Consider the following 57,671-nt stretch of genomic DNA (forward strand, 5'->3'; position numbering starts at 1 on the left):
ATCTCGGCGTTCCGGACCGTTTACCCGGACCGCGCGCGTCGCACCGGATCGCCAACCAGATGAATCGGCGCTCTAGGCACCCCCATCCCAATGGCCACTTCCGGACAAACGGGGATCAGCTCAAAAAACCGGGCAAGACATCGGCCACGAAGCGGTCTCGCTTGTGGCCTGCGTCAAAACGCACCGCTTCGCCTAACAAACAGGAGCTTACGCCTAGCTTTATAACGGTCGACTCGCCGGCGGAAACCGACACGTCGCCTTCTTCAGCCATCGCGAAACGCCTCCGGAGACAGCAGCTCGCCCAATGCTTGCAATGAGGCGACCTCGATATGCGGCACGGTTTCCAATTCCCCGGGCCAAGCCCGGCCATCGCGGTTCAGCCATACCGCATGGACACCGAACTGCGCTGCCCCGAACACATCGGTTGCCGGCTCATCGCCAATATGCAACAGCTCGTCGGGAGCAACACCGGCTCGCCGGCACGCCGCCTCAAAGATAAGGTGATCCGGTTTTGCCGAGCCGATATCAACCGCCGATAAGGCAAAATCGAAATATCCGCCCAAACCCAGCCTGCCGACATCGGCATTACCATTGGTAATCACGCCAAGCCGATATCGGCCGTGCAATGCGCTCAATACAGGCTTTGTTTCCGGATACGGCGTCACCTCGTGGCGGGCGTCGATAAACACCTTAAAACCCTGCTCGACCAGGCTTTGCTCGTAGCCGCACTCCTCCGCCAGCTCGGCCAAGGCGGCTTTGCGCCAGGCGGTAACGTTATGCCGCAGTTGCGGCTGTCGAGCGGCAAGGTCCAAGCGTCGTCGATATAAGGTTTCCGGACTGTAGCGCTCGGTTATGCGTGGGTAGGACTCGCTGAGAAAGTCATACAGGCGTTGCTCGGCGCGCTCGATAACGCCCTCCAGATCCCATAAGGTGTAATCCAGATCGAAGCTGATCGCCCGTACTTGGGAAAGATCCGGCACCGTGTTACTCATCCTTGCTCGCCTCGCCGGCCTCCATTTGCCGCCATAGACAATCTCCCCCGGCCGCCTTATCCAGGCGCTCCAGCCAACGTTCGTGCTTCGCCCGCTCGCTATCGCTAGCGCGCACCACCGCAAGACGCGGCCGGTCGGCCGGTAAGCGGCGAATTCCACGCCGACCGCCGCTGTGCGCCGCACCCGATTCCGTATCGCCCTCCTCGGCATCCAACAGCAACGCGGTCTGCCCACCCGTCATCGCCAGATAAACATCGGCCAAAATCCGGGCGTCGAGCAAAGCGCCGTGAAGGTCGCGTTGCGAGTTATCGATGCCGTAACGCTTACATAAGGCGTCGAGGCTATTGCGCTGCCCGGGATGCATGCCGCGGGCGAGCAACAGCGTATCGAGCACCGAACAGATATCCTCCACCTTACCCAGAGAAGGGTCTAGCCATTTCAACTCGTGATTAATAAAACCGACGTCGAATGCCGCGTTATGAATAACCAGCTCGGCACCTCGGACGAAATCGAGAAACTCCTGCGCAACGTCGCCAAATCGCGGCTTATCCTGCAGAAATTCGTTGGTGATTCCGTGTACTTCGATAGCGCCTTCGTCGATCTCGCGGTCAGGTTGCAGGTAATGATGAAAGTAGTTGTTGGTCGGCCGCCGGTTTATCAGCTCAACACAACCGATTTCGATAATCCGGTGGCCTTGGCTCGGCTCCAGGCCGGTGGTTTCCGTATCGAGAACAATCTGTCGCATCGGGCTATTCCTTCCTATACTCAACGGCTAACGCCTGCACTACACAATCAACTGGTCAGCAACTCGTCAATGCCCCGGTTGGCCAGGGCATCGGCCCGTTCATTGTCGGGATGGCCACTATGGCCCTTCACCCAATGCCACTCTATATCGTGACGTGCAGCCGCAGCATCCAGGCGCTGCCAGAGATCGACATTTTTTACCGGTTGCCGGGAGGCCGTCCGCCATCCGCGTTTCTTCCAGTTCGCCATCCACTCGGTAATGCCTTTGCGCACGTATTGAGAGTCGGTGGTCAATACCACCTTGCATGACCGCTTCAAGCTCTCTAAGGCGACAATCGCTGCCATAAGCTCCATACGATTATTGGTGGTTTCCGCCTCTCCGCCGTGCAGCGTTTTTTCCTTGCCACGGTAGCGCAACACAGCACCCCAACCGCCAGGGCCAGGGTTGCCGCGGCAGGCACCATCGGTAAAAATCTCGACAATATCACCCATTAATAATTCCTTGAGGTCGGCTGAGCCAAGCCGCGGCCGACCAATCGTCGCTGCTTCTGCCAATGCGGGCGCAAGGGAGTCACGCCGGCAACCCGTTTACGGGCCGTCGTCAAGTAAACACCGCTAAACCAAGGTAGACACAAAGCGCCGAAACGCTCTAGCGGCTGCAACCTCTCCTGCGCCTTCCAGTTATTCCAAGGGGGACGGAAATACAGATAATCGACGGTTTCCACTTCTAAACCCAACAACCCCATCCAATCGCGCGCTCGTCCGGAGCTTAAATAGTGTCCGCGCCATGGACCGTCCGCATTCGGGTGCCCTCGCCAGGCTCGCGTCACGCCCCAGGAACTCCAGGGGTTAAACCCTAGCATTAATAACGTCCCGTCAGGAGCCAGCACACGCTCGGCTTCGCGTAGCACCGTCTGCGGCTCTTCGCTGTACTCCAAGGCGTGAACAAGCACGACAATATCGATGCTGTTGGACTGAAACGGCAACTGTTCGAATAGACTGCGGCAGTCCGCGCTGCCCTCCTCCAGCGGCTCGATCAGCCATTGCCGGGCGGTATTGGCCGGTAACCTCGGAACGCTGCCGAACCCGCCCAACTGCAATAACGCTGCACCGCTTAAAGCGTCCATCCGGCGCTCCAAAGCGTGCCGCTCGACACTCTCCAGTAGTCGGCCGACGGGGGTCAGATACCAGTTTCGCAGCGTTATCATCCCTTGCCCGCTGTAGCGTTGCCTGCCAAGCATCCAAGCATACCCTGCCGCCAAGACATGCTCCAGCAAGAAACCGGCGAATGAAGAGACCGTATTATTAAATGTTGTATCTGGCGCATTGGTTGACTAACCTCAAAGCACTTTGTCGGCGCAGGAAAACGGGTAGCATTCCCTCATGGACAGAACGATCCCTATCAAAGCGTTTAGCGATAACTATATCTGGCTTCTACATGATGCGGCCGAACGCTTGGCCGTAGTGGTCGACCCTGGGGCTGCGGAACCGGTACGAGAGGAACTCGAACGGCGCGGTATGACCCTGGCTGGAATTTTGGTCACTCATCATCACCCTGACCATGTCGGGGGCGTGCGGGAACTTCTAGAACATTTTCCAGTCCCCGTTTATGGCCCCGCGCAAGAAAGCATCCCCGGTCTTACCGACCCTTTAGGGGAAGGCGATACCGTTGCGCTAGAAGCTTTGGATCTCCATTTCACTGTATTAGACGTCCCCGGTCATACCGCCGGCCATATCGCATTTTACGGTGAAGGCATGCTGTTCTGCGGGGACACACTGTTTGCTGGCGGCTGCGGGCGGCTTTTTGAAGGCACCCCGGCACAAATGCACGCGTCGTTGAGTAAATTAAGCAGTTTACCGAAAACCACCCGTGTATACTGCGCACACGAATATACCGAGGCTAACCTACGCTTTGCATCGCAGGTGGAGTCCGACAATCGCGCACTGCAAAAGCGCTTGGACAAGGTCCGACGACAACGTCGAAACAACGAGATCACGGTACCCAGTACGATAGAGGAGGAGTTGGCCACCAATCCGTTTTTACGGGTAAACCAACAATCCGTGATAGAAGCCGCGGAACGTTATGGCAACAAAACGTTATCGTCGCCAACTGAAGTATTCGCAACCGTCAGAAGCTGGAAAGACGCTAGCTGAACGCAAAACGCTATGGCTAGCGAACTCGCTATAAAGGAAAAACTGCACGACGGCTCATAGCCCTTTGCTTACACACAGGGAGCTTCGTATAAGCAACGCTCAGTGATTCCGTAGCGGGCTTGCGCGTGGGCATTTGCGCTTTCGCCGAACGCCGGACTGCTTCTGCTCGGTGAGCCATGGAAGCCAATAGTGGCTTTACGTCTCGCAACAACAAAAGGGACATTGACAAGGTCCGGAGGATTACTTGTGCGTACACCCCCCTTCCTGCTCGTCCTCAGCTCGGCGCTGGTGCTCTCGGCCTGTGCCTCGCTGACTCCGAATCGGCAGGCATCAGATGCCGATCAAGCGGCGGTAGACGCGTCTACCGCCCCGAAAGTTTTGGATGTAACCCCCGTCCAGGCCATGCCGCAACCGGACGCAACGGTGGCAGAAGAAAAGCCAGACGATGCGCCCCCGGAAGATCTTTGGGCCCGGATACGAGGCGGTTTCGGCATGGATATGCCAGAGAATTCCCGTATCGATGCCGAACTCGCTTTCTTTTCCGCACGTCCAGGTTATATGGAGCGCGTGTCGGATCGGGCCGAGCCGTATCTGTACTATATCGTCGACGAAATCGAGCGTCGCGGCCTACCGATGGAGCTAGCGCTGCTACCCATTGTCGAAAGCGCTTACCAACCCTTTGCCTACTCCCCAGGACGCGCCGCCGGGATTTGGCAGTTCATCCCCAGCACCGGCCTCCATTTCGGCTTGAAGCAAACCTGGTGGTACGACGGCAGGCGGGATATCATCGCCTCCACGGATGCCGCACTCACGTATTTGGAAAGCCTTTATAACCAGTTTGGCGATTGGGAGCATGCGCTCGCCGCCTACAACGCCGGACAAGGTACCGTCCGCTCCGCGATCCGCCGCAATGGTAACGCCGGCCGGCCGACCGACTACTGGAATCTCCCGCTACCACGCGAAACGCAAGGCTACGTACCCCGCCTTCTGGCATTACGTGCGTTAATCGAAACACCGGAAGAATATGGCCTGACCCTGCGCCCGCTAGCTAACGAGCCGTATTTGGCCATCATCGATATCGACTCTCAGATCGACCTCGCGCTCGCCGCCGAATTGGCCGACTTAACGATCAAAGAAGTGTACCGTCTTAACCCAGGCTTCAACCGCTGGGCCACCGACCCCGACGGGCCGCATCGTTTGGTATTGCCGCTCGACCGGGCCGATGCGTTTACGGCCGGGCTCGAAGCGCTGCCAGCCTCGGAGCGGGTAACCTGGCGTCGTCATCAAGTCCGTTCCGGACAAACGCTCAGCCACATCGCGCGCGAGCACAACACCACGGTAACCGTCATCCAGGAAGCAAACGGCTTGCGCGACCATCGCATCCGCGCCGGGGCGCATCTCATTGTGCCGGTATCGCGGGGCAACGCCGAAGAATACACCTTAAGCGCGTCGCAACGGCTTAACCGCCTCCAGGCGACTAACCGCGAAGGGCAGCGACACACGCACACCGTGCGCAATGGCGATACGCTATGGGATATATCGCGTCGTTACGGGGTCTCAGTCGGGCAGGTGACCAATTGGAACGGGATGGCGCCCAACGATATTCTGCGCCCAGGGCAGGATTTGGTGATTTGGCTTCCGGAAGGCCAGGTCCGCACCGCGAGCCAAGCCAATTCCCGGGCCCCTATCCCAAGCCAACAGAACGTACAGTACACGGTACGTCGCGGCGACTCGCTATACCGTATCGCTAGGCAATTTAACGTTTCGGTGGCGGATTTACGGCGCTGGAACAACCTGCCGAGCCAAGGGTATTTGCAACCGGGTCAACGCCTGCGGGTGATGGTCGATGTAACCAGCCAGCAAAGCGACGCGATTTAGAAAACATCGAACGCATGCATGCCAACGCCTGCTTCAGTCGCGTTGGCGTGCATGGGGCGTCCTCGTTAACGGGCTCTCGCTTGGTGCCGCGCAGGCGACTCAGGGAGCATGATATTAAGCTCCAGCACTTCGTAGTCGCCCTCGCGCTCCAGCTCCATCCGAATCGCTTCCTGATCGACCTGAACGTACTTGCGGACAACCTCCAGCAGTTCCTCCCGCAACATGGGTAAGTACTCCGGACCGTCCCGCTGTGTGCGCTCGTGGGCGACGATGATTTGCAGTCGTTCCTTCGCGACCTTCGCACTGCCCTTCTTTTGTGATGTAAAGTAACGCATAAAATTCATTGCTTAACTCCCAAACAGGCGCCCGAGAAATCCCTTTTTCTCCACCAAGAAACGGTGAGGCCTCTCCTCACCGAGGAAGCGTGCCACGGCGTCCTGATAGGCTTGGCCGGCATCGGTGCTATCTTCCATAATAACCGGAACGCCGGCGTTTGAAGCCTGCAACACAGCCTTGGACTCTGGAATGACTCCTAACAACTCAACCGCCAGAATCTCCTGGACATCTTCGACGCTCAACATCTCGCCGCGCTCGACCCGCTGCGGCGAATAACGAGCCAGCAACAGACGCTCCCGAACCGGCTCATCGCCTCGCTCGGCACGCCGCGTTTTACTCGCCAGAATACCCAAGACGCGGTCCGAGTCGCGTACCGAAGACACCTCCGGATTCGCGACCACTATCGCTTCGTCCGCGAAATAGGCCGCTAACATAGCGCCCCGCTCGATCCCGGCCGGAGAGTCGCAAATGATGTACTCAAAGTCCTGGCTCAACTCTTCGAGCACCCGCTCGACACCTTCTTGAGTCAAGGCATCCTTATCGCGTGTCTGCGAGGCGGGCAAGATACACAGATTGTCGACCCGCTTATCTTTAATAAGCGCCTGATTCAGGTTCGCCTCGCCGCTAATGACATTAACGAAGTCGTATACGACGCGGCGCTCGCAACCCATGATCAGGTCGAGGTTGCGCAGGCCGACATCGAAATCGATCACTGCGGTTTTATGGCCAGCCATGGCCAAGCCGGTGGCAACAGCCGCACTGGTTGTGGTCTTGCCTACGCCCCCCTTACCTGAGGTGACCACGATGATTCTTGCCACGTTCGTTACCTCCCGAGAAAACTTTAAAGCGGCTCGATACGCAGGGTATCTTCGTCGAGAAACACCTGTACCGGCATACCGGCGCCTATGTTTTTAAACTGTTCGTTAATTTGATAATTACCGGCAACCGACAACAGCTCGGCTTGCAGATCGTGACAGAAGATCCGCGCCTGGCTATCCCCGCGTACGCCGGCTAATGCCCTACCACGTAAAGTTCCGTAGATGTGGACATGGCCATCGGCCAGCACTTCCGCTCCCGGACTCACCGACGAAAGTACAATTAGATCGCCGCCCCGAGCATAAACCTGCTGCCCGGACCGGACGGGTTGTTTAATCACCAAACTGCCGCCGACGGGCTTTTCTTCGCTCTTCTCCACTTGCCGCCTGACTGGCGTCGCGTTACCGACATTCAGCAGCGGCAAACCGGCTTCGGACGCCGCCTCTACCAGCGTCTCAAGGCCCTCGCGTACGCCGATAATCTGCATCCCGCGGGCTCGCAGGAAACCGGCCGCCTCGGCGATGACAGCCGGACCCTCTTCGCCCAATTCGCCAACGTCGATCACAACCGGAACGCCGCGAAAAAATCGGGCGCCTGCGCCAACTTCGTATCTAGTTGCTCTGCCAAACGATTCATATCTGCCGTCAGCACGCGCAGGACGGTCAGCGTCAACATCCGGCCTTTAAACTCGAAGGCCGGCGTTAGCTCGTTGGGAGCCGTAGAAGTATTCGACACCATTACGATTTTAGCTCGAATGCTGCGTTGGGAAAGTCAATGACATCGTGATGGATCGCATCCGAACCGCACTCCATGCCGTTAAGAAACGCCGAACTATTCGCTTACCTCTCCGGCAATCGCTCCATGGCAAAGGTTAGACCGTTGCCGATGGGCCGCTTTCAGCTACAGCAGCCCCGCCAGCCGGAAGGGTAAGGGGATGGTTCGGTTCTACCTTGATACCCGTAGCGTCAGCTACACAACTAATCGGTGAACTATACACCGTAAAACGCTCTGCTGCCCATGAATAGAGCAAAATTCCGCAATGCGAACGCCGGGTCAAGGTTAAACTGACACGTGAATGTCGGCAAACTGTTGCCGTTCGCCGACAAAGCCGGCGGCTCGATAAAATCGAAGCCTCATCGAGCCGCCGCCGCATACGCTCACCCGGTTTGCATCAACAGCGAATTAACGCGTTTGACAAAGCTTGCCGGGTCTTCCAGTTGCCCGCCCTCGGTCAGCAAGGCTTGCTCGAACAGAACCTCTGCCCAGTTCTTGAAACGCTCGTCGTCCTTCTCCTCGACGAGTTGCTTCACGAGCGGGTGCTGCGGATTAACCTCTAAGGTCGGCCGAGCCTGCGGCAGATCGTGACCGGCAGCTCTCAGTATCCGCTGCATCCCGATTCCGAACTCGTGATCGTCCACCACTAGGCAAGAGGGCGAATCGGTAAGCCGATGACTGACGCGAACGTCTCGCACCTGATCGGCCAGCGCTTTCTCGAAGCGCTCTAGCAAAGGCTTGTACTCATCCGCCGCTTTATCCAGCTCTTCCTTCGCTTCCTTATCTTCCAGCTCTCCCAGGTCCAACTCGCCCTTGGCGACCGACTGCAAAGGTTTGCCGTTGTAGTTCTCAAGGTGTGCAACCAACCACTCGTCGACCGGATCGGTCAGCAGCAGCACCTCTAGACCTTTCTTGCGGAAGACTTCGAGATGGGGGCTGTTTACAGCCGCTTTGAAAGAGTCGGCGGTCAGGTAGTAAATCTTATCCTGTCCCTCGCCCATACGCTCAAGATACTGATCGAAGCTTACGTCCGCTGCTTCTTTGGCCTCGTGCGTGGAGGAGAAACGCAACAACTTGGCAATCCGCTCGCGGTTACCGAAGTCTTCCGCCGGCCCTTCTTTTAATACCCGACCGAACGTCTGCCAAAAGCCGGCATACTGTTCCGGCTCGTTCTTCGCCATAGTCTCCAGCAAGTCGAGTACGCGCTTGACCGACGCGCTGCGGATACGATCGAGCATCCGGTTGTGCTGGAGGATTTCCCGCGACACGTTCAGCGGCAAGTCGTCGGAATCGATGACGCCACGAACGAAACGCAGATAACGCGGCATCAGATGCTCGGCATCGTCCATGATGAAGACGCGCTTTACATATAACTTGATGCCGTGCGCCTGGTCGCGATCCCACAGATCGAACGGCGCGCGCTGCGGGATATACAAAAGCGACGTATAGGAAAGATTGCCCTCGACCTTGTTGTGAATGTAAGCCAAGGGCGGCTCGAAATCGTGTGCAACGTGCTTATAGAATTCGTGGTACTCGTCTTCCGAGATATCCTGTTTCGGCCGCATCCATAAAGCCGACGCCCGATTGACCTTTTCCTCGCCGGCTTCCTCGCCCTCGCCATCCATCAGAATCGGGATAGAAATGTGGTCGGAGTAGGTTCGGATGATATGACGCAAACGGAACGCATCGAGGAATTCGTCCTCGCCCTCGCGCAGGTGCAAAATCACTTCCGTCCCGCGCTCCGGGCGCTCTTCGTTGGCAATCGTATAACCGCCCTGCCCGTCCGACTCCCAGCGAACGCCGTACTGAGGCTTATCGCCAGCCTTGCGCGTCAAGACGGTTACGCGGTCGGCAACCACGAAGGCAGAATAAAAGCCGACACCGAACTGGCCGATAAGCTGCGCGTCTTTCGCTTCGTCGCCCGTTAACGCTTCAAGAAATTGCCGTGTGCCGGAACGGGCAATAGTGCCGAGGTTTTCCACCACCTCATCGCGCGTCATTCCGATGCCGTTATCCTTGATCGTGATGGTTCTGGCATCTTTATCGAAAGCCACGCGAATGCTCAGCTCCGCGTCTCCTTCGTAGAGCGCTTCGTCTTTTAATGCCTGAAAGCGTAGCTTATCGGCCGCATCGGAAGCGTTCGACACCAGCTCTCTTAAGAAAATTTCTTTATTGCTGTAGAGAGAATGAATCATCAGGTTCAGCAACTGCTGAACCTCGGCTTGGAACGATAAGTTTTCCTTCTCAGCTTCCACGCTCATGCTGATTATACTCCTTACTCATCAAGGAAAAGAAAGCTATGCTGCCGCACGACACCTTCGTGCGTCAGCAACCACTGTTTGGTCGTTAACATTTTACCGCGGTCGGCACCGGAAAAACCGCCCAGGCCGACTTTTGCCACCACACGGTGACAGGGCACGATAATGGGTAACGGATTACTCCTACAGGCACGCCCCACTGCTCTTGCAGAAGAACCAAGCTCCTCGGCCAGCGACCCATATGTGCGGGCAAAACCCGGCGGGATCTCCAGCAAAGCACGCCAGACGCGTTCCTGAAAGGGCGTTGCATGCCGCTGCAATGGCAAATCGAACGGGTGCTGCGGATCGGCAAAATACGCATTCAACTCCGCCACGACTCGACGTGCAAACGGCTGTTGCGGCGCCCGTAACGGGTAATCGGCCGGAAGAAAATCTACGCTTTCTAGCGCGTCATTCGGGCAAATAATACCTAAGCGACCGAAAGGGGCTTCGATCACGGCATCGTAGGACTGTCCCTGCTCTTCCAAATTTGCCACCCTCTGCCGCAACGCTCCCCAGCCTCCTCGGTCAGGGAGCTAACAAAAACGGGCGAACCGGCTACGCACACGTCGCAACCCTGTCCGCCCGTCATCGTCGGGTCGGCATTCGATAATGCCCGCACCCGGTATTGGCTTAAAAAGCGTCGGTCGTCTCGATCGGGTTTGGACGCTTGTCGTCCTCAATGTGCTCGCGCGTCGGGATGTGATCGCCGGTAACCATCTGTCTATAGCCCATGCCCGGCCCGACCATTGGGTAAACCCCGGCGTCGGCGTCGATCATGACTTCAAGGAAAGCGGGTCCCTCGAACTCGACAAACTCCTTAAGCGCCTGGAGTAACTGAGACTTTTCAGTCACCCGGACCGCGTACCCGAAACCGTCCGACTCGGCTGCTTTAATGAAGTCTTTCCGATGGAGGGATTTATCGCTGCCGGAGAAACGATCCTCGTAGAACAGTCGCTGCCATTGGCGCACCATACCGTCGCCAAGGTTATTCAGCAGCAGCACCTTAACCGGCAAGTCATAGGTGGTAACCGTTTCCAGCTCGCCCAGATTCATCCGGATGCTGCCGTCGCCGTCGACGTCGATGACGATCTTGTCCGGGCACGCGAATTGCGCACCAATCGCCGCCGGCAAACCGAAACCCATCGTTCCCATACTGCCGGAGGTCAACCACAGCCGCGGCTCTTTAAAATCGAAGTATTGCGCCGCCCACATCTGATGTTGGCCGACGCCGGTGCTAATAATGGCCCGACCTTCGGTCAATTTATTGAGCTCTTCGATAACCGCGTAAGGCTGAATCAGTTCGCTCTCGCGGTCGTAATTCATCGCATACTTTTCTTTCAAGGCACGCAGATGTTTCCACCACGGGCCAAGGTCGTTGGCGAACTCGATAGATTTACCGTACTCGACCAACTGCCGCAGGCTGCGCCCAGCCTCGCCGACATGCGCCCAATCGACCCGTTTAACCTTCCCGATCTCGGCGGCATCGATATCGATATGGGCCACATGTTCAGCCAGCGGTGCAAACAAATCGGCCTTGGCGGCCACGCGGTCGTCGAAACGAGCGCCTACTGCAATGAGAAAATCACAGTCTTCTACCGCGTAGTTAGCATAAGCCGCGCCATGCATACCGAGCATATGGAAGGAGTGCTCGCTGGTCGTGTCGACCGCGCCGAGGCCCATCAAGGTATTCACGACAGGAATGTTGAACGTTTTGGCGAATTGGCGCAGATCCTCCGACGCCTCGCCGCTAATAATTCCGCCACCGGCGTAGATGAGCGGGCGACTGGACTGCTCCAGCATCTCGAAAAATTGCCGGCATTTACGCTCGGAGAGCTTGGCGGAACGGAGCGACTCCAAGCGCTGGCGGTAACCGCGAATCGGCAACAGGCCTTCGCCTTTGAAATCGCCGATCCAGTTCTGCATATCCTTCGGCACATCGACAACGACCGGCCCCGGTCGCCCCGAACGCGCAACCTCGAACGCAGTCCGCAGCGTATCTTCGAGCTGCTCGGGCTTGGTTACCAAAAAGACGTGCTTGGCACAAGGCCCCATGATGTTAACGATCGGCGCCTCCTGGAAGGCGTCGGTGCCCATAGCGCCCGTCGCTACCTGACCGGTAATCAGCACCACCGGTATCGAGTCGGCCATACAGTCCCGGATGGGCGTTACGCAATTGGTCGCCCCCGGGCCGGAGGTCACCATAAAGACCCCGACCTTGCCGCTGGCGCGCGCATAACCGGCCGCCATAAAGCCTGCGCCCTGCTCGTTGGCAGGAACGATCAGTTTGATCTGCTCCTCGTCCTTGTCGTCCTTCTGCTGGTTGTAGCTGAAGATCGCGTCGTACGTAGGCAGAATCGCACCACCGCTATAACCGAATACGGTGTCCACGCCCTCGTCAGCGAGAACCTGAACGATCATATCGGCGCCACGCATGGTCTTACCCGCTAGCGGGTGCTTGTTCGCTTTCTGCTTAGTCATCGTAATTCCGCGGTGTTTCGGCAGGGAGATAAAAAATAGTCAAGCGAGACATGATACTTGTCTTATCCACTCGCAGACAAGCGAGCGTTTACGACTCTTGCTCCGGATCGAAGCGCAACGAAGCCGAATTGATGCAATAGCGTAAGCCCGTAGGCGCCGGGCCGTCTTCGAAGACATGGCCCAAATGCGCGTCGCAGCGCCGACATAGAACTTCGATCCGCCGCATACCGTGACTGAGGTCGCTCTCTTCGCTGACCGCTTCGGGGCGCAACGGCGCATAAAAACTCGGCCATCCGCTACCGGAGTCGTATTTCGTTTTAGATTCGAATAGCGGTTCGTCGCAGCACGCACAATGGTACCGCCCCGACTCCTTATGCGCATAGTAAGGGCCGGCAAACGGAGGCTCGGTGCCTTTTTGCCGACAAATACGGTACTGCTCCGGGGATAACTGCTCACGCCACTCGGCGTCGGTTTTCTCAAGCTTACTCATACTCCGCCTCCACCATCGATAACGACCGTTAGAGCTTTCCTCCGCATCGCAAAACACCCGCCACGCGCCGCTTGTCATGCATCGGCGGCAGAGGGCCAAAATGCCCTCAAACCTCAGACAAACGTTAACTCTCCGCTGCTTTAGACAGCGGTAAATCGAGGTGTTCCCACCACGGGACAAGCCCCACTCCTCACAGGATGCCACCTCTGGCATCGCCATTGCGTAATTTTCGCTCGTAACGGGCGAAGTCTAACGGCTAATAACATACAATACCCGCTTTGCCCGCAAGAGAGCCTGGTTATCCAAATGAGCGAGATCATACTGGTAAACGTTTCCGGCCAAGACAAACCGGGGCTGACTTCCTCTTTGATGAGCATCCTCGCGGAGTACAACGTTGGCGTACTCGACATCGGGCAGGCAATGATCCACGAGACGCTGTCGCTCGGCATGCTGCTGGAAATCCCGGACCAGGAAAAACTCTCCCCGGTGCTGAAAGATCTGCTCTTTCACGTGCACCACATGGGAATGCAGGTCCGGTTTACCCCGATCAGTAACGAGCAGTACGAGAACTGGGCCATAGGCACTGGCAAGCCGCGTTATATCATTACGCTACTCGGCCGACGTATCACCGCGGAGCAGATTGCGAGAATCGCCCGCGTGATCAGCGAGAACGACCTTAACATCGAAGATATCCTGCGCTTATCGGGACGCAAGCCACTGCATAAGGGCGGCGAAACCTCGCGTGCCTGCATCGAGTTGTCCGTGCGTGGCCAACCCGTCGATCTCGACGCCATGAAGGACAGCTTCATGGAAATTTCGCAGCAACTCGGCGTGGATATTAGCTTCCAGGAAGATAACGTTTACCGCCGCAATCGCCGCTTAGTTGCCTTCGACATGGATTCCACCTTGATTCAGCAGGAAGTCATCGACGAAATGGCAGAAGTGGCCGGCGTCGGCGATCAAGTACGAAAAGTCACCGAAGCGGCAATGCGCGGCGAGATCGATTTCCGGGAAAGCTTAAGGCAGCGCGTCGCGCTGCTGGAAGGCCTGGATGCCAACCTTCTGGACACCGTTATAGAGCGTATTTCGCTGACCGAAGGCGCCGAGAGGCTGATTACTGCGCTGAAAGCCTTCGGTTATAAGACGGCGATAATTTCCGGCGGCTTCACCTACTTCGGCCGTCACCTGCAACAACGCCTCGGCATTGACTACATGTACGCCAACGAGCTAGAAGTCGAGGATGGCAGAGTAACCGGCAACGTAGTGGGCGAGATCGTCGACGGTCCACGAAAAGCGGAACTGCTGAAACAGATCGCCAACAAAGAGCGTCTCAACCTCGAACAGGTTATCGCCGTGGGCGATGGCGCTAACGACCTTCCCATGCTGCGAATTGCAGGTTTAGGCATCGCGTTTCACGCTAAGCCGTTAGTTAAACGCAGTGCTCGGCAATCTATTTCCACCTTGGGGCTCGACGGGATCTTGTACCTAATGGGGATTAAAGATACCGACACGCCGATGTAGTCGAGTATTCGGCGCCAATGGCGCCCACCTTCAGGAATAAGGCGTTTTACGCTTCCGTGGCGCCGTCGCTTCTAGCGAAACACAAAACGCCCAAATAAAAACGCCACTGCCGTCCGAGACACCTCGGACGGCAGTGGCCGTTTTAGGTAGAGCAAATCGAGTTTGCTTATACCTTTTCTTTAATACGCGCAGCCTTACCGCGACGATCGCGCAGGTAGTACAGCTTCGCACGGCGCACGTCGCCGCGACGCTTAACCTGAATGCTCTCGATCAACGGGCTGTAGGTCTGGAAGGTACGCTCCACGCCTTCGCCGTGGGAAACTTTCCGCACCGTGAAGGAGGAGTTAAGGCCCCGATTGCGCTTGGCAATCACCACACCTTCGAAAGCCTGTTGACGGCTACGGTTACCTTCCTTCACCCATACCTGGACGACGACCGTATCGCCGGCGCCGAACTCCGGCACTTCGCGATTGATCGATTCGATCTGTTCTTTTCAAGCTGTTCGATGATGTTACTCATGGCAATTGTCCCCTACCGCTACGGGTTTCCCGACCGGTATTCCGCGATAAACTCGTTCAATAACCGCCGGCTCTCGTCATCCAAATCCAGCCGTTCCAACAGTTCCGGCCGTCTTAACCAAGTTCTGCCCAACGCTTGCTTGCGCCGCCAGACTTCAACCGCCCGATGATTTCCACCAAGCAAAACCTCGGGCACGCGCCGGCCATCTATCTCTTCCGGCCGCGTATAATGCGGATAGTCCAGCAAGCCCTCCATAAAGGAGTCCTGCGCCGCCGACTCCGCATGTCCGAGCGCCCCCGGCAACAGACGGGTGACGGTATCGACCATCACCATCGCTGCCAGCTCGCCGCCGCTGAGGACGTAGTCCCCTATCGACCACTCTTCGTCGATATCGGACTCCAGCAGACGCTCGTCAATCCCCTCATACCGGCCGCACACTAAAATCAGCCGCCGACGGTCGGCCAACTCCCGCGCGCCGTCCTGATTCAGACGCCGACCTTGCGGGCTTAAATAAAGCACTGAGCCGCTTCCTTCTCCCGCCTCGCGCGCAGCGCGAATGGCAGATCGAAGCGGCTCAACCTTCATGACCATTCCCGGCCCACCGCCGTATGGGCGATCGTCAACCGTACGGTGACGATCATGGGCATAATCCCGCGGATTCCAGCAGACCACATCCACCAGCCCGCGTTCGCACGCTCTGCCCGTCACTCCTTGCTGCGTCACCGCCGCCACCAGTTCCGGGAACAGCGTGACGACATCAATCCGCAACATGAATGGGCCTCGTTCGCAGATTAAAACTCCGGATCCCAGTCAACCAGGATCAAGCCGCTCTCAAGGTCCACACGCTTGACAACCTGATCAAGCACGAACGGCAGCAATCGCTCCCTATCCTCGCCCTTGACCACCAGAACGTCGTTGGCTCCGGTTTCGAAGAGATAGTCGACCACCCCTAAGGCGTGCCCGCTCTCCGTCTCAACCTGTAGACCTTCAAGGTCAACCCAGTAGTATTCCCCGGGCTCAAGCGCCGGCAACTGCTCGCGAGACACGCCGATGTCGCTACCGATCAAGGCACGCGCCTGCTCTCGGTCGTCGACACCTTCGATTCGAGCCACAATCCCTTTTCCGTGGCGACGCCCTTCGGCAAGCTCAACTTCGCGCCAGCCGTCTTGGCTACGCAAATGCCAATCCACGTATTCGAGAATGCGCTCGCGCGGCTCGGTATAGGAGAAGATCCTCACCCAGCCGCGCACTCCGTACAAACCGGAGATGCGACCGACCGTTAGCAACTGCGACTGCTTCGCCGTCACGGCTGCCCTCCCGGTCGGCCCGACGTTACTTAGGCCGAAGCCTGGTCGGCGTCGGCAGCACCCTTGGCGGCTTGCTTGAGCAGCTGAGCCACACGGTCGGAGGGTTGCGCACCACGCTCAATCCAGTGATTGACCCGGTCCAGGTCAACCTGCAGCGGAATCTCTTTGCCGCTGGCGATCGGGTTAAAGTAGCCCAAGCGCTCGATGAAACGGCCATCGCGCGGGTTGCGGCTGTTCGTGACCACGATCTGATAGAACGGCCGTTTTTAGCGCCGCCTCGTGCAAGACGAATCGTAACCATTGCGTTCGCTTATCCTTTTGGAAATTCGCCAGTGGCCGCGCTCGTCTAAGACAGCACGGCCGCGTGAATCGCGCATTGTACTGGTTTTTCGGGGAAAGTGAAGGCTCTCCCGTACTTAATTCGTACGCATGGGAGCAGAAAACGCTGTCACCCACCACCGACATGGCGTCGAAAAACCGCAGACAAAGCCAATAAGTCGTTGATCCACGGTCAAGCTATCGGTACCGAGGAGGCCAGGAGTCCTCAGAACCCCATCCCCGGCGGCATGCCGCCGCCACCGCCGAATTGGCGCATCATTTTCTTCATCCCGCCTTTCTTGAACTGCTTCATCATCTTCTGCATTTGCTTGAACTGCTTCAGCAGGCGGTTTACATCCTGCACTTGGACGCCGGCGCCCTGAGCGATCCGCCGTTTGCGAGAACCATTGATAAGGTCCGGCTTACGACGCTCGATAGGCGTCATCGAGTTCACAATGGCAACTTGTCGCCGAACGTCCTTATCGTTGACCTGATTCTTTACCTGGTCGGGGATCTGCCCCATACCAGGCAACTTGTCCATCAAACCGCCCAGACCGCCCATCTTGGTGATCTGTTGCATTTGATCGCGAAAATCTTCCAGATCGAAGCCTTTACCTTTTTTAAGCTTATTAGCGAGCTTTTCCGCTTTTTCCTTGTCGACGCTACGCTCGACTTCTTCCACCAGGCTGAGCACGTCGCCCATCCCGAGGATGCGCGACGCCACCCGATCCGGGTGAAACGGCTCGAGCGCGGTAGTCTTCTCGCCAACGCCAAGGAATTTGATCGGCTTGCCGGTAATGTGCCGAATCGACAGCGCCGCGCCGCCGCGAGCGTCGCCGTCGGTCTTGGTGAGAATCACGCCGGTAAGCGGCAAAGCGTCGTTGAAGGCTTTCGCCGTATTGGCCGCGTCCTGACCGGTCATACTGTCGACGACGAACAGCGTCTCTACCGGCTCAATGCCGGCGTGCAGGCGCTTAACCTCGGCCATCATCTCTTCGTCGACGTGGAGACGACCGGCGGTATCGACCAGCACAACATCGTAGAAATGCTTACGGGCGTAATCGACCGCGCCTTCGGCAATGGCGACTGGATCTTGCTGCGTCGAGCTTGGATGGAAGTCGATGCCGATCTCGCCGGCCAGAGTCTGTAGCTGATCGATTGCCGCCGGCCGATAGACGTCGCAGCTGACAACAAGGACTTTCTTCTGCTGCCGCTCCTTCAACCAACGCCCGAGCTTGCCGACGCTAGTCGTTTTACCCGCGCCCTGCAGGCCGGCCACCATCACGACAACCGGCGGGCGGGCATTAAGATTCAAGCCATCGTTGGCCTCGCCCATCATACGCACGAGTTCGTCGTGCACGATTTTAACGAAGGCTTGCCCCGGCGTAAGACTTTTCGCGACCTCTTCCCCTAAAGCCCGCTCTTTAACGTCCTTGATAAACTCGCGAACGACCGGCAAGGCCACGTCCGCTTCAAGAAGCGCCATTCGGACTTCGCGCAAAGTGTCACTGATATTGTCTTCGGTTAGCCGACCCTGGCCGCGCAAGCGCTTGGCGATATTGTCGAACCGTTCGCTGAGATTATCGAACATATTCAAAATCCACTGATAACGTGGGTGAAATACTACAGGCGCGCATTATAACGTCAACCGTTGCAGAACACGGAGCCGGAGACATCGAGCAGATAAATAAGGTTTCCTTGAGAATGAATAGCGATCGCTATTGCGTTAACCCTTCAACCTGCTTCGGTTATATGCGATTATCCAAGCCTTAGGCATTTGCCGCTTCCGATGTTGCTGTGAACATACTCCTAGCCTTTATTACCTTCTGCCTTTATGGCGCGGCCGGCCTCGGCCTGCTGCGTCGGTTACTGAACGGTCCGGACGCGTTCCCGGGGCGGCGCCTGTGCCTGCTATTCGGCGCACTGGCATTAGCCTTGCACTTCGGGTTGCTCGCTTACAGCTTGATGCCGGGCCAAGCGTCGCGCTTGGGCTTTTTCGAAGCCTCCTCGCTAGTTGCCTGGCTAATCAGCGCGTTACTGCTCGCAACCGCCACTCGTCGGCCTGTGGAAAGCCTGGGCATCCTCATTCTACCCTTGAGCGGAGTGGCCGTTCTGCTCGACGCTATCTTCGGCCCCGTCGCCAGCACCGCGCCGCCCATGCCGCCCGGTTTGGCGGCGCACGTTATCAGCTCCATCGTCGCCTATAGCATCCTTGCGCTGGCCGCCTTTCAGGCCGTTCTGCTTGCGGTCCAGGAGCACCGCCTACACCACAAACATCCCGGCGGCTTCGTGCGCTTACTACCGCCGATGCAAACGATGGAGCACCTGCTATTCCAAATGCTCAGGCTTGGCTTTCTTGGCTTGACCCTAGCACTGATTACGGGTTTCCTCTTTCTTGAGGACATGTTTGCCCAGCATTTGGTTCACAAAACCGTGCTCTCCATCATTGCCTGGTGCGTATTTGCCACCCTTCTATACGGCCGCTGGCGCTTCGGCTGGCGCGGCAAAACGGCTATTCGCTGGACCTTGGCGGGCTTTATCGTCTTGATGCTGTCGTATTTCGGTAGCAAATTCGTGCTGGAAGTCGTGCTGCAACGCTTCTAACCATGCCCGACATACCACTTAATAGTCGCGGTTCGGCCCTCCGAGTGAGCGCAAGGAGAAGCTGCTCGTGAGCGACATCCCTACCGGCGTCTTATTCGGCATTCTAATCGGCCTGATTATTCTGTCGGCCTGCTTCTCCGGCTCGGAAACCGGAATGATGGCACTCAACCGCTACCGTCTACGGCATTTAGCGCGGTCCGGCCATCGCGGCGCTCGAATGGCCTCTTCCTTACTGAAGAAACCGGACCGACTGATCGGTATCATTCTGCTGGGCAACAACTTCGTCAACATTATTGCCTCGGCGCTGGCGACCGTGATCGCTCTGCGTTTAGGCGGGGAAGGCGCCATTGCGATTGCCACGGGCATTCTGACTTTGGTGGTACTGATCTTCGCCGAGGTCACGCCGAAAACCGTCGCCGCGCTCTACCCAGAGCGCGTAGCCTTCCCGGCCTCCTTCGTACTCTCGGTATTGCTCCGCATCTTCTATCCGCTGGTCTGGATCGTCAACGGCATCGCCAACAATCTACTGCGGCTACTCGGCGTACCCATCGGGCGCGGCACAAACGAGCATCTCAGCCAAGAGGAATTGCGCACCGTCGTTAACGAAGCCGGCGCCATGATTCCGCGCCGACACCAACGCATGTTGCTCAACATCCTCGACTTGGAAAAAGCGACCGTCGAGGACATCATGGTCCCCCGCAACGAAATCGTCGGGATCGACCTGGAGGATGACTGGGAGACCATCCTCGAAGAGCTAAAAACCAGCCAGTACACCCGTCTTCCGGTATATCGCGGCAGCATCGACGACGTTCAAGGCGTATTACATCTGCGCAAGGTCCTCAGCGACGCCCTCAACGGCAGCTTCACCCGCGACGATTTACTACAGCGCATGCGGGAGCCCTACTTCATTCCGGAAGGTACGCAACTTCACACCCAGCTGCTGAACTTTCAGCGTAATCGGCGCCGCAACGGTTTGGTCGTCGACGAATACGGGGAGATTCTAGGCTTAGCCACTCTGGAAGATATTCTTGAGGAGATCGTCGGCGAGTTCACCACCGACCCTTCGGCTAATATAAAAGACGTTCATCGGCAAAAAGACGGCAGTTATCTAGCCGAGGGAAGCGCTAGCGTGCGCGAGCTCAACCGCCTGCTCGACTGGGATCTACCGACGAACGGCCCCAAGACCTTGAACGGCGTTATTCTGGAGCATCTGGAGTACATCCCCGAGCCCGGAACCAGCCTGCTGGTCAACGGCTATCCGGTCACGATCGTGCAAACAAAAGACAACCGGGTCAAGATGGCGCAGATTCAACCGCATCGGCCGCGCCGCGCCCGTACTAAACATTAGCGCCCCCTCTTAGCCAAGAGGCAGAGGCCGTCACCGTTTTTCAGCGAAAGCTTAAGCCCCGGAACAGGCAGCAGCCCATCTCCGGGGCGGGCAAAGCAAGGGCTTACTCGCGTCGCCAGCTAGTTCCCTCGACCGTGTCTTCGATAATTACGCCATCGGCCTTCAACGCGTCGCGAATGCGATCGGCCTCGGCAAAATCGCGCGCTTTCCGAGCCGCCGCCCTGGCGGCAATCATCGCCTCGATGTGCTGCGCATCGAGACCTTCCCCCGACACCGCCTCAGCCCCTTTCAGATAGGCCTCGGGCTCTTCTTGCAACAAGCCGAGCACACCGCCCAACGACTTAAGCACAGCACCGAGTTCGGCAGCCTGCTGAGAATTCCCGGCCCGCTGGCGATTAATTTCGCGCGCCAACTCGAACAGTACGGCGAGCGCCGGCGGCGTATTGAAGTCATCCTCCATCGCCTCGTGGAAACGCTGTTTAAACGTCTCGCCCGCCGCCGCGGACGGCTGCACCGATGGCAAGCCGCGCAACGCCAAATACAAGCGCTCAACCGCCGAGCCAGCATTAGCCAACGCCTCGTCGGAAAAGTTCAGCGGACTGCGATAATGGCTGGACAACAAAAAGTACCGCACTTCCTCCGCCCGATACCGAGCGAGAATCTGACGCACCGTAAGAAAGTTGCCGAGCGATTTCGACATTTTTTCCTCGTCGATACGCACGTGCCCGTTGTGCATCCAGTAATTGACGTAGTTATGCCCGGTCGCCGCCTCGGACTGGGCAATCTCGTTCTCATGATGAGGAAACTTCAGATCCATACCGCCGCCATGGATATCGAACTGATGCCCAAGGCAGCACGTCGACATCGCAGAACATTCGATATGCCAACCCGGCCGCCCCTGCCCCCAAGGCGAGCCCCAACTCGGTTCGCCGGGTTTGGCCGCTTTCCAGAGCACAAAATCCACCGGATCGCGCTTATCTTCTCCCGGCTCGATCCGTGCTCCCGCTCTTAAATCCTCTAGCCGTTCGCCGGACAACTTGCCGTAACCGGCAAATTTAGCGACGGAGTAATACACATCGCCACTGGGAGCGACATAGGCATACCCCCGCTCGATCAAGGTTTCGATCATGTCAACGATCGCGTCCATCGCCTGAGTAGCACGAGGCTCATGATCCGGCGGCAACACGCCTAGGGCTTCGGCATCTTCGTGCATTGCCGCGGTAAACCGCTCCGTCAGGCTCGTAAAGTCTTCGCCGGCTTCGTGCGCCCGACGGATGATCTTGTCGTCGATATCGGTGATATTGCGAACATAAGTCACCTCGTAGCCCAAGGCCCTTAGGTAACGCACCACCATGTCGAACACGACCATCGCCCGAGCGTGGCCGAGATGACAATAGTCGTATACCGTCATACCGCAGACATACATCCGGACCTTGCCCGGCTCCAAGGTCTTGAAGGGTTCTTTCTGCTTACTCAGGCTATTGTAAATCTGCAACATACGGTGTTCCCTATCGTTATCCTGCGGCCTGCGCCTCTGCCGAAGCTAAACGACGCGCCACCTCTGGCGGGGGAATCAACGCCAACAAGGGGCCTAACTCGGGACCATGCCGGCGCCCGGTCAAGGCCAGGCGCAGGGGCAAGAACAAGCCCTTCCCTTTTGCTCCCGTTTGGGCCTTGAGCCCTTTGGTCAGTTCGCCGTAATTGGGCCCGAACTCGGCATAAAGACGCTGCGCAACGGCAAAAAACTCCCCGCCAGCCTGCTGCAATGGCTCAAGATCATCGGCCGCCACAGGCGGCAACTCGCCAAAGGCAACATCGGCCCAAACCGCCATATCTTCCGGGAAAGCGGCGTTTGCCCGCACCGTTTCGACAAAGGCTTGTCTTTTATCTGTAGGAATATCGACTCTGAGCGCGGGCTCGGCCCACTGCCAAAGCCGATCGCCGGACTCGGCCGCTACCGCTTCACGCTGCCAATGCAACAACTGGCTCTCGTCGAACCGAGCCGGCGCTTTCCCGAGATGCTCGAACTCGAATCCCGACGCCAAACCGTCGATATCGAAAAAATCGTTATCGGCGTAATAGTGGCCCAGCCGCGCCAAATAATTAATCAAGGCAAGCGGTAAGTAGCCCGCCTCGCGTAGCGCCTCGACGGAGCGGCTACCATGACGCTTCGACAGCGGACTACCGTCGGGGCCGACAATCATCGAGATATGCCCGTACGCCGGTGCCGACAAACCCAAGGCTTCCAACAACATCAGTTGCCGCGGCGTATTGGTAAGGTGGTCTTCGCCACGCAGCACGTGAGAAACGCCCATTAAAGAGTCGTCTACCGCATTACTGAAGAAAAACGCTGGCGTTCCATCGGCTCTTCGAATAATGAAATCGCCGATATCGTCGCTAACAAAACGCTGCCGCCCACGCACCAAATCCTCAAACACGATCTCGCGCCCTTTCGGCACCCGAAACCGCAAGGTGGGTTGTAACCCCTGCTCTCGCTTAGCCGCTATTTCCTCGGGTTTAAGCTGAGCGCAAGTCCCCGTATACCGGGGGGGCTGCCCTGCCGATAGCTGCGCCTTCCGAACCATTTTCAGTTCGCGCTCGCTGCAAAAGCAGGGATAAACCAGGCCGGCGTCCTCAAGCTTGCGGTAGTACTCGTCGTAAACCGACATACGATCGTGTTGGCAATACGGGCCATGGTCGCCGCCGAGATCGTAACCTTCCTGCCAATCCAAGCCGAGCCACCGCAAATCGCGCGCCAAAGCCTCAGTGTACTCAGGCAGGCTGCGGCTTTGATCGGTGTCTTCGATACGCAGCAGAAATACGCCCTGATGCTTACGCGCTAAGAGCGCGCAGAACAAAGCGGTCCGCAAGTTACCTAGATGCATCAGCCCCGTCGGGCTGGGCGCAAAACGTGTTTTGACGAGTGTATTATTCATAACCGAGCAATATTAACGGAAAGCCAATACAGGCACAAAAGCCTAAGCTCAATTAAATGCCCCTTACCCTCCTTTATCGGCCTGCCTCGGACTGCCCACCTCTAGTGAACACAGCACACAATCCTCATGTTCTGTGAGACGAGAGGTTTTCCAGGCCTTAAATTCGGGTTAACGTTATGCCATTTCTATGGACGAGAAGCACTGACCATGACCATTTCTCATCCCGCCAGCGACAAACCGGTTTTGTTTATCTCCGATTTGCACCTCGACCCGAGTCGGCCACAGCTTGGCGCTCTATTTCTTACCCTGCTGGAGCAGGCACGCAGCCAAGCGGCTGCACTCTACATCCTGGGCGACTTGTTCGAGGCGTGGATAGGTGACGATGCGGTTAGCGGCGACGAACCCCCACTACAAGGAATGCGCGCGCTATCGGCGAGCGGCGTACCGCTGTATATCATGCGCGGCAACCGCGACTTTCTGCTCGGCGAGCGTTTTGCCGAGCTAACCGGCGCCACCTTGCTAGAAGATCCGACGGTTATCGACCTGCATGGCGAGCCGACGCTGCTCATGCACGGCGACTCGCTGTGCATCGACGACACGGAATACCAACAATTCCGAGCCATGGTCCACAACCGGCAATGGCAACAAAACTTCCTCGCCAAGAGCATCCCTGAGCGGATAGCCATGGCGAAAGCAGCCCGCACCGAAAGCAGCGGCCGCAACGCGAGCATCGACGATTATCTCATGGATGTAAATCAAGGGGCTGTCGAGGCGGCAATGCGCGAACATGGCGTCCACCGTCTCATCCACGGCCACACACACCGGCCTGCCGTGCACGATTTCGAACTCGACGGCAAAGCAGCGCAACGCATCGTACTAGGCGACTGGTACGAACAAGGCAGTCAACTGGTTTGCCTAAACGGCAAACTGGCATTGCAGGACTTGCCCTTGCCGACATTCAGTTAAGCACCCGTTACCGCCGCCGGGCCTGCTCCGCTCAGGCCCGGCGGCTAGCATTCCTTCAATGCTTAGATGTGCTGCTTCAGCGGGCCGAACGCAGAGGTCGGCTTCGCGCTAACGACCGCCTGCGCGCCTTCGGCAGACTGCCACGCCGTCTCGAACGCCCGCCGCAGGCGTTGTTCTAAATCGCCGTCACTCTTGGCGGAACGGCTTAGGCCATACCAATCGAGCGCGATGTCTCGCGCCGCCTCGTGCACTCGTTCCTCGCCACCTGCCGACAAGCCTTGCGCCAAGCGCTCTACTTGCAAGTCCATGCGGAGGGCTTTGTCCTCGTCCGGCGACACCATGCCCGCTAGTATTTCCAGTCGAACACACAAGCGCCGTCTTAACTCGCGTGCCTCGTCGGAAGCACTCGCAGCAGCGCCTCCGTCTCCCGCACTCAGCGCCTCCCGCGCCCGCTGCCAGCGCGCTCGTAGCGGCACAGGCACCTCAGCCTCCGCGCTCCAGGCCTGCTCAAGTTCGGCTAACCGAGTTTCGTTACCGGCCTCTACAGCCTCCAACTCTGCACACAACTCGGCAAGCCTTGCCCAGCGATCCAAACACGCCAGCTCCTGGGTCAGTCGATAAGCGCGCAACTGCGACTCTCCCGTCGCTACTAAGCGCTCCATCGTCTTCTTTATCTCCGCCTGCGCATCGCGCGGCAATGGGCCAATCTTGCTCAAATGCGCGGCAAGCCCCCGCCATTTACCAACCTGTCGGGCGACCTCGGCCGGTTCCGCTGCCACTAAGGCCTGCACTTGCTCGCATAAGTCCTTAGCCTGCTCTAAGTTGCTTTGGCGACGTTGCTCGGATGCCTGACGCACCTCCTCTCGCCGCTGAAAAATAGCATCGCAAACGGCCCGCCACTCGCTCATCAAGCGCCGTTCCTGGGCGGTCGATATTCGACCTATTTGCCGCCACTCCTGCTGTAGCACCTTGATCTTATCGATCTTAGCCGATAATTCATTGTCGCCGTCGCGTACAGCGATCGCGCTGTCCAACACCCGTTGCCGTTGTTCGCAACGCTGGCGGCTCAGCAGCTCGATGCGTTCGGAAAGTTGCCGCATTAGGCCATCGAAACGACGCTGTGCCACACGGCCGGATTTGCGCTCGACCAGCCCCGTCGCCTGCCATTCGGTACGCGCTTGTTGGCGCACTTTCGCTAAGAAATCGCCATCTGCTTGGTCAAATTTCTCGCTTCCGATAAATCCTTCAAGCTGCACGCAAATACGCTCGCGTTCGGCAAGATTACGCTCTCGCAGCTGTTTCTGTTGCTCGAAAAAGGGCCGACAGCGCTCGTGAATTTGCTCGCTGGCCTGCCGAAACCGCTCCCAGAGCTCGCGCCCCTCCGCGGAATCGGACCCGCCCGTTGCCTGCCATTCCTGCTGTAAGCGTTTAGACTGCGCAGAAAGCTCTGCCGGCTCCAGTTCGGAATGCAACAACGCTTCCATCTGCTCGCACAACATTCTTTGCTTCGGCAAGGTCGCAAAGCGGCGCCAGTCGCGCAACTCGCTCAAACGCGCTTGATAAGGCCGCAAACGCTGATTCGCATCCGACTTTGCCTGATCGGGCAAGTGATCAATCAAGGATCGAGCCTGTTTAAAACATTCTCGCGCCTTTCTCAGAGTACCTTCCGTCAGCGCGTCATCTAGCGCCTGTAAGCAACTCTCCAGCTCTTTGGAATATTTAGCGTTTCGCTCACGACGCCGCTGTTGCTCGGCCAATCCTGCTACAAGCGTCGATTGTGCCGCCTCCAAGCCGACCGGCCCAGGCGCCACCGGCTCCCACGCAACACGTTCGATGAGGGACTCCAAGCGCCTTAGTTTTTTCTTCAGCTGTGCGTCGGAAAGCTGGGGCAAATCGGCTAAGACCTCGACGGTCTCGCGGATTCCCTTTCGCTCTGCGATATAACGCTGCGCTTGGCGCAGATAGGCGGCAAACAGCGGGTCATTGGCTGGCGCTATACGGCAAAGCTCGGCAATGTCCTGCTCGGTAGGTTCCGCCGGCAGCCGTTCCCAAACCGACAGCCCGGCCTCAGACAATTCGGCGGACTCCGCCGCGGCTTCGGCCTCGGGGACGACTTCCGTCTCGGCCCTTGCTTGGCAACGCTCCAGCGCCTCTTGCCACTGCTTTGCCAATACCTCGGGCGGCACGCCGTCAACGCCTTGCCAACGGTTCTGCAAACGCTGGGTTGCTGCCCGATAACCCTGGCTCATGGGCGCTTGCCGGTGTGCTTGGAGTTCGGTCAGTAGGACCTGATAGGCCTGCTCGTTGCGCCGCGCTCTTAGTTGCGCCTCTTCCACCGCCCGCAGCCGATCGCGAGCTGTTTTCGCTAAGCGCTTATCGCGCTCTTTTAAGGTGCTCGCCACCTGCTCCAACGATTCCGCCGCCGTCAGGCGCTCCAGGGCAACCTCCCGGACTTTTCGTGCGTTATCGTTACAAGCCGCTTCTAACAGCACAGCTTCGCTGTTGACCCGCGCTAACGCGGCAAGCCGCACTTCGGGCTCGCGCCCTGTACGCGCCACATGCGCTAGAACGCTTGAGTCTTCGCAGATTTGCAGTTCCTGCAAGCGTCCATCCAAGGACAACTCGTCGCCGCCGCCGGCAAGCAATTGCCGATAACGGTTAGTCGCCGTTTCTCTTACGCACGCGTTGTCGTCGCTTTCCGCACGCTCCCGCAGCGAGGCTAAATCTACCAAGCATTTCACTGCCGAGCGCCGAACCGCGGCGTCGTCGTCGGTCTGCGCCAACGCCGTGAGAATGTCGGCGTCCTCTGCAAGCATGGGCGATAACCGCGCTATTGCACGTTGCCTGACTTTCGGGTTGCGGTGCTGCCACTGAGGCTTACGAAAACGCTCGAACAACATCATGGTGTCTTAAGTTAAAAGTCGAGAAAAGTTGGCGCTACGAAACAATACTTCATTCTCGCCTCACCGGGTACATGGCGATAAAGGGAGAATAGCAGCACTCGGATTCGCCCGTTAAGGAAACACTAAACATATCTCTCGCCACCGGCTTATGCTACCGCCGACAGAAGAGCGAGGAACTGTTCAACCTGCTCTCAGGGTAACGTTGAACGATCCCCTTAGGTATACCCCATCGAAAAAGGAATAGATAGATAGCCGCACGTGAGAGTTTTGTAAGCACACGGGCGTTACGGTCTAGAACTTAGGCACAAGAGCACCGTACCAGCATTGTCGGCAGATCAGCGCCGTGCCGTAACCATGCGCAAGCTCGCTAAACCGGCGAATCTAAGTGCGCAGGCTCACTAGGTGAGAAAATTGTGAGCTTTACTCGCTATTATGCAAACGTAGTGTCAGAGAACCGTAAAAAACGATTCAAGTTTCCAGACGACAGGCCGTAAGAGGAACGCGGGAGGGGCGGTCCGACGTAAGGCACCTGCCGTGCATTAGCCTGCACTGACCGAGCCGAAACAGCGGCAGCGTCCCCGGGCAACAGCACGCAAAGCCATCGCCCCCTTAAGGTTAGAAGCTGCCGATGCAGCCGACCGTTCCGAAGAAAGAAGGCAATGCCCTAGACATGCGTGGGGCCGGCCCTAGCAAGTTGCTGTCTCGACACGAGACCGTGTAGAAAGCCTGACGTTTTTGGCAGTCCGCTAGCCGCGATCACGAGTGTGCATGCGATAGAACAAGCTAGGAAAAGCCAGCAGACGACCAGTACAGGCCGCTAACGACCTATAACACCTATAACGGAGCATGGCCGGTTTGTTTCCGAAGGACTCAATACGGACGGAACGACTGATAAGCGCGGGCGCCAAAACGCCAGGCGAGTACGGAATCCCGCGTACCGATAGCGCGTGCCACCTGCTCCGTCAGCGGCTTTTGGAAAAATTTCAACATTATCTCAGTAGCTGCAAGGTATTTATTTTCGAGGCCCAGCCCGGACAGGGCAAAACCGTCGCCGCCGCGCAGTGCCTAGAAAGCACCGACAGCACTTCGCTATGGCTACGCTTAAACGACCGCGACGCCACGCCGTCGCAACTCGCCGAACAGCTTACTGCGTTGCTAAAACAGCAGTTTCCGCAGCTTGAAACGCGACTTTCTGGGGAGCTTGCGACCTCTCCCCTCTCACCAAAAGCATTGCAAGACTGCACGCAACAACTCCTGAGAACGCTGGCTACCGAACTCGGCGAGCAAACGCTTTTTGTCGTGCTCGACGAAATCGAACGGGTTGCCGAGCACGTCGACACACTGGCATTTATTGCCGACTTGACGCGCCAGGCGCCGCCCTCGCTAAAAATCGTCCTGAGCGGGCGAACGATCCCGGCAGTGATAGGATCGCAACTACCAGTAGAATCTACGCTGTGGATTCGCAACGCGGAGTTAGCGTTCACCGCCGACGAAATACGGCAGCTTTATCAGGACACCTTGCAACTTGCCTATCCGCGCCGTTTAGCGCAAACGCTGTACCGCCTAACCCGCGGCTGGATCACCGGCATCGTACATCTGCTAGAAGGACTAAGATCGGCCTCGCCGCAACAACCGGACCCGAAGCACAACAGCTGGCCGCCGCTGCAGATCGCCCACGAAGGCATCTCCGCATTTTTCCAAAAGCACGTATTCGATCGTCTACCGCAAGAGGAGCAGCGCCTCCTCGCCGCGCTGGCATGGTTAGATCCTGTCTCGCCTTCGTTAACGAAAGCAGCGCTCGGTACTGCCGAACCCGACAAGCGGCTCAAGGAATTAGCAGGAAAGAATTTGTTCTTTCATTCGCTGCCCACTAGCGGCCAGCATTTCGAGTTTCACCCGCTGTTTCGAACGTTCTTGCTCGAACAAAGCCATCAGGTATTAGACTCGGCAACCCACTTGGCGACTCTGACCAAAGCCGCCGAAACCGCTCGCTTGCAGGGCAATAGCAGCCTTGCCGTGCGCTATGCCTTACGAGGCGGCGCTTTGGAATTAGCCGACCGGCTGATCGCCGCCGACAAGTCCTTGTTCATTAACCCGCTCGACCACTTTGAAGAAGACGTCTGCGCGGACGATTGGACACCGTCGTTGGCGCACCCCTGGCTGGCACTCTTACAAACCGCTGCGGTTCTCGAACATGACCCGCTCAAAGCGCGCCCATTGCTACTTCAACTCATCGACAAATTCGTTGCCCGCGGCGACGATATGGGAGAGCTGTGCGCCTCTTCGCTGCTCATCCTTGGCCACAGCATGACCGACGGCTGCCGCTCGACAATGAGGCCGTTGCGAGCGCGGATCAACGAGATTGTCGCCCGCCAAATCGAGCCGCTCGAAGCAACTGTTAACTTGATGGTCGGCCTCGCTATCGGCAGCGCCTTCCTCTACGACGACGCCTGCATGAGGGAATCGCATACGCATGCTTATCGGGCCTTGGAATACGCGCAACAAACGGGAGCCGTCAATCATGAGGCTAAACTACGTGTCATCCGCGGTTTTGCTTATTTGTTTCTAGGCGAATTATCCAATGCCGCGGTCGAAGTCGAACATCTGCAGCGGCATTTGCAAAACCCGGCACTTACGGACCTCAACCGACTCCTGATACGTGGCACCTCATGCTTTTTGATCAGCTGTTATGGCGATCATGAGGGTTTTTGCGTCATGCCGCCAAGCTTGAGCGACACAGCGATCACACGCAATTTAAACGCACGATTATCGGCCCCTTAGCGTATCGCTGGCGGGCAGAAGATGCACTCAACACCGGCAATGTCGACGACATGTTAAAGCATGTCGAGGCAGCCTTGGCGCTTGGTTTCTCCTCCTTCAGCTCCCCGTTACGCAGCCAGCTATTGCAGTATCGTGCTTACGCCCATGCCGCACGGGGCAATAAAACCGCCGCGCACTTGGACATTCGCGAAGCCATGAAACTGCGCACGGGCCCGGACGGCGAACATTATGTGCTCCACAGCCTGATTCTACTTGGCGCCACGCACGGTCTGCTCGGCGAAGACAAAGCAGCCGAAGCAGCCTTAACCGAAGCGGTCGAAACAAGCCTGGAAGTCGACGCGCCTTACCCGATTAGCGGCGCCTACGCGTACCGCGCATGGCTGTTTATTCGGCAACAGCGTACCGATGAAGCAATGGCGGATTGCCGGCAGTTTTTGGAATTGATGAGAAGCAACGACTACCGAAATTGCTTTGCGTGGTCGCCGCAGATCATCATCCCGGTATTACGTTTTGCCGTTAAACACGACATCGAAGCGGCCTTTGCCCGATCGCTGGCGGAGAAACGCCTGGGGCTCGACATCGACCACCAAGGTATGACTCGGCCCCTCATTCAATTAAGAACGCTCGGCCGCTTCGAAATCTGGCTAGAAGACACCTTGTTGATACGAGGGCGGGATTTAACGCCACGGCCTCAGCAATACGTGGCCACGTTAATCGCGGCTCCCGGTCACGAGCTACCCAGGGAGTCCTTGCAAGAGGCCATGTGGCCGGATGCGGGCCAAAGCTCAAGCAAGCTCTATGCGCTAAGAAACCGGATCAAGAATGTCATAGCGGCCCGGCACGCGAATATCGACGTTGAGGCCTATTTCGCGTTACGCGGCAGCCTGGCCCGCATCGAGCATGCCATAACGGATGCACAGTCCTTTAGCAGTTACGTCCGGCGCGGGCTACAGCATTGGCGCCACAACGAGCTATGGCATGCGGGCAATGCGTTTTACGCGGCCCATTTGCTCTGGCATGGCGGCTACTTTCCAACCGCTCCGGAAACCGACCTGGTACGCGACTACCGCGGCGAGCTGGAGCGCCTCAATCAAAAACGCGTGATCGTATGGTCGGAAATCCTGATCGCCGACGGCGATATCGACGAAGCGGTCGAGTTGCTGTCGAGCTACTTTGAATCCGACCCGACTCATAACGAAGTTGCCAGCCGGCTCCACCGACTCCACTTTCTCAACGGCGACCCGGTAGCGGCCGGCAAGATTCTGCAGCGCCATCAAGCCGCCCTGTACCGCGAAGGCTACCCGCCCGAGGAAGTAAACTGCATTCTCGAAGATATTTGCACCGATGCCGGCAGTTTCGGCAGCTTGCTCTCGCCGTAGCAGTTTATGGAGGGAGCATTAACGGTACTCGCCGCGCTCGCGTTTAATGAACAAGATAAACGCAGCCGGTACATGTGCCACGCCAAAGCCGACCAAGAAAGCCAGCCAGGGGACGATGCCGCCTACTCCCTGATACATCCAGGCTCCAATCAACCCCAAACCGACACCCGTTGCCGCCAACAGTAGCCGGGTGGCGGTCGCTTGCGCTCGTGTCGCTGCATGCACGGGCAACCGCACCTGCACATACACGAACGCAATCAATACACCTACTGCCATGAGGCCAAGCATCGCAGTCTCCATTGATGGCGCCTCGTCATGCCGTCATAGCATGAGAAAGTTGGGCCTGCTGGATAGACCAGCAAGACTGCCTCCGGCGGGGATTTTAACGTAACATAGTAGGATCACGTCGCTGTTAGCGAGAAACCGGCTGCCTCAAGGGGTAAGCTCTCTCCCTAGCACGGCATACCATTCACGGGGACCGCTGGACCGGCCCCACCCGTTCCGAGGACGTAGCGGATGAGCAACTCCTTACGCGATCAATTGCTCAAGCAAGGGCTTGTAAGCAAAGATCAGGTCCAGAAGGCCGAAGCCGATAAAAGAAAGCACCGCAAGCAGGCGAAGAAGAAACAGCCGCAAGCAGCGCAGCAAATGACGGAAGCCGAACGCACCCGTAAGCTTGCGGCGAAGCGGCAGGCAGAAAAGATAGCGCGCGATCGACAACTGAATCTTAAGCGCGAGCAGGAACGGCAGGCCCAGGCCCGCAAAGCTCAGCTCAAGGAGTTGATCGAGAGCAATCAAGTCGCTCGCGAACCGGGCGAAGTCAGCTATAACTTCACGCACGGCAAGCGAATCAAACGGCTTTATCTATCGGCGAACCAACATAAGCAATTGGTAGCCGGCAAGCTCGCTATCACCTGCTTTAAGGGCACCTACTATTTGGTGGCACCGGAGGTAGCGGAGCGTTTGCGGAAAGCCGATGAGAGCCTCTTCCTGCACCGCAATCCGCCACCGTCGGAAGCGGACGACGACCCATACGCGGATTACCCGGTACCGGACGACCTCATGTGGTAATACCGTCGATCGCGCCAAGATCGGCGACTCGCGATAAAGGAGCTGTCGATCTTGGTAACAGAGTGCAGGCCATGGCGCAGTTGCAACAAAACGGCGCCGCCAAACCACTATTCGTCCCCTCTCAGGACATACTGGGGTAAAAGGAGCAGGGCTTTAGTTGTTCCTTCCACCCTTGATCAGGATGCTCAATGACCGCCTCAATGCATTTCTTTGCTACCGCTGCGAAAGGCCTGGAGCCGCTTCTGGCCGACGAACTGGAAAAATCGGCGCGAAAGACGTTCGGCCGGGCCGGGGAGGTGCGAGTTTCCAAGGCCCGCTCGGCACTGCCTACCGGGCCTGCCTATGGTCGCGCCTCGCCAATCGCATCCTGCTCCCGCTTAGTCGCTTCCCCGCTGAAACGCCGGACGCCTTGTACCAGGGAATACGCGAGATCGACTGGAGCCTACATTTGGCCGCGGAAGGCAGTCTGGCTGTGGATTTCGTCGCTCAACGTTCGCAAATCACCCACAGCCACTTTGGTGCACTCAAGGTTAAGGACGCGATTGTCGATCAGTTTCGCGACTGTGGCGGCCAACGTCCTTCCGTCTCGCTGCAAGAACCGGATGTGCGCATTAACGTATATCTGTATCGGGACGAAGCCCAGGTAAGTCTCGATCTCTCGGGAGAGAGCCTGCACCGGCGCGGCTATCGGGAGCAAGGCGCCGCCGCCCCGCTTAAGGAAACGCTGGCTGCCGCGCTACTACTTCGGGCCGGGTGGCCGGCCATCGCCGCCAATGGCGGCGCCTTGATCGACCCACTCTGCGGCTCCGGCACTTTACCGATCGAGGCCGCCCTCATTGCCGGAGACATAGCGCCCGGCCTAAACCGTACCTACTATGGCTTTCTTCGCTGGCGAGGCCATGACGAGGCAGCGTGGAAAGCGCTGATCGACGAAGCCATTGAGCGGGAAGAACAAGGCTTGCAGCGCATCCCCCCGATCGCAGGCTTCGACAAAGATCTGCATGCGGTTCAAGCGGCCCTGGGAAACGTCGCACGCGCCGGCCTGCAGGGGAAAGTGCATATCGAAAGGCGCAGCTTGGATGAGCTGCGCCCCATCGGTAAACGTGCCGGCTTACTGGTCGCCAACCCTCCTTATGGCGAGCGGATCGGCGAAACCAGCCGTTTGATCCCGCTCTACAATCAACTCGGCGCGCTTGCCAAACGTTATCTTCCCGGCTGGCGGGCAGCCATTTTCACCGGTAACCGCGACCTCATTCATCAAATCGGCTTGCGGGCAGAGAAAACCTATACGCTCTACAACGGCCCCTTAGAGTGTCGCCTCAGCCTATATCCTATTGCCGAGCGGGAAGCGACACGCGAACAAGCCGGACCCGACGGCGCGACCGATTTTGCCAACCGGCTGCGCAAAACCGCAAACGCCTCGACCGTTGGCGACGCCAAAACGGGGTCGACTGCTATCGTCTTTACGATGCCGATCTGCCGGAATATGCGCTTGCCGTCGATGTTTATCGCGGCAAAGACACTTGGGTACATGTTCAGGAATACCAGGCACCGAAAAGTATTGCTCCGGAGCGCGCCGCCAAACGGTTGCGAGAAGCCCTGCGGGCCTTGCCGGAAGTTTTAGAGATTCCCTCCGACAATATCTTCTTTAAGGTGCGGCAGCGGCAACAGGGATCGGCGCAATATCAAAAAGTCAGCCGCGAAGGCCGCTATCACGAGGTCAAAGAAGGCCCATGCCGGTTTTTGGTAAATCTCAGCGATTACCTCGACACCGGTCTATTCCTCGACCACCGCCTGGTCCGCGAGCGCATTCGTCACGAGGCGAAAGGCAAACACTTTCTCAACCTATTCGCCTATACCGGTACGGCGACGGTTCACGCGGCGGTTGGCGGCGCCATTAGCACCACAACGGTCGACATGTCGAAGACCTATCTAGAGTGGGCTGGCCGGAATTTGGCGCTTAACGGCTTTAAAGACCGACGCCATGAGCTCGTGCAGGCGGATTGTCTGCGCTGGCTGGAAGAGATGAGCGAAGCCTGGCCGCGACGCCGTTTCGACCTGATTTTTTGGATCCGCCGACCTTCTCCAATTCCAAACGGATGCAGCATAGCTTCGACGTCCAGCGGGATCACCCCCGCCTGCTACACCAAGTCATGCGTTTACTGGCACCACAGGGATTGCTGATTTTTTCTAATAACTTCCGCAACTTCAAGCTTGCACCGGAAGTCGAACATGAATATGCGGTCAGCACGATCAGCCGGGCGACCATTCCACCGGATTTCGCACGCAACCCGAAGATTCATCACTGCTTCGAGTTACGCCATCGGTAAACGGCGACGTACGCTTTATGTATGCCGGTGGGTGGACTTCAAGGCAGAATGCCGCTCACCAGCATATGCCGGTCGCTAATACGCTGGACATCGAACCCTTCGATCCCCGCTTCGGCCAATTGATCCCGCACCTCTTCTAGCGTAAAAGCTGCCAGCAGGGAGTTAAAGAAGTCCCGTTTCAAGACAGCGGGCTCATCCCCGCTATACTGGTCGACGATACCGCGCGCCTGCTCTTGCGAGGCCGGCCGCAACAAATCCATGACCATAACCCGAGTGCCGGCCCGCCCATAGGCCTGCACGGCCTGCCACAATATCTGCGGCCGATGCAGATGGTGTAACAAGCTATTACTGACGATGGCCTGATAATTGCCTTGCGGCAACCGTGCCCCTGGCAACAAGCCTTGGAAAAACTCGACCCGGCCCTGCAACTCGGGTTCCCGGACTAACGCCTGCTCGGCAAAACGCAGCATGGCGGCCGCGCCATCGAGCCCATGCACCAGGCACTGCGGATAACGGCGCGCCAAGCGCAATGCGATATCGCCGGGGCCGCAACCTAGATCCAAGATGTAGCCGCTCGGCTCCGAAGCGCCAAAACGCGCGTCGAAATGTTCGACAAAGCTGCTATTGGCCGCCTCGAAATCGGCCTCCGCATAGGCGCGCGCCTGGGCGTCGTCATCCATCAACTCGGGTTCGAGGATACGTTCCACGGATTACTCCTCAGCCAATGCTTGCTCCACAATCGCTTGCTCGCCAGGCGACAGCGACAACTCGCCTGCCAACGCTTTGGCTTGGTCCGACATTTTATTCCAGGTTTTGCGGACGATACCAACGAGCTTCTCTTCCGAGTGGTCGGCAGCGAAATCGGCAAAGTAATGCTGTAGGAAGACGAGACAGGCGGCATCCTCCAGGGCTTGCGTTTCCGCATCGCGGCGCAAGTTTTCTTTCCGCACTAAACTCGCGACTCGCTCGCAGAGCTCGTCGTCGTAGCCCGCCTCGCGCAGGATAGCGGCGGCTTCATCGGCCTGCTGCCGCATCAGCTGGCGCCGCCAGGCATGGTAACCGGCTCGACCGAGCGGATAATCCGCACGCGGTATACGCCAACGCCGCAGATGCTGACTCCTGACCGCTAAACGAAGCGCCTCGGACGCATCCGGCAACAGGCGCTCAAGCCAGTCGCTCATACGTTGTGCGTAGAGCAACTCGGCCGGCACGGGTTCGCCATCTACGTTTTCGTGTCGAGGGTCTTGTGCATGAACTGCATCCAAGCGCGCAATTGCGTCCTCGAAGCGAGATGATGATTCGCTCACGTCTACTTCCCTAGCCCAGTGATATTTACTATTCACTATCGCACGCTTAGCTGACACCGCCAAGCGCGGCATAACGAGGATTAACGGGCAGAAGCAGACGCAAGCGGCGCTGAAGCGACGGCTAGTACCGGCGAATTCTGCGCTTGGCCGAGGAACACATCGCGGTAAGAAACGTACAGGACCGCACCGAAGAAGGGCGCTAACAGCAAAGACGCCAAACCGAAGCTCAACAGCACCGCAAATAGCACGGCTAGCAGTAAAAAGAAGCTGGTAAACCTCAAGCTCCGCGCGTTCAAACGACACGCCTGAAAGCTCAATAGACTCGCCGCAACCAGCGGCATTCCGCCAAGCGAGGCCAAGGGCAATGTGAACCAGGCCCCCAGGCCCAACAGGATTCCGGCAAACGCCACTAAGGAGGCGCCCAACAGCGCGCTATAAACGAGGAACGAAAGCGATACGCCCAAACTCGCCGCTGTCTGTCCGGCTGCCGCCTCCCACTGCATCTGACCCAATAGAGTACCGCCATCGTCGGCGTACTGTGCACTGGCAACCACTAACAGCAGGGGGCAAAACAATACTGTAACCGACCGCAGTCAACACCGCCGTCCGCGCCGCTTCCAGGTTGCGCGGCAGACAGTCGGTCAGAGAAAAAGCATTCGTTTGATCGGCCGCCCGCGCTAAACGGACAAAGCTACCGAGGAATAAGGGCGGTACGAACAAGACGGCAAGCAGGCGCACAAGCACCTGTTCGGTTTGAATCAGCGCCAGACAGACAACCGCCATGGCGGCGGTCGCTAAAGCGTAGGCAACAGGACGCCGCTGCATGAGTGCCACAGCTTCGCGCGCCCACCGCCACGGCGCATCCGATTCGACTTGACGGGGCTGAAACGTCTTCACAATCCGGCCTTTCCATGGACAAACCAAGGGCGAGTATAACGGCGCTATCGCCACTGGGCTGTGACTTAAGTACCCCTTCACGCTTAGGCTTGCGCTGGCGGGGCCCCTTGCTTTGGGCTCCCACCAGGGTAAGCCTAGCCGCATCCGGCCAGCGTTATCGCAATGACCGAAAGCTCAGTCGCGGAAGTTATCGAACTGTAGCGGCATGTCGAAATCGGCGTCGCGTAAGACGGCGATAGCCTTCTGCAGATCGTCCCGCTTCTTGCCGGTCACCCGCACTTTTTCGCCCTGAATAGCCGGTTGCACCTTCATCTTCTGGTCTTTGATAAACTTAACGATCTTGCGCGCCAGGTCGCTGTCGATCCCTTGCCGCAGCGTGACCGCTTGTCGCGCTTCTTTGCCGGCCTGCTCCACTTTGCCCAGTTCTACGCAGTTGATGTCGATGCCGCGCCGGGTCAGTTTTCCGTACAAAATATCGAGCATCTGCTGGAGCTGAAACTCCGACTCGCTGACCAAAGTCACCACGTTATCCTTGAGCTCGAAATCAGCCGTAACGCCTTTGAAATCAAAGCGATTAGCGACTTCCCGCTGCGCCTGATCCACCGCGTTGGTGACTTCATGCATATCAAGCTCGGAAACAACGTCGAACGACGGCATTTTTCTTCTCCCGCAAAATTTAAAGTAACGTGCAAAAGTCCGGTGCATTCTCGCCGCGTCGGCGAGCACATGAGAGACTTAAGTCAGGCACTAACCGAACTGCTCCAAAGCCTTTAGCTCTTCTTCGCTAAAGCCGGCCGCTTGACGCGCCGAGTAGTTGAACGGGCCTTTAAGTCGCCCCCGCATATAGCGATCGAGCAATTCGCGGAAGGTCGGCTCCGGCACCAGCCCTCGCTTTTCGCAGGCATACTTGAACCAGTACGAACCGATCGCCACGTGCGCAACTTCTTCTTCCAGAATAATTTCCAAGATGGCTACGGTCTTATCGTCCCCGACCCTTTGCAAGCGCTCCAGCATGCCGGGCGTCACATCCAGCCCCCGGGCCTCTAGCACCCTCGGCACAAGCGCCATTCGCACCATATGATCGTGCGCCGTTTCCTCGGCCATTTCCCATAAGCCATTGTGTGCCGGGAAGTCGCCGTAGGTGTACCCCAACTCGCCCAACCGACGGTTAAGCATTTCGAAGTGGCTCGCCTCCTCCACCGCCACACGCAACCAATCGGCGTAATAACTATCCGGTAGGTCACGAAACCGATAGGCAGCGTCCAGGGCCAGGTTAATCGCATTAAACTCGATATGGGCGATAGCATGAACCAGCGCCGCTCGCCCTTCTTCGGTGGTCAGCTTACGTTGCACCAACTCGCGCGGCGCCACCAACGTCGGCCGCAGCGGGCGTCCGGGAGTGCCGATGGGGGCAACCGGCGCGTCATCCCAGCGACTTAAATTGCCATCTCGCCAGGCTTTGACGAGATCGCGCGTTAATTGGATTTTCCGAGCAGTCTCATCGGCATCGATCGCCGCCCGTAAGAGGGTATAAAGCTCGCTCATGCGCAATAACCGATCATCAGGTCCATCACATTAGTTCCCGTCGGGCCGGTACGGATTAGGTCGCCGCTTGCCGCTAACGCGGTTCCGGCATCGGCCCGCCGCAAGGCCTCGGCAGGCATCATACCGGCTGTTGTCGCCCGCTCCCAGGTACCGTTATCGACCAGCGCCCCTGCCGCATCGCCCGGGCCGTCGGTACCGTCCGTGCCCGCAGCGAGCAAATAGGCTTGTGCGTGCCCATGCAGATACTGCGCCGCACTTAAGGCGAGGCTTTGCATGCGCCCTCCCCGCCCCGGTTCGGCCGGCAGCCGAACGACAGGCTCGCCGCCCCATAAATGAACGTAGCCGGGCTCGGCAAGCAGTTGGTTGGCTATTATACGCGCACCGGCTACCGCTTCATCCGCGACAAAGCGACGATGGCGACGCACCGGAAGCCCCAACCGTGCCGCGCGGGCCTCTATGGCATCTAATGCATAAGCGTTGGTCGCAACCAGCCGTAAATCCACCGCCGCAAGACGTTCCGGATCGGCCGGAGCGGCGGGATGCGCGCAAACGGCAGCCAGTTCGGGCGGTAACGACGGCATAGCGCCTTGAAGCGGCGCTGCCAACAGACCGGAACCGATGATAGCAGGATCGTCGCCCGGCACATCGGAAATCAACAAAGCCTGCGTACGCCCCGGCGGCAGGAAATGGGTTAGTCGGCCGCCCTTTATCTGCGACACTGCCTGGCGGACGCGATTGATCGACCGAATATCGAATCCGCTGCTTAATAGGTAGGTATTGAGCGCCCGCAATTGCGCTAACCCAACCCCGGACACGGGCACTTCCACTAGACTGGAAGCGCCACCGGAGAGGAGAAACAAAGGCGGCCGCGACAAGCCGCGCAGAAACGCCAACAAGCGCTGGCCGGCAACCAGGCTCGTTTGGTCCGGCCAGGGGTGGCCTGCCTCGATCACTGTTACCCGGGCGTCGCGCTGCGAGTGCTTATCGGCATGCTTGTGCTTTGTAATGAGCAAAGCCTGCCGCAAACGCGGGCCTAAAGCATCCTGCGCGCCCGCTAACATCGCGCTCGCGGCCTTACCGATAGCGATCACGCTGACCGGCTCGTTCGACTCGTCAGCGCGCAGTACGGCGCGAACGCTTTCGCGCCCACCCACAGCCGCCACAGCGGCTCGGTAGAGATCTAGCAGCACATCGGGGGAAACCGAGAGGCTCACCGCGTGCCGCTGATAGCCGCTAAGCCGGCGGCCAAATCCGCCTGCAAATCGGCAGCGTCTTCCAGGCCAATCGAAAGCCGAATCAAATTATCTTTGATACCGCCCGCGGCGCGCTGCTCGGCAGAGATCCGACCATGGGTTGTGGTAGCAGGATGCGTGATGGTGCTCTTGGCGTCGCCCAGGTTAGCGGTGATGGAGATCAAACGCAGGTTATCGATCACCTGCCAAGCCTGTTCGCGGCCGCCGACAACCTCGAACGAGACAATACCGCCATAGCCTGTCTGCTGGCGGCCGGCCAATTCATGCTGCGGATGCGACGCTAAGCCCGGATAGTAGACTTTGCCGACCTGAGGCTGTTCAACCAACCATTGCGCGATAGTTTGCGCCCCGGCGCAATGGGCTTTCATGCGCAATGACAAGGTCTCCAAGCCCTTGACGAATACCCACGCGTTAAAAGGGCTCATGCTGGGCCCGGCAGTCCGTAAGAAGCCGAAAATCTCCTTCCCGACCCGCTCCTTATCGCCAACGACCGCGCCGCCTATACAGCGCCCCTGACCGTCGAGGTATTTGGTGGCCGAATGCACCACCAAGTCGGCACCCAGCGCTAAGGGCCGTTGCAGCGCAGGACTACAGAAGCAGTTGTCGACCACGAGCAGGCAGCCGTGGGCATGCGCCAATTCCGCAATACGCGCTACATCGGCGATTTCCGTTAACGGATTGGACGGCGTTTCCAGATAGAGAATCCGCGTCTCTGGCCGGATGGCCGCTTCCCAGGCATCGTAATCGGTCAAGGGTACGAAGCTGGTTTGAATATTGTATCGGGGCAGGATATTGCTGCACAGCGAGACGGTTGCGCCGAACACTCCGCTAGAGGCCACGATATGCTCGCCGCTACGCAACAAGCCGAGAAAGGTCGACAAAATCGCCGCCATTCCCGAACTGGTCGCCACACAACTCTCGCCGCCTTCCAGCGCCGCCAAACGCTGTTCGAACACCCTAACGGTCGGGTTGGTAAAGCGTGAGTATATATTACCTTCTTCCTCGCCCGCGAAGCGGGCGGCTGCCTCGGCAGCGCTGTTGAAGGTAAAACTGGAGGTGGCGAAGATCGGCTCGGACTGTTCCTGCTCGTTAGTCCGTACCTGGCCGCCTCGTACCGCCACCGTTGCTAAGCCATAGTCTTCGAAATCGTAGTCGGACATTTACCAACCTCTCGCGCCGAGGTGCCGCTAGGCACACAAAAAACCCGCTACGACCAAAGCGGGTTTTCTTCGCTTTAGCCGCATTTCTTAGGCGCTCGCAAGCTGAAATCAAATCAGCGCCATAATGGAAACGCATCCCTCCTCATCTGTCTGAGGACGAGGCGCAACGTTCCCACAAGGTAAAGACACTATGCAATGCCCTGCGGCTTGTCAATTCGGAGCGATCAGGCCAACTCTTCTCGCCGGCAGCCAATGGGTGTCTTTACGTTTTAGGTATGATTATAGAGTTCCATGGTCGCTGCAAGGTTTGCCTCTTTCTTTTGCTTGGCGTCGTCGGAGCGTTTTTTCTCGATCTCCGCCAAATATTCGGGGCTCACGTCCCCGGTAATATACTCGCCGTTAAAACAAGAGCAGTCGAATTGCTGCAGGGACTTGTTGCCTTGCCGTACGGCCGCCACCAAGTCGTTGAGGTCTTGATAGATCAGGCGATCGGCGCCGATCGCCTGGCAAATTTCCTCATCGCTACGACCGTGTGCAATCAGCTCCTGCGGCGACGGCATATCGATTCCGTAGACGTTAGGGTAGCGCACCGGCGGTGCGGCGGAGGCAAAATAAACTTTGGCGGCTCCTTCGTCGCGCGCCATCTGGATGATTTGCTGCGACGTGGTACCGCGGACGATGGAATCGTCGACTAAGAGGACGTTCTTGCCTTTGAACTCCAACTCGATGGGGTTCAGTTTCTGGCGTACCGACTTCTTCCGCTGCGTCTGCCCCGGCATAATAAAGGTACGAGCGATATAGCGGTTTTTAATAAAACCTTCCCGGTAGGTAATGCCTAAACGAGAGGCAAGCTCCAGCGCTACGGTGCGACTGGTATCGGGGATGGGAATGACAACGTCGATATCATGATCCGCCCACTCGCGCTCGATTTTGGCCGCTAACCGCTGCCCCATACGCAAGCGCGATTTATAAACGGCGATATCGTCGATCATCGAGTCCGGCCGTGCCAGATAGACGTATTCGAAAATGCAAGGCGCATGGACCGGATTGTCGGCGCATTGGCGGCTGTGCAAGTTGCCGTCCATATCGATGTAGATGGCCTCGCCCGGGTCCAGCTCCCGCACCAGCCGGAAACCTAGTACGTCCAACGCCACGCTTTCCGAAGCGATGAGGTATTCCATACCCAGTTCGGTTTCCCGCTCGCCGAAACAAACCGGCCGAATACCGTGCGGGTCGCGGAAGCCGACCACACCGTAACCGTTAATCATGGCAACGGCGGCGTAAGCACCACGGCAGCGGCGATGCACGCCGGCAACGGCATCGAAGATATCGTTTTCGTCGATCCGCAGCTTGTTCTGCACGGCGAGTTCGTGGGCGAAGACGTTTAATAAAACTTCCGAGTCGGATTCGGTGTTGATGTGGCGCAGGTCTTCCAGAAACAGATCGCGCTTGAGCTTCTCGGCGTTTACCAGGTTGCCGTTATGAGCAAGGCTGATACCGAACGGCGAGTTAACGTAAAACGGCTGCGCCTCGGCGGAGCTGGCGCAGCCGGCCGTCGGGTAACGGACGTGACCGATGCCGATATTGCCTTTCAACTGCACCATGTGTCGGGTGCGAAACACATCCCGGACCAGACCATTATCCTTACGCAAGTGGAGGTGCCCGTTGTCGTAAGTCATAATGCCGGCGGCATCCTGACCCCGGTGCTGAAGTACCGTTAAACCGTCGTACAGGGCCTGATTCACCGGACCCTTCGCCACCATTCCGATAATGCCGCACATAGCGCCTTTATAACCTCCAAAGAGACTGGGCCACTGCCGAACAGAAACTTAGTTAGTCCGACATCGAACCGCAGAATTCCCCCCAGTATGCAGGCGCCGGTGTCCCATCGGCCGACACCGACTCCTGTACTAAGGGTGTATAAACCTTAAGATCCGCCAGCCATTCCTCAACGCCGATCCGGCACACCCAAGGCTGTATATGGCTTATCATCACCGACTCCTGCCACCACGACTCGCGGGGCACTTCCGTTAATGCGAGCAACATGACGACAAACGCAACGAGCAGCAAACCGCGGGCGGCTCCGAAGAATATACCCGCCACACGATCGGTACCGGTGAGGCCGGTTTTTCCAACCAACGCTACGGCGAGGTGATTCAATGCCGCGCCGATCAGCAAGGTAATAACGAAAATACCGACGAAGGCGGCGCCTATTCGGATACTGGGCGAGTCAATAAAACCGGAGAGGAATGGCGAGAGCACGTTCGCATAACGAACCGCCAGCCATACGGCACCGATCCAAACGATAATGGACAGCACCTCTCGGACAAATCCGCGCATCAAGCTAATGAGCACAGAGATTCCGATAACCGCAAGAATAGCGTAATCGATCCAATTCATCGGTGCGCGGTGGAAGCGAAACAGCGGATCGGCCGCCGGGGCGCAGATAGTATCAAAGCCGCCTCCGTAACAAAAGCGTTATCTTGGCTTTTTGCGAACCTTCCCAAGCCCGGCCGCTGCCGGGCTATGGCCGACGTATCTAAGGGCACGCCATCGTCGTTACGGATGGGATACCACCAGACCAGGCAGCCCCTCCTCCTCCTGCAAGCGGGTTTTCAGCGCGTCCGCCTCGTCGCGTTCGACCACGGGCCCGACACGCACTCGGTAAAATCGACTGCCCTGTGCCTCCGGCGCTTCCACATAAGCCGAAAAGCCGGCTTCGCGAAGACGGTCGCGAAGCCCAAAGGCATTCGACTCTCGACCGAAGCTACCGACCTGAATGGCCCAGGCGGCCATGTCCGAATCGACCGCTTGAGGGCTCGATTGGGTCTCCTCTGCCGCCGCAACGGCCGGAGGCTCGACCTCCACCACTTCGAGCTCCGCTGGTTCCTCGGACGCTTCCTCGCCCTGCCCCGCCGGCGCGGACGCAGTCTGAGAGGGCCTTTCAACCGGTGGTGCCGAAGGCTGCCGTTCGGCTAGCTGTTCGATGTCGGCCGGCTCGGGAATACCGGGAACTTCGGTCATCTGTGGCCGCTGCGGAATTTCGATCGGTACATCCATCGTATGCCGATCGGAAGGCCCGGTTAGCAGCATAGGCAGAAAAATCACCGCCAACGCTACCAACACGGCAGCGCCGATAAGACGTTGCTTCAACCGCTGCTGCATCTAATCGCTCCTAACTTGCAGTAGTTCTTCTACTGTCCGAAACGAACCGAAGACCACGACCCTGTCGCCCCGCTCGGCGACATTTTCTATCACGCTTAATAGCTCGCCGCTCTGGCGTGCTGCGGACACGCACGAGCTTCCGAAACGTTGCCGCAGATACGAGGCAACTTCATCGGCCGGCCTGGCATCGGGGTCCGCCAGACTGAGCGGCAGCCAGGTATCGACCAAGCCTTCCAGGGGCGCGATCACCGCTGGCAATTCTTTCCTCTGCATTTGCGCGAACACTGCCAACGTACGCCCTGCAACAGGGTGGCTACGCAGAAAGGCCGCCAACTCGGCCACACTCTCCCGATTATGGGCAACATCGTAGACCCACTCCACCTTTCCAGGCACGCGCTGGCACCTACCGAGCAAACTCGCCTGTCGAATCCCGCTTACGGCATCTTCTTGCCGTAACGGTAACAGCGATTGCAAACGCTCCAAAACGGCTAACACCGCAGCGGCGTTGCCGTATTGATGATTACCCGACAGCGCGGGCGGCGGCAAGGCATCCCAATGCCATAGGTGGCCCTGATAAGCCCAGTACCCAGCTTCTACTTGACGATACCGATAATCCTGCTCGACACGGTACAACGGGATACCGTTAGCCGCCGTGTAGGCGACGATGCTTTGGGGAATATCGGGCCTACCGAATACGACGGGGCGCCCCCGGCGAGCGACCCCGACTTTTTCCAAGCCGATGCTGTCGCGGTCCGGCCCTAGCCAGTCAGTATGGTCTAAACCAATTGAGCTTATGATGACGCCGTCGGCATCCACAATGTTGACCGCATCGAGCCGGCCGCCCAAACCAACTTCCAAAATCCAAACGTCGCAGGCGCATTGAGTAAACACGTCAAAGGCCGCCAACGTACCGAATTCGAAATAGCTTAAGGTGGTTTCGCCGCGAGCGCGGTCGATTCGGTCGAAAGCCTGCACGATGCATTCGTCCTCGACCGCTTGGCCGGCAACGCGAATGCGCTCGTTGTAGCGGAACAGATGGGGCGAGGTATAACAACCGACGCGATACCCCGCCGCCGTCAGGATCGCCTCCAGAAAGGCCACGCTGGAACCTTTACCGTTGGTACCAGCCACGGTAATAACCGGGCAAGAAGGCGCTAGCAGATCCAGCTCGGCAGCCACTGCACGCACGCGATCGAGTCCAAGATCGATGGCACGCGAATGCAGCGACTGCTGCCATTCCAGCCAGTCATTGAGCTGCGAGAAACGCATTCGAGCGCGACTCAGGCCGTCGGTTCCGGCTCCGCCTCCGTAGTCAAATGTCGCGTCTCCGGCGAAGGCCGGTGAGTAAGCATGGCTAACAACGCCGGCAGCCGATCGCGCATCTCGCGCCGATCCATAATGATATCGATAGCACCATGCTCTAGTAAGAACTCGCTGCGCTGAAAGCCTTCCGGCAACGTTTCCCGTACCGTCTGCTCGATAACACGCGGCCCGGCAAAACCGATCAAGGCGCCCGGCTCAGCAACATTAACATCGCCCAGCATAGCCAAGCTTGCCGACACCCCACCCATCGTCGGATCGGTCAATACGGAAATAAAGGGAATTCCCTCTTCCCGTAATCGCGCTAACGCGGCCGAGGTTTTCGCCATCTGCATCAGCGAAAACAACGCTTCTTGCATACGCGCGCCACCACTGGCCGAGAAGCAAATCAGGGGAATACGCTCCTGCAAGCTCACATCCGCCGCCCGTACGAAACGCTCGCCGACCACCGAGCCCATCGAGCCGCCCATAAAAGCGAATTCGAAAGCCGCAGCCACAACCGGCAAACCTTTGATCGAGCCGCTCATGGCGACTAAGGCATCGTGCTCGCCGGTACCCTTTTGCGCCTGGACCAAGCGGTCTTTATATTTCTTGCTGTCTTTGAATTTCAGCGCATCGACCGGTTGGATGTCGGCGCCGATTTCGTGCCGGGTGTTCTCGTCAAGCAGCAGCTCTAAACGCCGCCGAGCGCCGATCCGCAAGTGATGCCCGCACTTCGGACAGACTTCCATATTACGTTCGACTTCCGGCCGGTATAACACCGCGCTACAGGCATCGCACTTGGTCCACAAACCTTCCGGAACGCTCCGGCTGCGCTCGCTGCTACCGCCCTCGGTTCGAATACGGGAGGGCATTAATTTCTGAAACCAGCTCATTGTTTTGACGTCCTCTAAGCCGTCTCGGTTTGTTGCGCATCCAGTGCTTGCCGCATCTCGCTTAACAGACCGGCCACGGCCTCGCGCATGCGTTGCTCGTCGTCCCTGAGCTCCTCGATTCGTTTGATCAATGCGCTACCGACCACAACGGCATCGGCAACGGCGCCGATGGCTGCGGCACTTTGCGCATCGCGGATACCAAACCCGACCCCTACCGGTAAGTCGCTGGCCTGCCGGATTTCGGTCACTTTGTCCGCCACTGCCGACACATTCAGCGTTGCCGCGCCAGTCACGCCCTTAAGCGAAACATAATAAACAAAACCGCGCGCTGCCGCGCAGATACGCTGCAAGCGTTCGCCCGTGGTTGTCGGCGCGACGAGAAAGATCGGCGCTAACCCTTCGGCATCCATCGCCGCCATGGCCTCGCCGCCTTCCTCCGGCGGTAAATCCACCGTTAGTACGCCGTCGACCCCCGCATCGGCGGCTGCCTTTGCGAAGGTCGCGTATCCCATGACCTCGATCGGGTTGAGATAGCCCATCAGCACGACCGGCGTCTCGTTATTATCGGCCCGAAATTGCCGAACCATCTCGATCACGTCGCGTAGCGTAACATCGTGCACCAAGGCGCGCTCGCAAGCCGCTTGAATAACGGGCCCGTCCGCCATGGGGTCGGAAAAGGGCACGCCTAACTCGATAATATCCGCCCCGGCCTCGACCATCGCGTGCATCAAGCCTACCGTCACCGCAGGCTTTGGATCGCCAGCGGTGATATAAGGAACCAATACTTTACGCTTTTCTGCCGCGCGCGCCGCGAAGGTTTTCTCGATACGGTTCATACTTCGATCCCCTCCAAGCGCGCTACCGTGTTAATGTCCTTATCGCCCCGACCCGACAAGCTCACCACAATCGTTTGATCCGGCCGCATTTCCTGCGCCAACTTAGCGGCGTAAGCCAAGGCGTGGCTGGTTTCCAAGGCGGGCATAATGCCTTCGCAACGCGTTAGATCGTGAAACGCGGTCAGCGCTTCTTGGTCCGTCGCAGCGACATAGCTAGCGCGCTGACAATCCTTAAGCCACGCGTGCTCCGGGCCCACGCCGGGATAGTCGAGCCCGGCAGAAACCGAATGGGTACCGATGATCTGCCCGGATTCGGACTCCATCAGATAGGTACGGTTACCGTGCAGAACGCCCGGCTTACCGGCGCACAAGGGCGCGGCATGGCGACCGGTTGCAATCCCCTCGCCCGCGGCTTCGACGCCGTACATGGCAACGCCTTCGTCCTGCAAAAACGGGTGAAAGAGCCCGATAGCGTTAGAGCCGCCGCCGACGCAAGCCACCAGCGCATCCGGCAAGCGCCCCTCGATCTCCAGAATCTGACGCCGCGCCTCGCGACCGATAATGGTCTGAAAATCGCGAACCATGGCAGGGTAAGGATGCGGACCGGCAACGGTACCGATGATATAAAAGGTATCGTCGACATTGGTCACCCAATCGCGCATGGCTTCGTTCATCGCGTCCTTTAAGGTGCGGGTGCCAGAGCGGACAGGCACGACTTCGGCGCCCAGCAATTTCATCCGAAACACGTTCACCGACTGCCGCTGAACGTCTTCTTCGCCCATATAGACGACACACTTCATGCCGAACCTAGCCGCCACCGTGGCGGTCGCCACGCCATGCTGCCCGGCTCCTGTTTCGGCGATCACGCGCGACTTGCCCATCCGCGATGCAAGCAGAGCCTGTCCAACGGTATTGTTGATCTTATGAGCGCCGGTGTGGTTAAGGTCTTCCCGTTTTAGATAAATGCGGGCACCGCCTAAGCGCTTGCTCCAGCGCTCGGCGTAGTACAGCGGCGAGGGACGGCCGACGAACTCGGCAAGGTCACGGTCGAAAGCAGCCTGGAACTCGGAGTCGTTCCGGAATCGTTCGTAAGCTGCGGTCAGCTCTTCCAAAGCCGCCATCAGGGTTTCCGCAACAAAGCGCCCCCCGTATGGCCCGAAATGCCCTTGAGCATCGGGATAGCGTGTATAATCCACCGTTTCCTGCCTAGTCTCAGTCACGTCCGACACGATTTACCTCGTTAATGAATTCCGCCATCCTAGCCGGATCCTTAATACCTTTCGCTGCTTCGACGCCGCTACTGACGTCGACCGCATAGGGCTTGCATTGTTCAATAGCCTGTCTGACATTCCCGGCGTTTAAGCCGCCGGCGACAATCATCGGCCGGCCCAGCGCCTTCGGCGCCTGCCGCCAGTCGAACGCTTGCCCCGTACCGCCGCTGCCGCCCAGGGCATGGCTGTCCAATAAAAACGCCGTGGCATCCGCATACCGCCGAGCATAAGCTAGCGGGTCGACTCCGCCTCCCATCGGCAAAGCTTTGATGTACCGCCGCGCAAAGGCCGAGCACAATTCAGGGGGCTCGTCGCCGTGAAACTGAAGCAGATCCAAGGGTACCTGTTTTAACACTCGCTCGACGTCGGCGGCCGTCGCGTCAACGAACAAGCCCACGATCGAAGCCAAGGGCGGCAAAGCGGCCACGATCTCCACCGCCTGCGCCGGCTCGATCGAGCGCGAGCTAGGCTTCCAGAAGACGAAGCCCAATGCGTCAGCGCCGAATTCTATCGCGCTGAGCGCGTCCTCCGGCCGTGTAATGCCGCAAATCTTGATCCGGGTACGCACGTCGTGATTTCCTGTTATGTCGTCGGCCGCCGTTAGTCCGACGCCTCACCCACGCCTGGCGGTCCGTTGCCACAGTTTAGCGGTTATCCAAACGCTGAATCGTAACCTGAGCGCCGGCCTTACGCAAAACCGGCAGACTGCCGGACTCGGGCAAGCCGTATTCAGGCGGATAAACGACTTTCACCAAGTACAAACCGCCGGCCGGTGCTGTCACACCCGCCGCCGTGCGGTCTTTGGCCGCCAGGACTTCTCCGGCCCAGCTAACAGGCGCCTCTCCAGCGCCTATTTTCATCAAGGTACCGGCAATATTCCTTACCATATGATGGAGAAAGGCATTTGCCTCGATATCAAGGTAAACAAAGTCGCCGCGGCGCCATACGCTGAGTCGGTCGAGTCGGCGGAACGGGTGCTTCGCCTGGCAGGCAACCGCACGGTACGAGGTAAAATCCTGCTCGCCCAACAACACTTGCCCGGCCTCATGCATCCGTTCGGCATCGAGTTGCTTGTAGGTCCAAGCAACCCTGTCTCGATTCAGCCCAGGGCGTAGCCGGTGACACATAAGCACGTAGCGATAAGCGCGAGACAGGGCACTGAAACGCGCGTTAAACGTCTCCGGCACCGGCTCGGCCCAGCGAAACGATACACCCGGTGGCAGGTTGGAATTGCCGCCTAGCAGCCAAGCATGCATCGGCCGCTCGGCGTTGGTATCGAAATGAATGACCTGCTGCGTCGCATGGACGCCGGCATCCGTACGGCCGGCGCACGTCACCGCGATAGGCTCGGCGGCAATCTTGCTCAATGCTTTCTCAACCACCTCTTGCACGGTCACCCCGTGCCGTTGACGCTGCCAACCGATATAGGCGGCGCCGTCGTATTCCACCCCTAAGGCAATTCTCATGATTCGCTATGCTAAACCGCGTTAAACAAGAGAAGCGGAAGATACACGAAAAAACAGGATGTTGCCTAAAAAAACACCGGGCTAGAACGCCGGTGTTTTTTGGTTGTCGCAGCGTAACGACTAACTCGCTTTCTTCAGCAAGGTTTCGGCTTCAGCGCGCTGGCTGTCGCTACCCTCTTCCAAAACCTCGTCTAACAGACTCCGCGCCCCTTCCTCGTCGCCCATATCCAGATAAGCACGGGCCAAATCGAGCTTAGTGGCGACTTCATCGCCCAGATCGAACACATTATCGGAATCGGACAGCTGCGGCTGGTCCTCGATAGCCTCGTCCGGCGTAGCCTCGGCGCGAGTCGGTTCTAAATCTTCGGGCAAATCGAAATCGAGATGCAGCTCGTCGTCCGTCGTTGGCCCGGCTACCGCCTCTTCCTCTGAGGTCTCGGCAAGCTCTTCGTTCAAGAAGCTGCTCTCGAACTCCAAGGCGTCGTCAGACTCGTAAGCCTGCCGCTCTGACTCCGGTTCGGCTGCAACCGCATCGCGAGCGGCATCGATGTCGAAATCCAACGAGAGTTCGTCGTCCTCGTTTGCCTCGTCGCTTATGGCATCGGCCGCTACCGGTTCTTCCAGCTCACCGGCGTCGAGATCGAAATCGAGCGAGTCGGCGCCGGCCTTGGGTTTGCTTTCCGTCGCTGGCTCGACAAACGCTTCGGCCTCAAGCTCCGCATCGAACTCGTCATCCTCAACAGCCGGCAGATCGTCGCTCAGGGCGGACAGGTCGAACGTCTCTTCCTCAGCCGAGGCGAAGGCCTCGTCGCTCGCTTCATCGGCACTGAAGAAGGGATGCTCGGGAGCAATCTCCCGCCCCATTTCCACTACCTGTTGCCACTCCGGCCCCTGGCCGCGGAGCTGCCCATGCAGGGCTTCCGCATGCGTTTCAAAGCCGGCGCGATTATCCGACAGCGCCATGATCTCTAACATCTTCAAACGCAGGTCTGTACGAGCCGGCTCTCGCTCTAGGGCAAGGAATAAGACTTCTTCCGCCTGCTCGTAACGGCCATGCTCTAAGTAGGCATTCGCCTCGGCGATCGGGTCATGATCCGCTGCGACATCGGCCTCGTCAGAGTCCGGCTCTTGAGCTTCGGCGACCTCGTTCCGGTCGCGTCGTCATCGAATTGGATGCTGACCGGAGCGGCGGCAGCCAGACGCCGACGGCGCACAACTAACCAACCCAACAAGCCCAATAACAGTCCGGTGCCGACCGCCATGCCCATGGTTCGCATATCTTGCAGCAAACCCGGCTCTTCGGGCTCCTCCAAGGGCAGTGCCGGAGCAACAGCCGGACGACTCGACGCTTCGGCCACCTCGGCTACGGTCTGCGCATCGGCGGCCTCGGTAGCTTCGCTCGCCACCTCGGCGGCGACCTCCTCTCCCGCTACGGGGGCTTCTTCGTCGGCTATCGACAAGTCGGGGACAGGCACTTGTGCCGTCTGCTGCTGCTCCATCTGCAGGTTCAGCAAGCGCTCAAGATTCTCCAGTTCTTGCCGCAAGCCATCGACCTGCCGACGTAAATCCTCGTTCTCCGATTGCAGGCTAAGCTCGCTCTCCCGCATCATGCCTAACTCGCGCTGGAGACGCTCGACGCTCTCCTGCGTCGGATTAAGCTCGGCATCGACTAGCGACCCCCCATCCACGGCCAAATCGGCATCGGTGGCCGCAACCACCCGCAGATGGCCATCCGCCGCGGCCGATGCATCACGCGACTGGGCTGGTGTTTCCGGCGTTGGCTCCGACTCGGCCGCCGCGACCGACTCAGGCTCGGGCCGTCGGTGCTCGGCCAACATGCGCTGGATTTCTCGGAACGCGTTCTGCCGGCTGACTTCCGCCATCTCCGAGCCTTCCGGTACGCGCAAGATACTACCGCGACGTAAGCGGTTGATGTCGCCTTCGATAAACGCCTCAGGATTCGCTCTAGCGATGGCAAGCATTGCCTGATGAACGTCGATAGAACCGTCGGGGCGCGCGCGCTCGGCGATCCTCCACAGGCTATCGCCGTCGTTCACGCGATACTGACCGCTAACCACGGCCGCGGTCGGCGCGGCAGGCGCGGGCTCAGGCTCGGTTGTCCAGCGCGGCTCGGGACGGCTCGGCGAAGCGGTTGCACCACGCGTACCGCGCTCGACGCCGCTCCCGACACCTCTGCCTGAGGCGGCGGTCGCAGGCGCAGCGGAAGGCTCATCGGCGTAAACCGGCGGGTCGAGTAGCAGCGTGTATTCGCGCACCATACGACCGCTCGCCCAATTAACTTCGACGAGAAAATCCAGAAAGGGCTCTTTGATGGGCTCGGAGCTAGTCACCCTAATATACGGCCGATCGCCACCTACGACCTCGAATGCAAGATTCGAAAGGAAAAAGGGGCGATCCACGCCGGCCCGATCAAACGCCTCGCTCGGAGCCAGCTCGACGCTTACCGTACGTAGTTCGTCCGGTTGCACGGCATGCAACGGAATACGGGCCGACAAAGGCTGATTAAGTGCCGATCGTGATTCAATAGCTCCCAAGCCGAGAGCAAAAGCCGATGTACAGGCCGTAGCGGCCAATGCGGCGACAAGATGGGCAATTTTACGTGCCATGAGATTCCCTATGACCGGTGGAGTCAGCGTGCTTAGAATGCCGTCCACCTGGCTTTTCTTTGTTGTTGTCTCCCCCCGCGAGCAAACTTACAAGTAGTCGCGGATCAATAGCTCGGCGATCTGCACTGCAGTGAGCGCTGTTCCTCTACGAACATTATCTGCGACGACCCATAAATTCAAACCCTGCGGGTGCGAGATACTGTCCCGAATGCGCCCAACAAATACCTCATCATGTGAGACTCCTTCCGTGACTGCCGTCGGATATCCTCCATCTTCACGCTCGTCAAGGACGCGAATACCCGATGTTTTCGCCAAAATGCGACGCACTTCCTCCGCAACCAGCGGTTCCCGCGTCTCAAGCCTTAGTATATGAGAATCGCCGTAGAATACAGGAACACGCACTGCCGTGACGTCTATTTTTATATGCTCATCAACTAGTATCTTACGCGCCTCCTCCATGATGGTCACCTCTTGATCAGTATAACCATCGTCAAGAAAATCGCCGACCTGCGGTAGACAGTTAAAGGCGATTTGCTTCGGAAACGCTTTTGCCTTGGCCTCGCGCGCATTCAACAGCATCGCCGTCTGTCCGGCGAGCTCATCGATACCGGCCTTGCCGGCCCCGGAAACTGCGGCCAAAGCCGTCACGTTGACATTAAGCACGCCCGCTTTAGCGTGGATCGGCTGCAATACCGTTAATAGCTGTAAAGTCGCCGCGCTTGGGCAAGCCACGATACCCTTTGGGCGGCTTGCCAGCACCTGCGGATTCACGCTGGGAATCGACAGCGGGACGGCAGCATCCCGGCTGAACGCCGAACTGGTATCGATGACGGCGCAACCGGCTGTGGCAGCTTCAGGTGCGAACTCGCGCGCCACCCCGGCATCCGTGGCAAAAACGCAATATCTGCTTGGGCAAAGTCAAACTCGCGCTGGGAGCCTAGCCGAAGGTAACGGTCCTTATATTCGACGCGTTGTCCCACGGCGCTATCTGGGCCTAGGGCATGCACAGCCGCAATAGGCATCTCGCGCTCGGCGATGAGCGCCAAAATGGAACGACCAACTTCGCTCGTCGCGCCGACGAGCGCGACCTCATAGCCCGCGCTTTTCATTCGATTCGCCGCTTCCTTTTACGAAAAGCCCGCACCGAAAACATCGATGCGGGCAGCTCACGATTAGCTGTCGAGCAGAATGCGTAACATCCGCCGCAGCGGTTCGGCGGCACCCCACAGCAATTGGTCGCCCGAGGTGAATGCGGACAGGTACTCGGGCCCCATGTTCAGCTTACGCAGGCGACCGACCGGAACGGTCAAGGTACCGGTTACGGCGGTCGGGGTCAGATCCCGTACCGAGTCTTCTTTCTCGTTCGGAACGACTTTGACCCAATCGTTAGCCTCGGCCAACATGCCGTAGATTTCGTCCAGCGGCACATCGCGAGTGAGCTTGATTGTCATCGCTTGGCTATGGCAGCGCATCGAACCGACCCGCACGCAAAGCCCGTCGATCGGGATAGGGTTGTCGCGACGGCCAAGGATTTTGTTGGTCTCGACGCTCCCTTTCCACTCTTCTTTGCTTTGCCCGTTGTCGAGTTTCTTGTCGATCCAGGGAATCAAGCTGCCGGCCAAGGGCACACCGAAGTGGTCGACCGGAAAACTATCGGCGCGCATCGCCTCGGTCACAGCCCGATCGATGTCTAAGATGCTGCTTGCCGGATCTTCCAGGAGCGATTTCGTTGCGCCGTAAGTCGCCCCCATCTGATTCAGCAACTCGCGCATGTTTTGGGCACCGGCACCGCTCGCTGCCTGGTAGGTCATGGAGGTCATCCACTCGACCAGCCCCGCCTTGAACAAACCGCCCAAGGCCATGAGCGAAAGGCTAACAGTGCAGTTACCGCCGACGTAGGTTTTTACGCCGCGCGCCAAACCGTCTTTGATAACGTCCAGGTTAACCGGGTCGAGCACTAAGATGGCATCGTCTTCCATGCGCAAGGTAGAAGCGGCATCGATCCAATAGCCGTCCCAACCGCTGTTGCGCAAATCCTGATAAACGGCACTGGTGTAGTCGCCGCCCTGGCAGGAGATAATGACATCCATCGTCTTCAACTCATCGATGGACTTAGCATCCTTGAGCGGCGGCACCTCTTTGCCAATGTTCGGCCCAGCCTGCCCCACCTGAGAGGTGGTGAAGAAAATCGGTTCGATAGCGTCGAAGTCGGCTTCCGCCTGCATCCGTTCCATCAGCACGGAACCAACCATCCCGCGCCAACCGACAAATCCTACTCGCTTCATAATATGTCTAACCTCGAGGGTTACTGTGAATTACGATGGGGTGTGCCCGAACGATCGCTGCGCCAGTCAGAAGCAAAATCACGCCTGCTCCCGCAGCGCGGCGATAACGGCGTCGCCCATCTCATGGGTGCCGACCTTTTTCGAGCCTTCGGTATAAATATCCGCCGTACGGTAGCCCTGATCGAGCACTTTGCCTACGGCCTGTTGGATACGGTCGGCCAGCTTTGGTTCACCGAGGCTATATCGCAGCATCATCGCGACCGAAAGAATGGTCGCCAGTGGGTTCGCCACACCCTGCCCTGCGATGTCCGGGGCGGAGCCATGGATCGGCTCGTACATCCCCTTGGCGTTCTCATCGAGCGAAGCGGACGGCAACATACCGATCGAGCCCGTCAGCATTGCGGCGCAATCGGAGAGGATATCGCCGAACATATTCTCCGTAACCACCACGTCGAATTGTTTCGGCGCCCGCACCAACTGCATGGCGGCATTGTCGACGTACATGTGGCTGAGCTCGACGTTCGGGTAATCCTGGGCGACCCGCTCCATCACCTCGCGCCACAGCTCGGAGACTTCGAGTACATTCGCTTTATCGACCGAGCAAACGCGACCGGCACGTTTGCTCGCCACGTCAAAGGCGAGTCGACCGATGCGCTCGATCTCGTCTTCGGCGTAAATCATGGTGTTGTAGCCTTCGCGCTGACCGTCGGCCCGTTCGCGAATCTCTCGCGGCTGACCGAAGTACATACCGCCGGTCAGTTCGCGGACGATCATAATATCGAGGCCGGCAACAACTTCCGGCTTGAGTGCCGAAGCATCGGCCAGCTGCGGATAAAGAATGGCCGGACGCAGATTGCCGAACAGGTTCAGCTCGGAGCGAATCGCCAACAAGCCGCGCTCGGGGCGCAACGGGCGGTCCAGCTTGTCGTACTGCGGCCCACCGACCGCACCCAGCAGCACCGCATGGGCATCGCGCGCCAGTGCCAACGTGTTGTTCGGCAACGGCACGCCTTCGGCGTCGTAGGCGGCACCGCCGATTAGGGCGTGCTCAAGCTGACAGTCGAAATCGAAGGTGCTGCACAGGCACTCCAACACTTTTACGGCTTCGGCAACGATTTCCGGCCCGATGCCGTCCCCCGGCAATACAAGAATCTTCTTGGTCATGTTGTTTCCTTACCCGTTACCGAACAGCCACGGCGCCTGCTGATTACGGCGCTGCTCGTAGGCGCGAATTTCATCGGCATGCTGCAAGGTCAAACCGATTTCGTCTAAGCCGTTAATGAGGCAATGCTTGCGAAAATCGTCGATATCGAAACGCAGCACCTCGCCGCTAGGCGTAGTCACCGTCTGCTCCGGCAAATCGATCTGTAACCGGTACCCCGGGTTCGCCTCGACTTCCTCGAATAACTGCTGCACGGCCTCTTCGCTCAAGGCGATAGGCAATAAGCCATTCTTTAAGCAGTTGTTATAAAAAATATCGCCGAAACTGGGCGCGACGACGGCGCGAATTCCGTAATCGGCTAACGCCCAAGGCGCATGCTCGCGCGAGGAACCGCAACCGAAGTTACGCCGCGCCAACAAAACTTCCGCGCCTTGGTAACGGTCGTGGTTCAACACGAAATCCGGGTTCAGCGGCCGCTGGCTGCAATCCTGCCCAGGCTGCCCCTGATCCAGGTAGCGCCATTCGTCGAACAGATTCGGCCCAAAGCCGGTGCGCTTGATCGATTTCAAAAACTGTTTCGGAATAATGGCGTCGGTATCGACATTGGCACGATCCAGCGGCACCACCAAACCGTCGAGCGTGGTAAACGGCTGCATATCAGAAACTCCTCACATCGACGAAGTGACCGGCAATCGCCGCCGCTGCCGCCATGGCCGGACTCACCAGATGGGTACGCCCGCCGTGACCTTGGCGGCCTTCGAAATTCCGGTTAGAGGTCGACGCGCAGCGCTCGCCGGACTCTAAGCGATCCGCGTTCATCGCCAGACACATAGAGCACCCGGGTTCGCGCCATTCGAATCCGGCCTCCAAAAACACTTTATCCAGCCCCTCTTCCTCGGCCTGCCGTTTCACCAAACCGGAACCGGGCACAACCATCGCCTGCTTAACGCTCGCCGCTACTTTACGGCCCTTTATGACGCTGGCTGCGGCGCGCAAATCCTCGATGCGGGAATTGGTGCAGGAGCCAATGAACACACGGTCGATTTTAATCTCGGTGATCGGCGTCTCCGGCTCCAGCCCCATATACTCAAGCGCCCGCGCCATGCCGGATTTGCGCACCGGATCGGATTCTTTGAAAGGGTTCGGTACGGCGCCATCTACCGGCGCCACCATCTCGGGCGAGGTTCCCCAGCTGACCTGGGGCTTGATGTCCGCCGCATTAAGCCGCACCACCCGGTCGAACTCGGCATCGGCGTCGCTTTTCAGCTCCCGCCAGGCGGCAACGGCTTGCTCCCAAACGTCGGCCTTGGGCGCAAACGGCCGGCCTTTTACGTAGTCGATGGTCTTATCGTCCACGGCCACCATACCGCAGCGCGCGCCCGCTTCGATGGCCATGTTGCATACCGTCATTCGCCCTTCGACGCTAAGCGCGCGGATGGCGTCGCCGCCGAACTCGATGGCATAGCCGGTACCACCGGCAGTACCGATCTCGCCGATAATAGCCAGCACGATATCTTTGGCCGTCACGCCCGGGCCGATCTCGCCGTCGACGCTCAC

56 protein-coding genes and 3 pseudogenes (1 of these 59 running past the window's edge) are annotated in these 57,671 nt (G+C 58.4%); 12 read left to right on the forward strand and 47 right to left on the reverse strand.

Translation table 11 applies throughout. The features are described 5' to 3' along the window. Nucleotides 1–20: 20 nt before the first annotated feature. The 6 genes from CAI21_RS25790 to CAI21_RS02420 are packed head-to-tail and all read right to left on the reverse strand — an operon-like array spanning nucleotide 21 to nucleotide 2,998. Nucleotides 21–98, reverse strand: coding sequence for a hypothetical protein (locus CAI21_RS25790; protein WP_404840848.1), 78 nt, complete (start codon nucleotides 96–98; stop codon nucleotides 21–23). Nucleotides 99–115: 17 nt separating this feature from the next. Beyond that, nucleotides 116–271 carry a hypothetical protein gene (locus CAI21_RS24555; RefSeq protein ID WP_258867953.1) on the reverse strand — a complete coding sequence of 52 codons (156 nt, stop codon included), beginning with the start codon at nucleotides 269–271 and terminating at the stop codon, nucleotides 116–118. Beyond that, nucleotides 264–992, reverse strand: coding sequence for an HAD family hydrolase (locus CAI21_RS02405; RefSeq protein WP_181919228.1), 729 nt, complete (start codon nucleotides 990–992; stop codon nucleotides 264–266). Before CAI21_RS02405 ends, CAI21_RS24555 begins: the two co-directional genes overlap by 8 nt. Further along, nucleotides 985–1,737, reverse strand: a complete 753-nt coding sequence (dnaQ, locus tag CAI21_RS02410; RefSeq protein ID WP_116300827.1) for a DNA polymerase III subunit epsilon — start codon at nucleotides 1,735–1,737, stop codon at nucleotides 985–987. The genes CAI21_RS02405 and dnaQ overlap by 8 nt, the downstream gene beginning before the upstream one ends. A gap of 47 nt (nucleotides 1,738–1,784) precedes the next feature. Continuing rightward, nucleotides 1,785–2,228 carry a ribonuclease HI gene (gene rnhA / locus CAI21_RS02415; protein ID WP_116300828.1) on the reverse strand — a complete coding sequence of 148 codons (444 nt, stop codon included), beginning with the start codon at nucleotides 2,226–2,228 and terminating at the stop codon, nucleotides 1,785–1,787. Then, complete coding sequence (locus CAI21_RS02420) at nucleotides 2,228–2,998, reverse strand: class I SAM-dependent methyltransferase (RefSeq protein WP_147305020.1); 771 nt, start codon at nucleotides 2,996–2,998, stop codon at nucleotides 2,228–2,230. Before CAI21_RS02420 ends, rnhA begins: the two co-directional genes overlap by 1 nt. Before the next feature lie 121 nt (nucleotides 2,999–3,119). On the opposite strand from CAI21_RS02420, the gene gloB reads away from it, so the two are divergent. Continuing rightward, the gene (gloB, locus tag CAI21_RS02425) at nucleotides 3,120–3,890 is read left to right on the forward strand and encodes a hydroxyacylglutathione hydrolase (protein ID WP_116300830.1); all 771 of its coding nucleotides are present in this window, start codon (nucleotides 3,120–3,122) and stop codon (nucleotides 3,888–3,890) included. 246 nt (nucleotides 3,891–4,136) lie between these two features. Next, entirely contained in the window at nucleotides 4,137–5,768 is a 1,632-nt protein-coding gene (locus CAI21_RS02430) for a lytic transglycosylase (RefSeq protein ID WP_116300831.1), read from the forward strand. 65 nt (nucleotides 5,769–5,833) lie between these two features. Here CAI21_RS02430 and minE read toward each other — a convergent pair whose 3' ends face one another. The 8 genes from minE to msrB all read right to left on the reverse strand — a co-directional run bounded on the left by minE (nucleotide 5,834) and on the right by msrB (nucleotide 12,962). Continuing rightward, a complete protein-coding gene (gene minE / locus CAI21_RS02435; protein ID WP_116300832.1) occupies nucleotides 5,834–6,112 on the reverse strand; it encodes a cell division topological specificity factor MinE in 279 nt (92 codons plus the stop codon). Nucleotides 6,113–6,115: 3 nt separating this feature from the next. Continuing rightward, nucleotides 6,116–6,922, reverse strand: coding sequence for a septum site-determining protein MinD (gene minD / locus CAI21_RS02440; RefSeq protein ID WP_116300833.1), 807 nt, complete (start codon nucleotides 6,920–6,922; stop codon nucleotides 6,116–6,118). Between the two features lie 23 nt (nucleotides 6,923–6,945). Then, entirely contained in the window at nucleotides 6,946–7,485 is a 540-nt protein-coding gene (minC, locus tag CAI21_RS02445) for a septum site-determining protein MinC (RefSeq protein ID WP_258867954.1), read from the reverse strand. Beyond that, complete coding sequence (locus tag CAI21_RS24560; protein WP_258867955.1) at nucleotides 7,482–7,658, reverse strand: hypothetical protein; 177 nt, start codon at nucleotides 7,656–7,658, stop codon at nucleotides 7,482–7,484. Before CAI21_RS24560 ends, minC begins: the two co-directional genes overlap by 4 nt. 419 nt (nucleotides 7,659–8,077) lie before the next feature. Continuing rightward, nucleotides 8,078–9,955 (reverse strand): molecular chaperone HtpG, encoded by a 1,878-nt coding sequence (htpG, locus tag CAI21_RS02450; RefSeq protein ID WP_116300834.1) that lies wholly within the window; start codon nucleotides 9,953–9,955, stop codon nucleotides 8,078–8,080. Between the two features lie 14 nt (nucleotides 9,956–9,969). Beyond that, on the reverse strand, nucleotides 9,970–10,479 hold the full coding sequence (locus tag CAI21_RS02455) for a methylated-DNA--[protein]-cysteine S-methyltransferase (protein ID WP_116301032.1): 510 nt from the start codon (nucleotides 10,477–10,479) through the stop codon (nucleotides 9,970–9,972). Nucleotides 10,480–10,624: 145 nt separating this feature from the next. After that, nucleotides 10,625–12,472, reverse strand: coding sequence for a biosynthetic-type acetolactate synthase large subunit (ilvB, locus tag CAI21_RS02460; protein WP_116300835.1), 1,848 nt, complete (start codon nucleotides 12,470–12,472; stop codon nucleotides 10,625–10,627). Nucleotides 12,473–12,560: 88 nt separating this feature from the next. Then, entirely contained in the window at nucleotides 12,561–12,962 is a 402-nt protein-coding gene (msrB, locus tag CAI21_RS02465; RefSeq protein WP_116300836.1) for a peptide-methionine (R)-S-oxide reductase MsrB, read from the reverse strand. 306 nt (nucleotides 12,963–13,268) lie between these two features. On the opposite strand from msrB, the gene serB reads away from it, so the two are divergent. Beyond that, on the forward strand, nucleotides 13,269–14,483 hold the full coding sequence (gene serB / locus CAI21_RS02470; protein ID WP_116300837.1) for a phosphoserine phosphatase SerB: 1,215 nt from the start codon (nucleotides 13,269–13,271) through the stop codon (nucleotides 14,481–14,483). A gap of 166 nt (nucleotides 14,484–14,649) precedes the next feature. On the opposite strand, the pseudogene rplS reads toward serB, so the two are convergent. The 5 genes and pseudogenes from rplS to ffh form a co-directional block, all read right to left on the reverse strand. Beyond that, nucleotides 14,650–15,002: pseudogene (gene rplS / locus CAI21_RS02475) on the reverse strand (50S ribosomal protein L19). Between the two features lie 18 nt (nucleotides 15,003–15,020). Further along, the gene (gene trmD / locus CAI21_RS02480; RefSeq protein WP_116301033.1) at nucleotides 15,021–15,770 is read right to left on the reverse strand and encodes a tRNA (guanosine(37)-N1)-methyltransferase TrmD; all 750 of its coding nucleotides are present in this window, start codon (nucleotides 15,768–15,770) and stop codon (nucleotides 15,021–15,023) included. A gap of 23 nt (nucleotides 15,771–15,793) precedes the next feature. Continuing rightward, a complete protein-coding gene (rimM, locus tag CAI21_RS02485; protein ID WP_116300839.1) occupies nucleotides 15,794–16,309 on the reverse strand; it encodes a ribosome maturation factor RimM in 516 nt (171 codons plus the stop codon). A 29-nt stretch (nucleotides 16,310–16,338) separates the two neighbouring features. Then, nucleotides 16,339–16,610 (reverse strand): annotated as a pseudogene (gene rpsP, locus CAI21_RS02490) (30S ribosomal protein S16). A gap of 243 nt (nucleotides 16,611–16,853) precedes the next feature. Continuing rightward, nucleotides 16,854–18,218 carry a signal recognition particle protein gene (gene ffh, locus CAI21_RS02495; protein WP_116300840.1) on the reverse strand — a complete coding sequence of 455 codons (1,365 nt, stop codon included), beginning with the start codon at nucleotides 18,216–18,218 and terminating at the stop codon, nucleotides 16,854–16,856. Between the two features lie 206 nt (nucleotides 18,219–18,424). Here ffh and CAI21_RS02500 point away from each other — a divergent pair, with 206 nt between their 5' ends. Both CAI21_RS02500 and CAI21_RS02505 read left to right on the forward strand, forming a co-directional pair. Beyond that, entirely contained in the window at nucleotides 18,425–19,231 is an 807-nt protein-coding gene (locus CAI21_RS02500; RefSeq protein WP_116300841.1) for a cytochrome C assembly family protein, read from the forward strand. A 67-nt stretch (nucleotides 19,232–19,298) separates the two neighbouring features. Next, nucleotides 19,299–20,579: an HlyC/CorC family transporter gene (locus tag CAI21_RS02505; RefSeq protein WP_116300842.1), complete on the forward strand. Its 1,281-nt coding sequence runs from the start codon at nucleotides 19,299–19,301 to the stop codon at nucleotides 20,577–20,579. A 103-nt stretch (nucleotides 20,580–20,682) separates the two neighbouring features. On the opposite strand, the gene cysS is transcribed toward CAI21_RS02505, so the two are convergent. Both cysS and gltX read right to left on the reverse strand, forming a co-directional pair. Further along, on the reverse strand, nucleotides 20,683–22,077 hold the full coding sequence (gene cysS / locus CAI21_RS02510; RefSeq protein WP_116300843.1) for a cysteine--tRNA ligase: 1,395 nt from the start codon (nucleotides 22,075–22,077) through the stop codon (nucleotides 20,683–20,685). Between the two features lie 16 nt (nucleotides 22,078–22,093). After that, nucleotides 22,094–23,515 carry a glutamate--tRNA ligase gene (gltX, locus tag CAI21_RS02515; RefSeq protein ID WP_116300844.1) on the reverse strand — a complete coding sequence of 474 codons (1,422 nt, stop codon included), beginning with the start codon at nucleotides 23,513–23,515 and terminating at the stop codon, nucleotides 22,094–22,096. A gap of 207 nt (nucleotides 23,516–23,722) precedes the next feature. Here gltX and CAI21_RS02520 point away from each other — a divergent pair, with 207 nt between their 5' ends. Next, nucleotides 23,723–24,481 carry a UDP-2,3-diacylglucosamine diphosphatase gene (locus tag CAI21_RS02520; RefSeq protein WP_116300845.1) on the forward strand — a complete coding sequence of 253 codons (759 nt, stop codon included), beginning with the start codon at nucleotides 23,723–23,725 and terminating at the stop codon, nucleotides 24,479–24,481. A gap of 62 nt (nucleotides 24,482–24,543) precedes the next feature. Here the strand turns inward: CAI21_RS02520 and CAI21_RS02525 are convergent, their stop codons facing one another. Then, on the reverse strand, nucleotides 24,544–27,297 hold the full coding sequence (locus tag CAI21_RS02525; RefSeq protein ID WP_181919229.1) for a DUF349 domain-containing protein: 2,754 nt from the start codon (nucleotides 27,295–27,297) through the stop codon (nucleotides 24,544–24,546). A gap of 942 nt (nucleotides 27,298–28,239) precedes the next feature. On the opposite strand from CAI21_RS02525, the gene CAI21_RS02530 reads away from it, so the two are divergent. Beyond that, nucleotides 28,240–30,165, forward strand: a complete 1,926-nt coding sequence (locus CAI21_RS02530) for a winged helix-turn-helix domain-containing protein (protein WP_147305483.1) — start codon at nucleotides 28,240–28,242, stop codon at nucleotides 30,163–30,165. Next, nucleotides 30,093–31,544, forward strand: coding sequence for a BTAD domain-containing putative transcriptional regulator (locus CAI21_RS02535; RefSeq protein ID WP_116300848.1), 1,452 nt, complete (start codon nucleotides 30,093–30,095; stop codon nucleotides 31,542–31,544). Before CAI21_RS02530 ends, CAI21_RS02535 begins: the two co-directional genes overlap by 73 nt. Before the next feature lie 18 nt (nucleotides 31,545–31,562). Here CAI21_RS02535 and CAI21_RS02540 read toward each other — a convergent pair whose 3' ends face one another. Then, entirely contained in the window at nucleotides 31,563–31,844 is a 282-nt protein-coding gene (locus CAI21_RS02540; protein WP_116300849.1) for a hypothetical protein, read from the reverse strand. 216 nt (nucleotides 31,845–32,060) lie between these two features. Here CAI21_RS02540 and CAI21_RS02545 point away from each other — a divergent pair, with 216 nt between their 5' ends. From CAI21_RS02545 to CAI21_RS25475, 4 genes are all read left to right on the forward strand, one after another. Next, a complete protein-coding gene (locus CAI21_RS02545) occupies nucleotides 32,061–32,615 on the forward strand; it encodes a DUF2058 domain-containing protein (RefSeq protein WP_116300850.1) in 555 nt (184 codons plus the stop codon). A 157-nt stretch (nucleotides 32,616–32,772) separates the two neighbouring features. Further along, nucleotides 32,773–34,239, forward strand: a complete 1,467-nt coding sequence (locus CAI21_RS02550; RefSeq protein ID WP_309544631.1) for a THUMP domain-containing protein — start codon at nucleotides 32,773–32,775, stop codon at nucleotides 34,237–34,239. Continuing rightward, nucleotides 34,224–34,799: a class I SAM-dependent methyltransferase gene (locus CAI21_RS25470; RefSeq protein WP_309544632.1), complete on the forward strand. Its 576-nt coding sequence runs from the start codon at nucleotides 34,224–34,226 to the stop codon at nucleotides 34,797–34,799. The genes CAI21_RS02550 and CAI21_RS25470 overlap by 16 nt, the downstream gene beginning before the upstream one ends. Then, a complete protein-coding gene (locus CAI21_RS25475; protein WP_309544633.1) occupies nucleotides 34,793–34,945 on the forward strand; it encodes a hypothetical protein in 153 nt (50 codons plus the stop codon). The genes CAI21_RS25470 and CAI21_RS25475 overlap by 7 nt, the downstream gene beginning before the upstream one ends. A 38-nt stretch (nucleotides 34,946–34,983) precedes the next feature. On the opposite strand, the gene CAI21_RS02555 is transcribed toward CAI21_RS25475, so the two are convergent. From CAI21_RS02555 to leuC, 24 genes and pseudogenes are all read right to left on the reverse strand, one after another. Further along, nucleotides 34,984–35,625: a class I SAM-dependent methyltransferase gene (locus CAI21_RS02555; protein ID WP_116301034.1), complete on the reverse strand. Its 642-nt coding sequence runs from the start codon at nucleotides 35,623–35,625 to the stop codon at nucleotides 34,984–34,986. Between the two features lie 30 nt (nucleotides 35,626–35,655). Then, nucleotides 35,656–36,252, reverse strand: a complete 597-nt coding sequence (locus CAI21_RS02560; RefSeq protein ID WP_220347733.1) for a DUF4202 domain-containing protein — start codon at nucleotides 36,250–36,252, stop codon at nucleotides 35,656–35,658. A gap of 80 nt (nucleotides 36,253–36,332) precedes the next feature. After that, entirely contained in the window at nucleotides 36,333–36,764 is a 432-nt protein-coding gene (locus tag CAI21_RS02565) for a hypothetical protein (RefSeq protein WP_147305021.1), read from the reverse strand. Next, the gene (locus tag CAI21_RS02570) at nucleotides 36,685–37,149 is read right to left on the reverse strand and encodes a hypothetical protein (RefSeq protein ID WP_116300853.1); all 465 of its coding nucleotides are present in this window, start codon (nucleotides 37,147–37,149) and stop codon (nucleotides 36,685–36,687) included. Before CAI21_RS02570 ends, CAI21_RS02565 begins: the two co-directional genes overlap by 80 nt. 174 nt (nucleotides 37,150–37,323) lie before the next feature. Then, the gene (locus CAI21_RS02575) at nucleotides 37,324–37,806 is read right to left on the reverse strand and encodes a YajQ family cyclic di-GMP-binding protein (protein WP_116300854.1); all 483 of its coding nucleotides are present in this window, start codon (nucleotides 37,804–37,806) and stop codon (nucleotides 37,324–37,326) included. 90 nt (nucleotides 37,807–37,896) lie between these two features. Next, the gene (locus CAI21_RS02580; protein WP_116300855.1) at nucleotides 37,897–38,694 is read right to left on the reverse strand and encodes a ferritin-like domain-containing protein; all 798 of its coding nucleotides are present in this window, start codon (nucleotides 38,692–38,694) and stop codon (nucleotides 37,897–37,899) included. Beyond that, nucleotides 38,691–39,908: a glycerate kinase type-2 family protein gene (locus CAI21_RS02585; RefSeq protein ID WP_116300856.1), complete on the reverse strand. Its 1,218-nt coding sequence runs from the start codon at nucleotides 39,906–39,908 to the stop codon at nucleotides 38,691–38,693. Before CAI21_RS02585 ends, CAI21_RS02580 begins: the two co-directional genes overlap by 4 nt. Next, nucleotides 39,905–41,107, reverse strand: coding sequence for an O-succinylhomoserine sulfhydrylase (locus CAI21_RS02590; RefSeq protein ID WP_116300857.1), 1,203 nt, complete (start codon nucleotides 41,105–41,107; stop codon nucleotides 39,905–39,907). The genes CAI21_RS02585 and CAI21_RS02590 overlap by 4 nt, the downstream gene beginning before the upstream one ends. 269 nt (nucleotides 41,108–41,376) lie before the next feature. Beyond that, entirely contained in the window at nucleotides 41,377–42,888 is a 1,512-nt protein-coding gene (gene purF / locus CAI21_RS02595; RefSeq protein ID WP_116300858.1) for an amidophosphoribosyltransferase, read from the reverse strand. A gap of 52 nt (nucleotides 42,889–42,940) precedes the next feature. Continuing rightward, the gene (locus CAI21_RS02600) at nucleotides 42,941–43,507 is read right to left on the reverse strand and encodes a CvpA family protein (protein ID WP_116300859.1); all 567 of its coding nucleotides are present in this window, start codon (nucleotides 43,505–43,507) and stop codon (nucleotides 42,941–42,943) included. A 159-nt stretch (nucleotides 43,508–43,666) separates the two neighbouring features. Beyond that, nucleotides 43,667–44,272, reverse strand: a complete 606-nt coding sequence (locus tag CAI21_RS02605; protein ID WP_116300860.1) for an SPOR domain-containing protein — start codon at nucleotides 44,270–44,272, stop codon at nucleotides 43,667–43,669. Further along, nucleotides 44,273–45,541 (reverse strand): bifunctional tetrahydrofolate synthase/dihydrofolate synthase, encoded by a 1,269-nt coding sequence (gene folC / locus CAI21_RS02610; protein ID WP_116300861.1) that lies wholly within the window; start codon nucleotides 45,539–45,541, stop codon nucleotides 44,273–44,275. Between the two features lie 11 nt (nucleotides 45,542–45,552). After that, nucleotides 45,553–46,467 (reverse strand): acetyl-CoA carboxylase, carboxyltransferase subunit beta, encoded by a 915-nt coding sequence (gene accD, locus CAI21_RS02615; RefSeq protein WP_116300862.1) that lies wholly within the window; start codon nucleotides 46,465–46,467, stop codon nucleotides 45,553–45,555. Between the two features lie 14 nt (nucleotides 46,468–46,481). Beyond that, the gene (trpA, locus tag CAI21_RS02620) at nucleotides 46,482–47,303 is read right to left on the reverse strand and encodes a tryptophan synthase subunit alpha (RefSeq protein ID WP_116300863.1); all 822 of its coding nucleotides are present in this window, start codon (nucleotides 47,301–47,303) and stop codon (nucleotides 46,482–46,484) included. After that, a complete protein-coding gene (trpB, locus tag CAI21_RS02625; RefSeq protein ID WP_116301035.1) occupies nucleotides 47,300–48,523 on the reverse strand; it encodes a tryptophan synthase subunit beta in 1,224 nt (407 codons plus the stop codon). The genes trpA and trpB overlap by 4 nt, the downstream gene beginning before the upstream one ends. Beyond that, nucleotides 48,516–49,142 (reverse strand): phosphoribosylanthranilate isomerase, encoded by a 627-nt coding sequence (locus CAI21_RS02630; protein WP_116300864.1) that lies wholly within the window; start codon nucleotides 49,140–49,142, stop codon nucleotides 48,516–48,518. Before CAI21_RS02630 ends, trpB begins: the two co-directional genes overlap by 8 nt. 76 nt (nucleotides 49,143–49,218) lie before the next feature. Next, the gene (truA, locus tag CAI21_RS02635) at nucleotides 49,219–50,043 is read right to left on the reverse strand and encodes a tRNA pseudouridine(38-40) synthase TruA (RefSeq protein WP_116300865.1); all 825 of its coding nucleotides are present in this window, start codon (nucleotides 50,041–50,043) and stop codon (nucleotides 49,219–49,221) included. Between the two features lie 117 nt (nucleotides 50,044–50,160). After that, nucleotides 50,161–51,003, reverse strand: coding sequence for a FimV C-terminal domain-containing protein (locus CAI21_RS02640; protein ID WP_181919230.1), 843 nt, complete (start codon nucleotides 51,001–51,003; stop codon nucleotides 50,161–50,163). 95 nt (nucleotides 51,004–51,098) lie between these two features. Beyond that, the gene (locus CAI21_RS02645) at nucleotides 51,099–52,667 is read right to left on the reverse strand and encodes a type IV pilus assembly protein FimV (RefSeq protein ID WP_116300867.1); all 1,569 of its coding nucleotides are present in this window, start codon (nucleotides 52,665–52,667) and stop codon (nucleotides 51,099–51,101) included. Nucleotides 52,668–52,754: 87 nt separating this feature from the next. Beyond that, nucleotides 52,755–53,776 (reverse strand): annotated as a pseudogene (locus CAI21_RS02650) (aspartate-semialdehyde dehydrogenase). Nucleotides 53,777–53,839: 63 nt separating this feature from the next. Beyond that, the gene (gene asd / locus CAI21_RS02655; RefSeq protein WP_116300868.1) at nucleotides 53,840–54,952 is read right to left on the reverse strand and encodes an aspartate-semialdehyde dehydrogenase; all 1,113 of its coding nucleotides are present in this window, start codon (nucleotides 54,950–54,952) and stop codon (nucleotides 53,840–53,842) included. Nucleotides 54,953–55,030: 78 nt separating this feature from the next. After that, on the reverse strand, nucleotides 55,031–56,116 hold the full coding sequence (gene leuB, locus CAI21_RS02660) for a 3-isopropylmalate dehydrogenase (protein ID WP_116300869.1): 1,086 nt from the start codon (nucleotides 56,114–56,116) through the stop codon (nucleotides 55,031–55,033). Between the two features lie 9 nt (nucleotides 56,117–56,125). Then, nucleotides 56,126–56,770 (reverse strand): 3-isopropylmalate dehydratase small subunit, encoded by a 645-nt coding sequence (leuD, locus tag CAI21_RS02665; protein WP_116300870.1) that lies wholly within the window; start codon nucleotides 56,768–56,770, stop codon nucleotides 56,126–56,128. A 1-nt stretch (nucleotide 56,771) separates the two neighbouring features. Then, a protein-coding gene (gene leuC, locus CAI21_RS02670; protein ID WP_116300871.1) for a 3-isopropylmalate dehydratase large subunit crosses the window boundary here: on the reverse strand, nucleotides 56,772–57,671 show its 3' portion. The gene runs 504 nt beyond the window's last position; 900 of the gene's 1,404 nt are visible here — the last part of the coding sequence; its start codon lies off the right edge, out of view — the gene reads right to left on this strand; it ends in the stop codon at nucleotides 56,772–56,774.

Origin of the sequence: Alkalilimnicola ehrlichii, from assembly GCF_003399765.1 — a bacterium.
Classification (GTDB): domain Bacteria; phylum Pseudomonadota; class Gammaproteobacteria; order Nitrococcales; family AK92; genus AK92.

Bases quoted from the DNA above. Each gene is read 5' to 3' on its own strand.
- CAI21_RS24555 (WP_258867953.1), bottom strand. From the start codon at position 271: ATGGCTGAAGAAGGCGACGTGTCGGTTTCCGCCGGCGAGTCGACCGTT.
- CAI21_RS02405 (WP_181919228.1), bottom strand. From the start codon at position 992: ATGAGTAACACGGTGCCGGATCTTTCCCAAGTACGGGCGATCAGCTTC.
- dnaQ (WP_116300827.1), bottom strand. From the start codon at position 1,737: ATGCGACAGATTGTTCTCGATACGGAAACCACCGGCCTGGAGCCGAGC.
- rnhA (WP_116300828.1), bottom strand. From the start codon at position 2,228: ATGGGTGATATTGTCGAGATTTTTACCGATGGTGCCTGCCGCGGCAAC.
- gloB (WP_116300830.1), top strand. From the start codon at position 3,120: ATGGACAGAACGATCCCTATCAAAGCGTTTAGCGATAACTATATCTGG.
- minE (WP_116300832.1), bottom strand. From the start codon at position 6,112: ATGAATTTTATGCGTTACTTTACATCACAAAAGAAGGGCAGTGCGAAG.
- CAI21_RS24560 (WP_258867955.1), bottom strand. From the start codon at position 7,658: ATGGTGTCGAATACTTCTACGGCTCCCAACGAGCTAACGCCGGCCTTC.
- htpG (WP_116300834.1), bottom strand. From the start codon at position 9,955: ATGAGCGTGGAAGCTGAGAAGGAAAACTTATCGTTCCAAGCCGAGGTT.
- ilvB (WP_116300835.1), bottom strand. From the start codon at position 12,472: ATGACTAAGCAGAAAGCGAACAAGCACCCGCTAGCGGGTAAGACCATG.
- msrB (WP_116300836.1), bottom strand. From the start codon at position 12,962: ATGAGTAAGCTTGAGAAAACCGACGCCGAGTGGCGTGAGCAGTTATCC.
- serB (WP_116300837.1), top strand. From the start codon at position 13,269: ATGAGCGAGATCATACTGGTAAACGTTTCCGGCCAAGACAAACCGGGG.
- ffh (WP_116300840.1), bottom strand. From the start codon at position 18,218: ATGTTCGATAATCTCAGCGAACGGTTCGACAATATCGCCAAGCGCTTG.
- cysS (WP_116300843.1), bottom strand. From the start codon at position 22,077: ATGTTGCAGATTTACAATAGCCTGAGTAAGCAGAAAGAACCCTTCAAG.
- gltX (WP_116300844.1), bottom strand. From the start codon at position 23,515: ATGAATAATACACTCGTCAAAACACGTTTTGCGCCCAGCCCGACGGGG.
- CAI21_RS02520 (WP_116300845.1), top strand. From the start codon at position 23,723: ATGACCATTTCTCATCCCGCCAGCGACAAACCGGTTTTGTTTATCTCC.
- CAI21_RS02525 (WP_181919229.1), bottom strand. From the start codon at position 27,297: ATGCTTGCAGAGGACGCCGACATTCTCACGGCGTTGGCGCAGACCGAC.
- CAI21_RS02540 (WP_116300849.1), bottom strand. From the start codon at position 31,844: ATGGAGACTGCGATGCTTGGCCTCATGGCAGTAGGTGTATTGATTGCG.
- CAI21_RS02545 (WP_116300850.1), top strand. From the start codon at position 32,061: ATGAGCAACTCCTTACGCGATCAATTGCTCAAGCAAGGGCTTGTAAGC.
- CAI21_RS02555 (WP_116301034.1), bottom strand. From the start codon at position 35,625: ATGGATGACGACGCCCAGGCGCGCGCCTATGCGGAGGCCGATTTCGAG.
- CAI21_RS02575 (WP_116300854.1), bottom strand. From the start codon at position 37,806: ATGCCGTCGTTCGACGTTGTTTCCGAGCTTGATATGCATGAAGTCACC.
- CAI21_RS02580 (WP_116300855.1), bottom strand. From the start codon at position 38,694: ATGAGCGAGCTTTATACCCTCTTACGGGCGGCGATCGATGCCGATGAG.
- CAI21_RS02590 (WP_116300857.1), bottom strand. From the start codon at position 41,107: ATGTCCGACTACGATTTCGAAGACTATGGCTTAGCAACGGTGGCGGTA.
- purF (WP_116300858.1), bottom strand. From the start codon at position 42,888: ATGTGCGGCATTATCGGAATGGTGGCGAAGGGTCCGGTGAATCAGGCC.
- CAI21_RS02600 (WP_116300859.1), bottom strand. From the start codon at position 43,507: ATGAATTGGATCGATTACGCTATTCTTGCGGTTATCGGAATCTCTGTG.
- CAI21_RS02605 (WP_116300860.1), bottom strand. From the start codon at position 44,272: ATGCAGCAGCGGTTGAAGCAACGTCTTATCGGCGCTGCCGTGTTGGTA.
- folC (WP_116300861.1), bottom strand. From the start codon at position 45,541: ATGCGTTTCTCGCAGCTCAATGACTGGCTGGAATGGCAGCAGTCGCTG.
- accD (WP_116300862.1), bottom strand. From the start codon at position 46,467: ATGAGCTGGTTTCAGAAATTAATGCCCTCCCGTATTCGAACCGAGGGC.
- trpA (WP_116300863.1), bottom strand. From the start codon at position 47,303: ATGAACCGTATCGAGAAAACCTTCGCGGCGCGCGCGGCAGAAAAGCGT.
- CAI21_RS02640 (WP_181919230.1), bottom strand. From the start codon at position 51,003: ATGGCGCTGTCGGATAATCGCGCCGGCTTTGAAACGCATGCGGAAGCC.
- CAI21_RS02645 (WP_116300867.1), bottom strand. From the start codon at position 52,667: ATGGCACGTAAAATTGCCCATCTTGTCGCCGCATTGGCCGCTACGGCC.
- asd (WP_116300868.1), bottom strand. From the start codon at position 54,952: ATGAAGCGAGTAGGATTTGTCGGTTGGCGCGGGATGGTTGGTTCCGTG.
- leuB (WP_116300869.1), bottom strand. From the start codon at position 56,116: ATGACCAAGAAGATTCTTGTATTGCCGGGGGACGGCATCGGGCCGGAA.
- leuD (WP_116300870.1), bottom strand. From the start codon at position 56,770: ATGCAGCCGTTTACCACGCTCGACGGTTTGGTGGTGCCGCTGGATCGT.